Raw genomic sequence first — 56,004 nt, 5'->3', positions numbered from 1 at the left:
TGCGGTGGCGCAGATGGGCGAACAGCCGCCGGGCGGAAATGGAGATCCAGATCCACGCGAAGCGGATCAGGCTCATCATGAGCTGGATGCCCACGATGGCCAGGATCAGGAACCACGGCGAAATGCCGCCCGCGCGCGCGATCGCGGCTCCCCCGGTCACCAGATCGGGCAGCTGCAGCCCCAGCAGCAGGAAAATCACGGCATTGAACGTGAAGTTCACCATGTCCCACACCGTGGTGGCCTTGAGGCGGGTTTCGGTGCGGGCCTCGTTCATCACGCCGGTGAACTTGACCGTCATGCCGCCCGCCACGGCGGCGAGGATGCCCGAGCACTGCACCGCATCGGCCAGCAGGTAGATGCCAAAGGGCAGCATCATGGCCAGCGTGATGTGGGTGGGCGGGTCGTCATAGCCGCGCACCAGCAGCATGTGCTCCGCCCGGCACGCCGCCCACGCCACGACAATGCCGATCACGATGCCGCCCGCCGCCATGAAGATGAAGCTGCCCAGCGCCTGCTGGAACGAGAACAGCCCCGTCATGGCCGCCGCCACCGCAAACTTGAAGCACACCAGCCCCGAGGCATCGTTGAGCAGCGCCTCGCCATGCAGGATGTGCACCACGCGCGCGGGTGCCCGGCCGCCCTCGATCATGCTGCCCACCGAGACCGCATCGGTGGGCGACATGACGGCGGCAAGCGCGAAGGCCGCGGGCAGCATGATGGGCGGGATGAGCCAGTGGATGAAGTAGCCGCAGGCCAGCGTGGTGAACACCACCAGCCCCAGCGCCATCATGATGATGATGTTGCGCAGCTCGCCAAACTCGCGCATCGGCATGCGGTAGGCATCGGCATAGAGCAGCGGCGGAATGAACAGCAGCAGGAACATGTCGGGGTCGAAGCCGATATTCAGCCCTGCAAGGGCCGCGATGGCCCCCACCGCGATCTGGATCAGTGGCAGGGGCACGGGAATGCGCCCCACGCGCGAAATCAGGCTGCTGATCCCGGTAACGGTCAGTAATGCAAGGGTGATGAAAACGGCATGCATCTGGCGTGGTCTTTTTTATAGTTCTATTGCACTGCGGAAATACTTCATTTTTGCATGAATTAAAAATACAAAAGATGTTATTTTGAAGTTCCTGTCGTGTTATTTTCTTCTGCCAGCCATGCGCGGATCGAAGATTTCCCCACCCTTCATTGACCCTGCTCTTCTCACTTCCCATTATCAAAGCATGAAAGGCCGCAAGGCTGTATTGATGGTGTTCAGGGGGCACGGGCGTGGCGCATGGCCGGGCCGGCCCATTCCTGATGGAGGGATGATTTTTAAGTGAGCAAGGATCCATACGAAGTACTCGGCCTGACGCGCTCGGCCAGCCAGGATGATATCCGCAAGGCCTACCGCAAGCTGGCCAAGAAGTACCACCCCGATCTCAACCCCGGCGACAAGGCGGCCGAGGAGCGCTTCAAGGCCATAGGTGCCGCCAACGCCCTGCTGTCCGATGAGGCGAAGCGCGCGCGCTACGACCGGGGCGAGATTGATGAGGCCGGGCAGGAAAAAGGCTTTGGTGGCGGTGGCGGCTACCGCGACTATGCCGAAGGGGCGCAGGGCTTCCATTACGGTGGCGGCCAGTTCTCGGAAGATGATCTGGGCGACATCTTCGGCATGTTCGGCGGTGGCGGCGGCGGGTTCCGCCGCAGGCCGCAGGGGCCGATGAAGGGGGCGGACCGGCAGTATGCCCTGACCGTGAGCTTCCTTGTTTCCGTCAATGGCGGCACGGAACGCATCACGCTGCCCGGCGGCACGCAGCTTGACGTGAAGATCCCCCCCGGCATTGCCGATGGCCAGGTCATGCGCCTGCGCGGCAAGGGTGATCCGGGGCAGCAGGGTGGCCCCGCGGGCGATGCGCTGATCACCATCACCGTGGCGCCTGACAGCACCTACACGCGCGATGGCAACGACATCCGCATGTCGCTGCCGGTGGACCTGAAAACGGCGGTGCTTGGCGGCAGCATCACCATCCCCACGCCTGCGGGGTCGGTGAAGATGAACGTGCCCGCCCATTCCGACAGTGGCAGCGTGCTGCGCCTGCGCGGGCGCGGGGTCAAGGCGCATGGCAAGACCGAGGCGGGCAACCTGTATGTCAAGCTGGTCGTGACGCTGGGCAAGGTTGACCCGGCGCTAGAGGAATTCCTGCGCAATGGTGCGGCAGGCGAGAAGCCGGAGCCCGCGGAGGGTCAGGCATGATTACGATCGAGACCCTGTGCCTGCGCATCGGCAACGTGCCCGAGCGGGACGTGCAGGCATGGATTGATAGCGACTGGCTGCGGCCCGAGGGCGCGCGCGGGCACTACCTGTTTCGCGATATAGACGAGGCGCGGGCCCGGCTGATCGTCGAGCTGCGCGATGACATGGGCATCAATGACGAGGGCATGCCGGTGGTGCTGTCGCTGCTCGACCAGCTTTATGCCGCCCGCCGCCAGATGCTGCGCCTGCGCGAGGTGATCAGCACCCCGCGCGAGAGCGATCTGCGCGCCCGCCTGCGCGCCCTGCTCACCAGCGCGCAGGACTGAAAACAGCCTGACCCCCGTGCCCGCATCCGGCCACGGGGGTTTTTCATGGTTCAGTCCGCGCGGCTGAGCGGCAGGTCCAGCTTCTGGCCCGGCTTGGCGCCCTGCATCTGCAGGTCGGCGGCATTGGGCGAGGTCAGGCGGAAGACGGTGCGCGGGTCGTCATTGACCGAGCGCAGCGAGGTCTCATCCTGCACCTTCAGCTCGATGGTGCGGCCTGTCAGCCCCGTGATCTTGCCCAGCGAATCCGGCAGCTTCAGGTAAAGCCGTGCTGCCGGGCCAACGGCCTTGTTGGCGGTGATGGTAACGGGCTGGAGGCCAAGCGCCGTCCAGTCACCGGTATAGGCGCCGGGGCCGTAGGGGGGCTTGGGGTCGGGCTGGTCGGCATGGGCCACGCTGGCGCCCGCGATCACGCCGGTCAGGCCGAGGGCTGCGATCGCCATGTGGAGGGGTTTCATCATCGGGTCATCCTGCCTGTTCATTGACCGTTCACAATGCAGGCGACGCGCGGGCAGGGCAAGCGGCAAGCCCCGTGTGGCCGCCCTGCGGCCCGCGCCAGTCCATATATTTTATATATGGAAATAGCCTTGAATATATATTGGACGTACTGAACAGCCTGCCTCACCATCATCGTGCCATCTACACATGATCGGGAAGCAGGCCGTGCCACGCTGCGCCGCCGCCCCGTTGCAGGAGACCCAGGTCTTGAAGCTGAAATGCTACTCGGTAGGCGATATCGATACCCGCTCCAGCGCTGCTGACGCGACGGGTGTGCGTCCGCGCATGAACCGCCTGTACCAGACCTCCACCATGGCCGCACTGCTCGATGCCGTCTATGATGGGGAAACCACGCTGGACGAACTGCTGCTGCACGGCAATTTCGGCCTGGGCACGTTCAATGCGCTCGATGGCGAGATGATCGTCAATGACAGCGTCATCCACCAGTTCCGTGCCGACGGGCAGGCCGGCCGCGTGCCGGGTGACCTCAAGACCCCGTTCGCCTGCGTGACCTTCTTCAACCCGGAGAAGGAGTACATGATCGACACCGCCCAGGACAAGGAAGGCTTCGAGGCGATTGTCGACCGCCTGGTCAACAACCCCAACCTGTTCGCCGCCGTGCGCTTTACCGGCCTGTTCGAGCGGGTCGAGACCCGTACCGTGTTCTGCCAGTGCCAGCCCTACCCGCCCATGCTCGAGGTCGTGGCGCGCCAGCCCACCATGCAGCTTGGCGCCTCCACCGGCACCATGCTCGGCTTCCGCACGCCGGGCTACATGCAGGGCGTGAACGTGGCGGGCTACCACCTGCACTTCCTGACCGAAGACAGCCGCCGTGGCGGCCACCTGACCGATTACGCCGTGCTCAAGGGCAAGCTCGAGGTGGGCATCATCTCCGATGTCGAGATCCAGCTGCCCCGCACCGAGCAGTTCGCGAAGGCCAATCTTTCACCCGAGAACATTCACGAGGCCATTCGCGTGGCCGAGGGCGGTTGAGGGGGCGACCCCTCCCGCCACTTCCCTGCCCGGCAGCCATGGCTGCGGCGCATAATCTTTCAGGATAGCTGGAACAATGACTGACAAGACCCAATCGGCCGCGCCTGAGTGCGGGGCGGACATGATCGTGCGCAACCTCGTGGCGCACGGCACGACCCATGTATTCGGCATTCCGGGTGCGAAGGTGGACCGCCTGTTCGACGCGCTGGTCGACAGCCCGATCGAGACGGTGGTGACCCGCCATGAGCAGAATGCCGCCTTCATCGCCGGTGGCATTGGCCGCCTGACCGGCAAGGCGGGCGTTGCCATTGCAACATCCGGCCCCGGTGCCTCGAACTTCGTGACCGGCCTTGCCACCGCCAACTCCGAAGGCGACCCGGTGCTGGCCATTGGTGGCGCGGTGAAGCTGGCCGACCGCCTGAAGCTGACCCACCAGAGCATGGACACGGTGGCCCTGTTCCAGCCCATTACCAAATACAGCGCGGAAATCACGTCGCCTGCCGCCGTGTCCGAATCCATCGCCAACGCGCTGCGCTTTGCCGAGAGCGGTCGCCCCGGTGCCGCCTTCGTCAGCACGCCGATGGACATCCTGTCCATGCCGGCGGAAGGCAAGGTGCTGGCCGGGCGCGAGCTGCCCAAAAATGGCGCGGCCCCGGTCGAGGCCATCAACGAGGCGCTGGGCCTGATCCGCAAGGCGCAGCGCCCGGTCATCCTGCTGGGCCTGCTGGCCAGCCGCCCCGACGTGTCCGATGCGGTGCGTGCGCTGGTGGCGACCACGGGCGTGCCGGTCATCGGCACCTACCAGGCCGCGGGTGCGGTGTCGCAGGAACTGTCCGACCGCTTTGGCGGCCGCGTGGGCCTGTTCCGCAACCAGCCGGGCGACCAGCTGCTGCATGAGGCCGACCTCGTGATCTCGATCGGCTACAACCCGATCGAATATGATCCGTGGCTGTGGAATGTCGATAACGGCCGCAAGATCGTGCATGTCGATGTGGTCCCCGCCGAGCTCGACACGCATTATGACCCGGCGGTGGAGCTGGTGGGTGATATCGCGGCTTCGGTCAAGGCGCTGGCGGCGCAGGCAGGCAAGCTTGCGCGTGCCCCGCAGCTTGAAGAGATCCTGAGCCAGTATCACGCCACCCGCCTTGCCGCCCTGTCGGGCGCGCGCAGCACGTCGAACACGGCAGTTCACCCGCTGCAGATCGTGCGCGAGCTCGAGCAGTTCGTGACCCCGGACGTGACGATGTGCCTCGACATGGGCACCTTCCACATCTGGCTGGCGCGTTACCTCCTCTCCTTCCGCGCGCGCCAGATGCTGATCAGCAATGGCCAGCAGACCATGGGCGTGGGCCTGCCGTGGGGCATTGCCGCAAGCCTGGTCAACCCGGGGCAGAAGGTCATCTCGATCTCGGGCGATGGCGGGTTCATGATGTCGTGCATGGAGCTGGAAACGGCGGTGCGGCTGAAGTGCAACCTCATCCACATGGTCTGGGTCGATCAGGCCTACAACATGGTTGAGATGCAGGAGAAGAAGAAGTATGGCCGTGGCTCGGGCGTGGATTTCGGGCCGATCGACTTCGCCATGTTCGCCCGCTCGTGCGGTGCGCACGGCATTGCCGTCCATTCCGCCGATGGCGTGGCGGGTGCGCTGCGCGAGGCCATGGACATTGAAGGCCCGGTGGTGATCTCGGTGCCGGTGGATTATTCGCAGAACCACCTGCTCATGAAGCCGCTGGCAACCCTGGGCGAGACCTCGGCCGCGGCGTAAAACCCCGCCCGGCGCACTTCAAACCGGCCCGCCACGCCCTTACAGGCGGGCGGGCCGTTCTGTTTGGGCATGCGACCTCAGCATTTTATGCGCACGTCGCCCGATGCGGAACATGCCAGACTACAAAACATCATTTCACGAATGCCCCAGGCCGTGACAGGCATGCGGGCATGAGGAAATGGCATCGAGGGAAAGTAAAAATGCTGCAAACGGCACAGGACACGGCATCCACCACGGGCGCGCAACTGGTTACGGAACTCCAGCAGATCGTGGGCAACCACCATGTGCTGACCGAGGATGGCGCGACCCTTCCTTACCGGCGGGGGTTCCGTTTTGGTGAGGGGCGTGCCCTTGCGGTCGTCATGCCCGGCTCGCTGGTGGAGCAGTGGCGCGTGCTGCAGGCCTGCGTCAAGGCGGGGGTGATCGTGATCATGCAGGCGGCCAATACCGGGCTGACCGGCGGCTCCACGCCCGATGGCAATACCTATGACCGTGATATCGTGATCGTGCACAGCATGCGCATGCGCACGATCCACCTCATTGGCGGCGGCAAGCAGGTGGTGTGTCTGCCGGGTGCCACGCTCGACCAGCTCGAGACCATGCTCAAGCCCATCGGGCGCGAGCCGCATTCGGTCATTGGCTCATCGTGCATCGGGGCTTCGGTGTTCGGCGGGGTCAGCAATAATTCGGGTGGCGCGCTGGTGCGCCGTGGCCCGGCCTATACCGACATGGCGCTGTTCGCCCAGGTCTCGCCGCAGGGTGAGCTGCAGCTCGTCAACCACCTTGGCATCGAGCTCGGCGCTGACCCCGAGGATATCCTCAGGCGCGCGGAGGAAGGCAACTTCCCCGATGCCAGCATCAACTGGCAGGCTGGCCGCGGGCATGATGATGGCTACGCCACCCATGTGCGCGACGTGAACGCCGATACTCCCGCACGCTACAACGCCGACCTGCAGCGCCTGCACGAAGGGTCGGGCTGCGCGGGCAAGCTCGGCCTGTTTGCCGTGCGCCTTGACACGTTCGAGGCGGAAAAGGACCCGGTCGTCTTCTACATGGGCACCAACCAGACCGATGTGCTTGAAGATGTGCGCCGTCATATCCTGTCGGAATTCAAGGAACTGCCGATAGCAGGCGAATACCTGCACCGCGATGCGTTCAACATTGCCGAGAAATACGGCAAGGACACCTTCGTCATCATCCGCATGATCGGCACCAGCCGCCTGCCTGCTATGTTCGCCATGAAAAATGCGTTTGACCGCATTGCGGACAGGATCGGCTTCCTGCCCAAGCATTTCAGCGACCGGTTCATGCAGTTCATGAGCCATTTCTTTCCGCAGCACCTGCCCGCGCGCATGCGCGATTACCGTGACCGCTTCGAGCATCACCTCATGCTCAAGGTCAGCGCCTCGGGCGCGCAGGAGGCGCGTGACTTCCTCAAAAGCCATTTCGCCACGCATGAAGGTGAATTCTTCGAATGCACGTCCGATGAAGGGGCCAAGGCCTTCCTGCACCGTTTTGCCGCTGCCGGTGCGGCCGTGCGGTACCGCAATGTCCATACCGACACCACCGAGAACATCGTGGCGCTTGACGTGGCGCTGCGCCGCAATGACCGCGAGTGGTTCGAGGTGCTGCCCAAGGACATTGATGACGAGATCATCGTCAAGCTGTACTACGGCCATTTCCTGTGCCACGTGATGCATCAGGATTACGTGGTGCGTAAGGGTTATGACTGTATCGCGCTCGAGCACCGCATGCTGCCTGGCCTGGACAGGCGCGGCGCGCGCTACCCGGCGGAGCATAATTTCGGTCATCTCTATCAGGCACCCGAGGACGTGCTGGCCCATTACCGCCAGCTTGACCCGTGCAACTGCTTCAATCCCGGCATTGGTCAGGCGACCAAGCGCCGGAACTGGGTTGCCGAAAGCGTAGGGTAAGGCGCGAACGGCCTTACCGTGCTTTTGGCATGATGGTCCGGCCACGGGCCAGTCATGTGGATCTTCCCCCCGTTGGGGGAGGGGCGCGGCCTGCCGCGCCCGCCACGCAAGGGAAGGAAAGTCGTCATAATGACATATACAGTTGGCCATTACCTTGGTGAGCGCCTGGCGCAGATCGGGCTCAAGGATCATTTCGCGGTGGCGGGTGACTACAACCTCGTCCTGCTCGACCAGCTTCTCGAAATCGAGGGCCTGCGCCAGGTCTATTGCTGCAATGAACTGAACTGCGGCTTCAGCGCCGAGGGCTACGCCCGCGCCAACGGGGCGGGCGCTGCGGTTGTCACCTTCAGCGTGGGTGCGCTGTCAGCACTCAACGCCATTGGCGGTGCCTATGCCGAGAACCTGCCGGTCATCCTGATTTCAGGCGCGCCCAATTCCAACGACCACGGCAGCGGGCATATCCTGCACCATACCACCGGCACGCCGGATTATGGCTACCAGCTTGAAATTGCCAAACGCCTGACCTGTGCGGCGGTGTCCATCACCGCGGCCGAGCATGCGCCGGTGCAGATCGACCACGCCATCCGCACGGCGCTGCGCGAGAAGAAGCCCGCCTATATCGAGATTGCGTGCAATGTTGCCTCCCAGCCCTGCTCGCGCCCCGGCCCGGTCAGCGCCATCCTGGCCGATGTGCCGTCCGACCCCGCCACGCTGAAAGTGGCAGTTGATGCGCTGGCCCGTTTCCTTGATGCCCGCAAGAAGCCCATCATTCTGGTCGGCAGCCGCCTGCGGGCTGCAGGCTGCGAGGAGGCGGCCATTCGCCTGGCCGATGCGCTGGGCTGCGCCGTGGTGAGCATGGCGGCGGCCAAGAGCTTCTTCCCCGAGGACCATCCGGCCTATGCTGGTACCTACTGGGGCGATGTAAGCAGCCCCGGCGCGCAGCAGATCTTTGACTGGGCGGATGGCGTGCTGTGCCTGACCCCGGTGTTCAATGATTACTCCACCGTTGGCTGGACCGCGTGGCCCAGGGGCGACAACGTGGCGCTGCTCGAGGCGCGGCATATCGAGGCGGCTGGCACCACCTATGATGGCGTGCACCTGCGCGATGTGATCGAGGCGCTGATTGCCCGCATCAAGGGCCAGCCCAAAAAGGATGCGACGTTGGTTGAATACAACCGCATCAAGGCGCCCGTAGCCCCGGTCGCCCCTGCCGCCCCCGATGCCCCGCTGGTGCGCGCCGAGATGGCGCGCCAGATCCAGGCGCTGCTGACATCCAACACCTCGGTCATCGCCGAGACGGGTGATTCCTGGTTCAACGCCATGCAGATGAAGCTGCCGCGTGGCGCGCGCGTGGAACTGGAAATGCAGTGGGGCCATATCGGCTGGTCCGTGCCCGCCACCTTCGGTTACGCCGTGGCCGAGCCGGAGCGGCGCATCATTGCCATGATCGGCGACGGCTCCTTCCAGCTGACCGCGCAGGAAGTGGCCCAGATGGTGCGGCTCAGGCTGCCGGTCATCATCTTCCTGGTCAATAACCGGGGCTATACCATCGAAGTCCAGATTCATGATGGCCCGTACAACAACGTCAAGAACTGGGATTATGCCGGGCTGATGAAGGTGTTCAACGCCGAGGACGGCCATGGCCTGGGCTTCCGTGCCACCACGGGTGCGGAGATGGAAAAGGCCATTGCAGCCGCCCTTGCCAACAAGGAAGGTCCGACCCTGATCGAATGCCAGATCGACCGTGATGACTGCACGAGCGACCTGATCTCGTGGGGGCGGCGGGTTGCTTCCGCCAACGCCCGGCCGCCTGCCGCGCGCTGAACCATTTACGCCTTTATGGCCTGAAAGGGGGGTGCCTGCGGGTGCCCCCTTGCTGTATGGGCCACGCATCAACCGCAAGAGGATGGCTGACATGACCGGACAGACCGGCCCGCGCGTGGGCTGTGGCGCTGCCATTATTGATGGGGAAGGGCGAATTCTGCTGCTCAAACGCCTGCGCCAGCCACAGGCGGGGTGCTGGGGCCTGCCCGGTGGCAAGGTAGATGCAAACGAGACGACCTGCCAGGCAATGGCGCGGGAAATTGCGGAAGAAGTGGGGCTGATCGTACAGGCCCCTGAATTCCTGTGCCTGGTGGAGGAACGCGACACCACGGCGGGGCATTTCTGGGTTTCCCCGGTTTATCTGGTCACGTCATGGCAGGGCGAGCCGCGGCTGATGGAGCCGGACAAGCATGAGGGGCCGCGCTGGTTCGCGTGCGATGCCCTGCCGGAAAACCTGACAACCCCCACCCGTTACGCGGTGGAGGAACTGGCGCTTCGGGCAACCCTGAATTGTAAAAAATGACAAAGTTTGATTTTTGTCGTGGTTGCCGGGTGCGATTCGGGCTCAGATAGGCGAAGGGTCAGGACGGATCGGTTGCCGTGTCGAGCGTGCGGGCATAATCGAGCAGGGCACGGCGGTGACGGGCATGGATCATCCGCGTGGTCAGGGACCGGGTCGGGATTTCATCCGTAACTAACGGAAGGGCACCGGCTGCGATGGGCGAAGCTGCGGCAGACGGGGCGATCGTATCAACTGCAGGGGTCATTGCTGTTTTTCCGTTATGTGCCAAGGACAGGACAAGCTCCGGTGAGTCGGAATTATTAACCGAACGACACATTACCTAATGTTCATACATGTCAGAATTGAGGCATAAAAGACATACTGATCCGAAAAGCTCGTTTTTTCGTTCACATTTAATTTATCATATGAAACTCAGGAATAGGACCACGTTCCTCCCTGAACCTTTCCGAAAAGTAATCTGGGCGCTTTATCGACCCACAGGAATTAAAAAATTATCTAAATTGTGTCCGCTGGCTAAAAAACCGGGCGGCGCGCGTTCGCCCTCAGCCGACATGGCGCAGGAACTGCTCGTCCTTCCATGCTTGGCACAGGGCGAATGTGCGCGCGGTCCAGTCGTGGCCCAGGCTGCGTACCTGCTGGGTCTGGGCGTGGGTACCTGTCCACGCCAGAAGCTGGATACGGCGCTGGATGATGAGAGCGGGCAGGATATCAAGGTCAGCCTGCGTCAGGTCGCCCGTGGCGCCGTAGCCGCTCAGCCAGTGCTCAACCCAGCGCGGGGCCTGCGGATGGTCTTCATAAAAACTCAGCGCGGCCGCCAGGTCGTGCATGAACCAGCTGATGCCGCAGTCATCAAAATCGATCAGGCGCGTATGCGTGCCGCTGACCAGCAGGTTGGCCAGCCGCAGGTCGGCATGGATCAGCCCGAATCGTGCAGGGCTGGTGCCGTAATCGGCCAGTTGCGCCGCAACCGTGCGCAGGCAGCCTGCAATCAGGTCGCGGCCGGCAGCGGTCATGCCCGGCGCATCGGGCCACCGGCCCCACAGGGCATCGGGGCCGGTCATGGTGGCGGGGGTCCAGACCTTGCGGGTAAAGCCGGGCGGGCGCTGCCAGTGGCGGCTCTGGGCATGCAGGCGGGCCGTCACGCGGCCCAGCCGGGCGAAGGCGGCAGGGTCGATATCGGTGGTGGGCTCGGTGCCCTCCATCCAATCAAACAGCACGGCATGGCGGGGCACGCCATCGGCGCCCGAAAGGGTGCGGATACGCCCGCCATCAAGGCCGGGCCGGGGCCGGGGCACGTCCAGCCCTGTTGCGTGCAGGGCATCGAGCCAGGCCAGTTCGCTGCCAATCTCGGCGGTTGTATGATAGCCGGGCCGGTGCAGGCGCAGCACATGGCGCGGGCCGGATGGCGTATCGATGCGAAAAACGACGTTTTCTGAAATGGAAAGCAGGCTGGGCTGCGCGTCACGCAGCGGGTACTGGGCCAGCGCTGCGTGGGCCAGCCGGTAAAGGGAGGCGGGATCGGTCATGATCCCTCTCCCATACCGCCTGGACGCGTATTGATGAAGGGTGGGCTAGAGGATGCAGTTGAACTGCAGGCCCATCACCGCCGCATCATGATAGGTGGTGGTGCCGCCGGGGCGGTTGATATACTGGAAATCCGGCTGGAAGCTCATGCCGCGCGCGGTATGGATGTTGTAGAAGACTTCGTACACATCCTCATGCGTCTGGATGCCCCAGACCTTGCCCCACTGGTTGTTCAGGAAGGGCGTGCCCGCCAGCACCGAGGATTCCTGCTGCAGCACCGAGGCGCGGCTCATCTCGAAATAATGGAACATGGCGCCCACCGTATCAAGCGGGCGGCCCCATGCGGCGCCCGTTTCCACCATGCCGGCCCAGGCGTGGTATTTCATCGCCGAGACCTTGCCCGATGTATACATGAAGCCTGAAAGCGCGATCAGGCCGTTGGTCGGGCCCTTGCCGTTGCGGATGAACATCTGGTCGGCCTGGAACCACGCGGTGCTGACACCGGACTGCTTGCGGAAGGGCTGGCCCGTCAGCACGGCGGAGTTGCCGTTGATGTCGGAATACAGGTCGCTGTACTGCGAGTTGTCATAGCCATAACCCGCCTTGTAGTGACCGGCGAGGTGGTTTTTGCCGAATTCCGGCAGCCAGCCGAATTCCACCGGGGTAGAGAACTTGCCCAGTCCGCTCTGCGCCCAGGCCCAGCCCGAGATGCCACCGTTATAGGAATGCGGGGATACGGCAAACATTGAGGCCATGATGTAGGTATCGACCGTGGGCATGACGCGCATCACCACGCCAAGGTTGCCCGAGGGCCAGTCACGCCCGCCCGGCACGTATTTGCCCGGCGCGGGATTGCCGCAGATCGACACGTTCATGAAGTCACAGAACAGGGGGGAGGCGGCAAAGAAGCTGCCCACCGGAATCCAGCCCGCGCTGATGTCGAGCCGGTTATGGAACAGCGACTGCTCGGCATACATGTACACAAGGTGGGCGACCACGTTGCCACGCGCGCCGTAGATCTGCTGCACGCCGCCAAGCGAATCGTGGATGTTGTCCGTGCTTTCATTCCGGCCATGACCGTTCACGATCATGGTATGGGTCCAGAAATTCTTGGGCGCGCCAGCCAGCTTGTGCCAGTCGATATCGATTTCCACACCGACCTGGCCTGCATCGGTCACGCCTTTCTGCGCGCCACCGTGGAAGTTGCCTGCCAGTTCCTCATGCACGTCGGCCTCGATATGCACGCCGTGCTTCTGCAGATAGGGCTGGATACCCGCCCAGTCGCCAAAAAAGTGCTGGTTGCCGTAGGGTGCGCTGTAAAACAGCCCGGGATCCTGCACCGTAACATTACGGCGCGAGTTGATGTTGAGGCTGGGCTGCGCGCCGACAACGCCCTGGCCTTCCCCCGGGATGGCCTGTGCCCGTGCGCCTTCGCCACAGGTGAAAAAGGCAAGAAGAAACAGGGGGAACAGCGCAAAAGAGCGGATAAATCTTCGGGTCATTCGCATATCGGTAGCATATTTCATGCCGAATATAAACCTTGGCAGTGGAATTGTGTAAAAACTAATATTTTGCAAAATATTGGTAAAGATGTTTTTTTTTGTTATATCAATAGATTGATGTAAAATGTCACTATTACTCAGGGCATTTTTTTGTGCAATGCACAAATACATCAGAAGTTCGTGTTTGTTCTCACATATTACTCATTTGCGCTGTCCGGCCCCATGATGGCGTACCCCGCCCAGCCTCTTGTTGACGCAACCCCGCGGGAATGCTGAACATGGCCCCCATGTCACGCCTTGATATGAAAAAACCCTTCCTGCCTGTCCGCATCGCCGTGCTCACGGTATCCGATACCCGCACGCCGGAAACCGACAGGTCGGGCGATATACTGGCCGCGCGCATCACCACGGCGGGCCATGAAGTGGCCGCACGCGCCATCGTGCCTGATGATGCGGCGCAGCTCGCGGCCACGCTGTCGGGCTGGATTGCCGACCCGCAGGTCGATGTGGTCATTTCCACCGGGGGCACGGGTGTGACCGGCCGTGATGTCACACCGGAAGCCTTCGACCGGGTGATCGAGAAGCGCATCGAAGGGTTTGGCGAGCTGTTCCGCATGCTGTCGTACCAGAAGATCGGCACCTCCACCATCCAGTCCCGCGCACTCGCAGGCGTTGCGGGCGGCACCTACCTGTTCGCCCTGCCCGGATCGACCGGCGCGGTGAAGGACGGGTGGGATGACATTCTGGTCTGGCAACTCGATAGCCGTCATGTGCCCTGCAATTTTGTTGAGCTCATGCCCCGCCTGCGTGAGCATCTGCCTCCTGGCCAGCATGACTGATGCGGAAGGCGCAGGGAAAAGGATAACGGTTTGTGGGTGCCGCTTTTGTTCAAAAAGGCGGCATCGGGGTGAAACGGGCTGAGGAGAACCGGTATGACGGGCACGAAAAAACTGCTGTTGCTGGCGGGTGACTATGTCGAGGATTACGAGATCATGGTGCCCTACCAGGCCCTGACCATGCTCGGTTACGCGGTTGACACGGTCTGCCCCGGCAAGAAAAAGGGCGACTACGTGCTGACCGCCATCCATGATTTCGAGGGTGCGCAGACCTATAGCGAGAAGCCGGGCCACCGCTTCGTGCTCAATGCCGATTTTGATGCGGTCAACCACGCGGATTACGCCGGCCTGATCCTGCCCGGCGGGCGCGCGCCGGAATATCTGCGACTCGATGCGCGGGTGATCGAACTCGTCCGCGCCTTTGCCGATCGTCCGCTGGCCGCGATCTGCCATGCCGCCCAGTTGCTGGCCGCGGCCCGCATCATTTCAGGCAGGCGGGTTTCCGCCTATCCCGCCTGCCGCCCGGATGTGGAACTGGCGGGCGGCGTCTATGCCGATATTGCCATAGAGGCTGCCGTGACCGATGGCATGCTGGTTACGGCACCCGCCTGGCCCGCGCACCCGGCATGGCTTGCGCAGTTCATTGCCGTGCTGGGGGCGAAGGTTACGCTTGGCTAAAAACGGATAAAAGTTTCTGGGTGCCGCCTTTTTTCAAAAAGGCGGCGTTATTTTCAAAGCTTTTTGAAAAAAGCTTCACCAAAAACTTCTGATTGTGTTCAGATTCCCGCGCTGCTCATGGCAGGGCGGTTGAGAATGGACAGGAATTCCCGCCGCGTGTCGGAGTTGGTGCGGAACGTGCCAAGCATGCGGCTGGTCACCATCGACACGCCGGGCCGGTGCACGCCGCGCGTGGTCATGCACTGGTGCGCCGCCTCGATCACCACGCCCACGCCATAGGGCTGCAGTTCCTCGTTTATCGTGTTGGCGATCTGCGCCGTCAGCCGTTCCTGGATCTGGAAGCGCCGGGCATAGGCATCGACCACGCGGGCCAGCTTGGAAATGCCCACCACACGCTTGCGCGGCAGGTAGGCCACGTGCGCCACGCCAATGATGGGTACCATGTGGTGCTCGCAATGGCTCTCCACGCGGATATCGCGCAGCAGCACCATCTCGTCATAATCATCCACCTCGGAGAAGGTGCGGCGCAGCATGTCCACCGGGTCTTCGGCATAGCCTGCGAAGAATTCACCATAGGATTTGATTACGCGGGTTGGCGTATCGCGCAGGCCTTCGCGGTCGGGGTCTTCGCCCGCCCAGCGCAGCAGGGTGCGTACGGCTTCTTCTGCTTCCGTGCGGGTGGGGCGGGAATCGATGGGGGTCATGCTGTGGGTTCTTGTTGCAGGGGCCCGCCCGGCAGGGACAGGCCACGGAAGGAAAACTTAATGCAGGATGGTCGGGTGGTGCGGGCTGTCGAGGCTGAAGACCGGGATGCTGATATCGAAATGCTCCCGGCTGGCCGGGCGGACCATGTGGTACTGCCCGCCCATGAAGCCGGTTGGCGTTTCAAGGGCTGCGCCTGACATGTATTCAAAACTGGCGGCGGCGTCGATCAGGGGCTGCTCGCCCACAACACCTTCGCCTTCCACGCGCTCGATCCGGCCCTGCCCGTCCACGATGCGCCAGCTACGGCGCAGGAGCTGCACCGCCGTGTCGCCGTGGTTCTCGATCCGCACCCGGTAAGCCCACACATAGCGGTGCTCATCGGGTTCGGACTGGTCATCGAGCCAGAAGGTCTGGACCACCACGCGCACCCTGTCGGTCGTCGCCTCGAAACACGGCGTGTTATCCAGTGTCTCGCCCAGTGCGGCGTCAGCACCTTCCCCGCCGGGGGGAAGGAAAGGCCGGTTCTTGCTCATGGTGGCGACGCTCCTGCGTTTAGCGGTTGGCCAGCGCCGCGAGGCCGCGCTTGAGGTCATCGATCAGGTCATCGGCATCTTCCAGCCCGACCGAGAAGCGGATCGCGCCATCGGTAATGCCAAGGCGGGCGCGTTCTTCAGGTGCCAGCTTCATGTGGGTGGTCGTGGCCGGATGCGTGACCAGCGAGCGCGCATCGCCAAGGTTGTTCGAGATCGAGATCAGCCGCAGCGCGTTCATGAAGGCAAACGCCCCCGCCTTGCCGCCCTCGACCTCGAAGGCCACCAGCGTGGAGCCCGCCGCCATCTGCTTTTTGGCCAGTTCGTATTGCGGATGGTCCTTGCGGCCGGGATAGAACACGCGGGCAATGCCGGGGGCCTCGGCCAGGAAGTCGGCCACTTTGGCGGCGTTCTGCGTCATGGCGTTCACGCGCAGGGCCAGGGTCTCGATGCTCTTGAGCATGACCCACGCATTGAACGGCGAGAGGCTGTTGCCGGTATTGCGCTGGAAGGGGCGCAGCACCTCGTTGATCCATTTTTCCGTGCCCAGCACGGCGCCGCCCAGCACGCGGCCCTGGCCATCGATGTGCTTGGTGCATGAATACACCACCACGTCGGCCCCGAGTTCGAGCGGCTTCTGGTACAGCGGGGTGGCGAACACGTTATCGACCACCACGGTCGCCCCCGCCTTGTGCGCAAGGTCGCAGATCATGCGGATGTCGAGCACGTCGAGCATGGGGTTCGACGGGCTTTCGAGCAGCACGGCGCGGGTGGGCTTGCCGAGTGCTTCCTTCCATGCCGCCATGTCACCGCCATCGACGAACACCGTCTCCACACCGTAGCGCGGCAGCAGTTCGGAGACGATCCAGTGGCACGAGCCGAACAGCGCGCGCGAGGCCACCACGCGGTCGCCCGCGCGCACCTGGGCCAGTAGCGCGGAGGAGACGGCCCCCATGCCGGTGGAGGTCAGGGCGCAGGCTTCCGCGCCCTCAAGGTCGCACAGGCGGCGCTCGAGATTGGCCACGGTGGGGTTGCCAAAGCGGGTGTACTGGTAGTGCGAGACATCGCCGGTAAAGGTGCCTTCGGCCTGCTCGGCGCTGTCATAGACAAAGCCGGAGGTCAGGAACATCGCCTCGCTGGTCTCGCCATAGGGGGTGCGCTCGAGGCCCGCGTTGATCAGGCGCGTTGCGGGGCGGAAGGATTTGGGGTCGGGCTGGTCAGTCATGGTGGGTGGCAGTTCCTGCAAACAGGGTGGTGTGAAGGCAGGCCAGTTGCCGGTTGATGCCCGGCAGCCTGGCCCGAAACGCGGTGCACGACCGTGGAAACCATGATGCCCGCGCCCTGTCACCGGCGGGATCAGGCCTCTTTAGCGCGTATGTTTTACCTCGCCGCAAGCCGGCCGTATCAAATCACGAGGGTCCGGGCGCAACATTGCCCGGGCATGCATGCTTATTGCGGATCAGGACCGGGTGCGTCAACTGCTGGCCTGACCCTTAAAGGGGTGATTGCATCTGCCATGCTTGTGCAGTATAGAGGGCGGGGCTGCGGGTGTAGTTCAATGGTAGAACGGCAGCTTCCCAAGCTGCATACGAGGGTTCGATTCCCTTCACCCGCTCCAGCTTCCCTTGCAAATCGTTATTTTGATTGCGGCCATAACGCTCCAGCTGTGCCTGTGCTGCGGGGATGGCGGCCCGGGTGCGGGCCAGTGTGATCGGGGTTAAGGGTTTCCTTTGTAATTTCGTAGGCTTTGCGACTTCAGAAGCATAGTCTGGCCTGAGTTTTTCAATGCCGCAGTGGAACAGGGCGCATTCACTCGAGGCTCCCTTCGCACATATCCCAGCATGTCAGGTCGCCCTGGTCGTTTTCAAGAATGATGGCTGGCCGGTAACGGCAGTCTTCAATAATGGTGCCGGGCGGGATTGCACGTAATGGCGTCTCGGGTCGCGTATCCGCAGGGGAATGTTCCAGGCGATGTGCTGATAAGACCAGTTTGCCACCCGTTCACGAAAACTGCCGTTGCGCGCTGACATTGTCTGTAGCCTTACTTATTAATATCGTGCTTATATTTGATACGATAGCGGGCATTTGGGCAGGTATTAATAAATGGTAAAAATAGGAGATGTATTTTACATCAAGACAAAGAAGGGCAGGGCTTACCTTCAATATATCAGGAAAATACCGAAATTTTCATACATGATCAGGGTATTTTCCGGCTTTTACCCTGATGAAGGTGAGCAGGATGTGACGGAAATCGTGAAATCGCCTGTCTCCTTCATCATATTTTTTCCAGTGGGCGCGGCGGACCGGCGCAGGGTCGTTCATAAATGTGGCTATGTGCCACTTGATGAAAAAGCCAGGGAAATGCCGGTGTTTCGTTATGGAATACCGGACTTCAGCACCAGAAAAGTGCCGGTATGGTGTTTCTGGGATGGAGAAAAAGAGTGGCCTGTTGAAAATATTACTGATGAGCAGAGAAAATTGCCGATGAAAATAATCGTTAATGGTATAGCGCTGATCGAAAAAATAGAAAATGGATGGACCCCTGAAAACGATCCATGGTGAACACGACTATAATTTAAAATAAAAAAAGTTTTTGGGTGCCGCCTTTTTTCAAAAAAGGAGGTGTCTTTCAAAGCTTTTTGAAAAAAGCTTTACCAAAAAATTTAGTTTTTATTATTGGGTCGTGGCCTGCGTGTCGGTATAGGTTGTGCCGTTCCAGATCCATCGATCCGTGCCATCGACCAGCAGGTCGTGCATGCCCCCATGCATCTCGGGTGTGATGGTGATCGGGCCGCTGACGGAATCCAGAACCTGTATCCATTTACGCCCGTCAGGCAGGTAAACGGAGGTGGAACACCCCGCCGAGCCGCACAGGCTGGCCGATTGTAACTGCACGAACAGCGCCGTGCGCGGCGGATCATCCGACAGGCGGCCCGAGCCGGTCAGCAGCACCGGGCGTTCATTCTGCATGGCGGCATCATGCAGGTCGGGCGAGACCAGCAGCCGGGCCTGCCGGTCGAGTTCGGTGCCGGGATGCTGCGCCAGAATCACCGGCCCGCCTTCCGCCCACGCCACATTCACGCCCGTCATCCCCATGATCGCGACAGGGAGCACGAGGGCGCGCAGCAGGTAACGGATACACGGCATGAAGGGCATACTCCCGCAAGGACAGAACCATTGCGAACCCAATGCGTGGCACCCTACAAGGTTCCGTGCCGTATTCCTGCCTGTGGCAAAAGCCGCGTTTTCAAACGGTCAGCATTTCCTGAAGTGTTTTGAAAAAAGCTTCACCCAAAACGTTTTGATATTACTGATGAGCTGAGAAAGTTACCGCTAACGGCCATCGTCAATACTACGGCTCTGAGCATCAGAATGGACGCCCGGAAACGATTCACGGTGAACAGAATTAAAACAGGTAAAAGTTTTTGGGTGCCGCCTTTTTTCAAAAAGGCGGCGTTTCTTAAAGCCTGCTGAAAACAGGCTTTACCCAAAACAGGCCTCAGTTCCGTCCATGATGGCCAGTGCCGGCAGCAGGTTGCGCTACCGTCGTGGGCCAGCTTGCCTCGATGCGGTCGCTGAGCTGGTTCAGCAGGCCCTCGGTCACCTTGGCAATGTTGTCATTGCTGCCAGTGGCCCCGCTGCCCAGGATGATGGTGCGGTTGCGCTGGATGGGCTGGCGTGAATCCTGCGGAATGATGGCCCAGTCGGCATTCAGCGCGGAGGAGCCATCGCGGCTCACATCAAGGCGGCTGATATTGAGCTGCAGCCGCCAGGTGGGGCGGTCGGGCTGGGGCTGGTCGGTTACGAACAGGTTCGGCCACTTCTGCGCCAGTCGCGCGGTGATGAGGTCGGTCGCGCCTACGGAAAGGCGGCTGGCCCAGCGGCCCAGCCCGCTGCGCTCGATCTCGTGCCCGTTGCGCACCATGATATCCTGGCTGTCCAGGTAATCAGGCAGGCGGGTCCGCTCGACCTCGATGACCGGCGTGCTGTCGGTAATCGGGGTGGTCGAGGTGGTTTCCGCCCCCGTGGCGATGGCAGGCGCGCCCAGCGTGTAAAAGCGCACGGGGGCCGAGGAACAGGCCGACAGCACCATGGCTGACAGCAGCAGGCCACCACCCGCCCGCAGGGCCGGATACAGGCGCGAAAGGGAGAGAGCGGGCTGGCGCGTTTTCATTGATTGCGTCCCATCAGCAGAAGTTGCGGATTACTTTCGACTTCATTGGCGAATCCGCGCAGCCCTGCAAGGGTTTCACGCGATTGCGCCATGGTTTGCCTCGTGTTGGCGATGAGCGCCAGCAGTTCGGCCCGGCGGCCCTCGAACTGGTGGGTGTTGGTGGCAATCAGCTGGTCCAGCTTGTTTATGGTCACGCTGGCCCGGTTTTCCGCATCGATCACGGTGGCGCGGATCTGGCGCACCGCCATCTCGCTGCGTGCCGAGGTGTCATGAATGCTGGTCATCATGCCCGGCATGGTGGCGTTCACGTCGGCCACGAGTTTATGCACGCTGGTCAGGGCGGTGGCCAGGTCATGGCGCAGCCCCTCCATGGAGGTGGAAACCATCATCGCTTCAAGCTGCTGCAGCGCCGTCTGGCCCATCGGTATTTCCGGCAGGTCGGTCAGGTTTGGGTGCAGGCGCACGGGTGTTTCGGGGTCGAGGTCAAGGTCGAGTTCGGTCTGGCCCGTGACCAGGCTGTGCAGCGTCATGTCGGCGCGCAGCCCGTTGGCCACGAGTTGCGGCAGCGGCGGCAGGTCGCCCCGGCCCGGCGCATGGGCCGGGTCGAACAGGATGTAGACAGGCATGTAGGTGTGGTGATCGACCGGGTCCACCTTGACCGTGATCCGCTCGACCGCACCCACCGGCACCCCGCGGAAATTGACCGGCGAGCCGATATCCAGCCCGTTCGTGGGGCTTTCAAACACCACTACCGCCTCGCTGCTGCGGCCGGGCAGGGGCAGGTCGCCCTTGAACCCCAGCACGCCAAGCCCCACGGCCGCCACCCCGAGCACGACCGCGCCGATCAGTGTCTGCCTGCCGGGCATCCGCCTTACCCGTTTCCATGGGAGCTGGAACTGTCCAGCTGTTCACGGTGCATGAAGGCATGCACCGTGGGGTCGGTGCAGTGGTCGCGCAGCCAGGTGGGCGAGCCATGGGCAATGGCGGTTTTCTGGTCGGCATCAAGGAAGATGCCATCATCGGCAATATGGAACAGGCTCGAAAGCTCGTGGCTGACGATGATGATCGTCGCCCCCAGCCCGTCGCGCAGGTTCAGGATCAGCTCATCCAGCCTTGCCGATGTAATGGGGTCGAGACCGGCCGAAGGTTCATCGAAAAACAGGATATCGGGGTCGAGCGACATGGCGCGCGCCAGCCCCGCGCGCTTGCGCATGCCACCACTGAGTTCGGATGGATACTGGTCTATGGCGTGCAGCATGCCCACGAGCCCCAGCTTGAGCTCAACAAGCTGGCGGATGACATGCGGTTCAAGCCTGGTGAACATCTGCATGGGCAGGGCCACGTTCTCGCCCACGGTCATCGAACTCCACAGCGCCCCGCTCTGGAACAGCACGCCAAAGCGCCGCCCGATCCGCACGCGGCTTTCATCATCGCCGGACCAGTAATTGTCCTTCTGCACCATGTAGGTGCCGTGGGTGGGGCGCAGCAGGCCGATCATGCTCTTGAGCAGCGTGCTCTTGCCACAGCCCGAGCCACCCATCACGGCAAAGATGCTGCCGCGCCGCACCTGGAAGGAGACATCATGCTGGATCACGCGCGAGCCGAAGGCCAGCGTCACGTCGTTGACGTCGATCATGACGGGGCGGTCATCGGTGGAGGGCATCTGGTTATTCATGGCGATCAGATCCCGATAACATTGGCAATAACCGCGAATACCGCATCAAGCGCGATCACGCCCACAATGCCCACCACCACGGCCTTGGTGGCCGCGATGCCCACATCGGCCGCACTCCGCCCGGCCTTGAGGCCAATGCGGCAGCTTGTCAGCCCGATGAAGGTGCCGAACACGAGGCTCTTGATGAAGCCGAAGGTGAACTGGTCGAGCGGCAGCGCCTGCAGGGTTTCATGAAAATAGCCCAGCGGCGAGACGTCGAGCATGATGTAGGAGACGAAGAACCCGCCGAGCATGCCGATCAGGCAGCCATAGAGGTAAAGCAGCGGCATGGTGAAGGCGAGCGCCAGCACCGAGGGCAGGATCAGGTAGCTCGAAACCGGAATGCCAAACACCTGCAGCGCGTCGATTTCCTCATTGGCCTGCATGGTGGAGATGCGCGCGGCATAGGCGCCACCGGTGCGGCCGGCCATGATGATGGCCGTCATCACCGCCGACATCTCGCGCACCATGGCAATGGCCACGAGGCTCGCCACATAGATGTCGGCCGCGAATTTGTGCAGCTCCACCGACCCCACGAAGGCCAGGATCGCACCGACAAGGAAGTTGACCACGCCCACGATCAGCAGCGCCGCAGGCCCCGCCGCACTCAGGTCGGACATGAGGTCGACGGTGCGCATCATGCCGCGCCCCACCAGGGCGGCAAGCCCCCCCTTTGCGGCGGCGGCCCCCATTTCGCTCACGCAGCCGACCTCGTTGAGCGTATCGAGCGTCAACTGGCCCACGGCGGTAACGGGCTGGAATTTATGCGGCGGCAGCGGCGCGGGCGTGGGCGGGATCTCGGGTAGCAGGTCGAGCAGCTTGCGCGCGGATTCCGGCAGGGTGTCGATGCGCAGCTGCACGTTGTCTTCACGGGCGGTGCGCTTGAGCTCCCACAGGAAGCTGATCAGCGAGGTATCCCATTTGCCAAGCTGGTCGGTGCTGAATTCAACCGGTTCGCCATGCGGCACATCCCTGAACCCGGATTCCGGAAAGTCGGGAAGATGGCCCTGCTGTGCAATCCAGTCCCCGGACAATGTGACAAGGGTCCGGTTCGCCTCGGGCTGCAGATGCCATTGCGGCGCACCATTGACGGACGTTTTCACCAGCCTCTCCAACCTCAGTGCCGCAACCTCGCCCACCCGGTTGCGGGGCGGCATGCACAAAACGATCCCCGTTGTCGTCATCCGCCTGTTGTGAGCAGGCAGGTGGCGGGTCTCTCACGGTGTTCTGTTTTCCATACCAGATGACCCGCCCGGCACAAGCCCCGCTGCCGTGAAGGCTCCGCGATGGCAGTGCATGGCTTTGGCGCGGCCGTGCTCAGGGCGGCGCGGGGGCGGGGGGCATCACTACCGCCGGGTCGTCCACATGGCCGGTCGTGATGGCGGCGGTGATATCGGCCATGATGCGCCGGGCCACGGGCTGGCGGTAATGCAGCGGGTCCCAGAAATTATCCCGGTCTGCGGTCAGGGCGGTGTCGTGGTTGAAGTCGAGCACGAGCGTGTCGTGGCGGGGGGCCGTGACCTGGCTTACGCCCAGCCGGCAGGCCTCCAGCCGCGCATCGGCCACGCTGCCCGGCGCGCCGTGCAGGAAGGTGGAGGCAGGCGGAAACCACACGACGCGCCGCGTGATGGCAGGCATGCGCGCCAGCATGTCGGCCAGCAGGTCCATGCCCGCAGGCGGGGTCATGGCCATGCCGGGTGGGGCGGGGGTGTTGTCCGCCGGTGCCCAGCGGCTGAAGATGGCTTGCACGCGGGCAGGGTCGTACTGGCTGTCAGGTGGCACGAAGCTTGTATAGCCATCCGCGCCAAAGCGCTGGGCCTTGCGCCCGGCCAGCCACAGGAATTCATTGGCCGCCTCCTGCAGGGCATACAGGCTGGCCATGTGCAGGTAACCCGTCCATGCGGGGTGGCCGTACATCCATTCCGGCCAGGGGCGGTTGGGGCCGCTCAGGCTGCCGGGCCGGGGGTGGCACCAGGCGGCATCGATGCCGATCAGGACAATGCGCGGGGCCGGGTGTGCGCGCAGGAAAGCGTCGAGTTCGCGCGACTGCTCCCACGGGCTGGCGCTGTTCATGGCCATGTTGAGAAAATGCGCCCCCAGCGGCGGCCCCAGCTCGGCAGGCTGCATGAGGCGGCTGGTCGAGGTGCCGATGATGACGGAGTCAAACTGCGGTGCGCGCGCCAGCGCGGGCATGGTGTAGCGGGCATTCGAGGTAACGGGTATGCGCGCAAGCGGCGGCGAGAAGGGCAGGATGTTCCACGGGTCAACGGTTACGATGAACAGGTAGAGCCCACCCCCGGCCACCGCCATCGCCAGCCCGGCCAGCAGGGCAAAGCGCCGCCAGGGGGCTGCTGGCGCCTCCCGCATGGCCTGCTTCATTGATGGCGGAATGTCACGACCAGAACATCCCGGTAGGCCGGGCGGGTGGGGTCGAGCGGGCGCACCGCCGTCACGCCATGATAGACGCGGTTGTCATTGACCACTGCCGTATCAAGCGGCTGATCGAGCATGAATCCGCCCAGCAGGGTGCGTTGCAGGTCATGGATGGAGGTCTCGCCCGACATGACGTTCTCGCGCCGCACCATGATCACCATCACCCAGTCCACGCCATCGCGGTGCAGGCCCTCGGGCGTGGGCTGGCCGGGGCTGTTCTCCAGCGCCTCGATGCGGAACTGGTGCACCTCGGTGTGCCACACATCGGGCTGGTGCGCGGGCTCGCTCAGGTCGGTCACGATGCGGTGCATGAGCTGCAGGATGGCCAGGAGCACGGGATGGCTGCCCATCTCGGGTTCAATGGCGCGGAACCAGCGCTCGATGCCGCCATTGAGCTCGTTGTAGTCGCGGCTCTGGTAATGGGGCTGGTGCTTCTTGCGCCTTATGCCCTCGGCGCTGATGGCGAAGGTGGCATGGCGGCGGCGGCGGTAGCGGCCACCATCGGCCATGTAGCGGTCCAGCCCCAGCCGGTTCCAGCTTGCGGCAAAGCTGGCCCAGTCCGCCACGGCCTGCTGGCCCAGCAGGGCGCGCATGGCCCCCGCGGGCACGAAGGCAAAGCCATCCGTGCGCAGGGGGGCCTCAAGGTTGGCCAGTACGTCCGCTGTATCCTCAGCCATGGGTGGGGTCATTTCCCTTTGGGGCGGGGTCGGCCTTGGGGGCCGCGTCCTTTGCGCCTTCAGTCTTGGGCGCATCGGGTGCGCCATCCCCGGCTTCAGGCTGCGCGGGCTTCGCGAGGGCGGCCCTGGGGAAGTTCTCCTCCATGTTCATGCGCAGCGTGCCGGTGGGGCCATTGGCCAGCAGGTTGAGCGAGGTGGGGGTGGGGAACTTGACCTGTTCCTTCACCATGCGCGCGCTCAGGCGGCTGTAATACTCGCGGTAGACCTTCCACTTCGATCCCGGCGAGGTGCGGATGGAGCCAAGGAACTTGGAGCCATTGCCATCGGCCTGCTCCAGCCCGAGGAAGGAGAAGTCCGACTTGATGAGCGGGCCATACACATGGTCCTTGCGCAGGATCGCCAGTTCATCCTGCAGGATGGCGGCCACCCGGTGCGGGTCTTCCGACAGGTCGAGCATGAAGCTGACCACCACGAGGTTGTAGTCGCGCGAGGTATTGGCAATCGAGGTGACCGACGAGAACGGGATGATGTGCAGGTCGCCATTGACCGCGCGCAGCCGCAGCGTGCGGATGGACAGGTGCTCCACCGTGCCCGACACGGCGCCCGCCGTGACCCAGTCACCCACCTGCATGGCGTTTTCAACCAGCATGAAGAAGCCGGTGATGAAGTCCTTGACCAGGCTCTGGGAACCGAACGCGATGGCCGCACCCATGATGCCCGCACCCGTGAGCAGGGGGGCTACGTTGATGCCGATCTGCGAAAGGGTGGTCACGGTGACGATGATGATGATGAAGGTGAGCAGCACCGTGCGGATGATGGGCAGCACCGTGCGCAGCCGCGTCGCGCGGGAGGCCTGGTCCGATGTCTCGAAACGGGTGATCTGGTTCTGCAGGGTGGCGTTGGCCACTTCCCACACCACGATGGCGATGGTGTAGGCGATCATGATCGTCAGCATCGCGCCCACGATCTTGGTGCCCAGCGAGCCATGCACGAAGAAGCGGATGGCCGGCAGCCCCCAGGACTGGAGCAGCAGCACGACGGTGAAGAACACCAGCAGCACCGACAGCGTGCGCCGCGCCATGGGGTAGTAGTAGTCCACGCGGGCCTGCAGGCCGGGATAGCGCTTTTCGGTCGCCTCGGGCACGTGGAAGAGCTTGTTCTGCACGCTGAACGCCAGCACCGACAGCAGGCGCGCGCCCAGGATGACCACGATGGTCAGCGACAGCGTGCGCAGGATCCAGGCATAGCCGCCCTGGATCTGGGTGGCCCAGACCAGCCACAGCGCGAAGTCGAAGAACATGGCCGGGATCCACCAGAAGCGGACCATCTTGCCCACGAACATCCAGAACGGCTTCTCGCGCAGGCGGCCCGAAGGCTGCAGCGCGGCACCCACATGGTGGCGGATGCGCCAGATGAAGATGGCGATGAGCATGTGCTCGATCAGCACCACGGCACGGATGATGGCTTCCGTGCCACGGGCCGGCATGTCGAACACGCCGCCCAGCGTGGACAGGCAGACCACGATGGACGGTGCCGCCACCAGGAAGTTCCACCACCTCGTGACCATGCGCGCCGTGGCATCCGATGCGCTGCACAGGCGGATGGTGGGCGAGTGCGGCACGAACACGGTTTCGAGCAGCAGGTAGATCACGCGTGCGATGACATAGGCATTGGTGAGCGTGATGGTGACCATCGCCGCCTGGTGGGTGGTGGCGAACAGGGCGGAGGCGCCATAGCCCAGCCCGAAGAACAGGGCGACCGGCAGCAGCTTGATGAGGAAATGCAGCAGGGAAAAGGGAATGCGCGTGATGATGCGCAGCGTTTCATGCTGCTGGCGGTCATCCTGCTCGCGGGTCTGTTCGGTCTGCTGCTCGGCCTGGGCATCGGCGGCGGTGGCGGGCGGCGGGCTGGGCTGGTCGGCATCTGCCGCGTCCTCACGTGCGAGGCGCTGGTTCAGGCGCTGCTCGGTGGCCACCGCGCGCGCGGTCACGCTGGCCAGCGGCTTGCGCAGCACGATGGACAGGCCACGCTCGGCCACGAGGCCAAGGATGAAGATGATGCCCGCGCGCCCCATCGCATCAAGCAGGATCTGGCGCGAATCCGCATTGGACAGGATGGAGTGCACCCACCGCCCCACGAACGCCAGATCGGCAAACAGCGCCATGAAGTTCTGGCCCTGCTTGAGTGCTACATCGCGGATATGGCCCAGCTCGTTCATGGTTTCGCTGCTGATGCTGCCGGGCTCGACTTCCACGTCGGACTTGGCGGCGGCAGCCTTCTTGGCCGGGGCTGGCGCAGGAGCGGGAGCAGGGGTGGTCGGCGCGGGCAGGCCCTTGGCAATGGCATCAAGGGTGTGGGTGAATTCCTCGCGCTTCTGCGGGTCGTTCATCACCGCGAGCACCTGCTGGGCCTGCTGGGCGGTGATGGTCTGCCCCGTGGCCTGGGCGGCAGCCGTGCCGGGATCGGCGGCATGGGCGTGGGGAATGCAGGGCAGGAGGGCGAGCAGGAAAGCCGCCAGCACTGTCAGGATGCCGCCCCGTCGGGACTGTCTGGATACGGGATGGGCGCGCGTCGTGAAATGGGCTGACATGCCGATTGTTCACCTCCTTGAAAATATAAACCCCGCCGGAGCGGGTTCAGGCTCCCCTGTCGAATGGCATAGCACCCTCGCCCATCGCTGTGCGGGGGGTGCCACCTTAACGCCTGAAAGCATGCAATATCAGGACAAAAGATTGCCAAAGCCTGCATGGTTGCATTCTTGGCATGCCTTTTTTGCGTTTTTCAGCCCCATTGCGGGGGCTGGGGAGCCAGGGCGCGGGCCTCGCGCCGGATCACGCAGGTGCCGGCCAGAATGTCGTGCAGCGCCTGCTTGCGCTGCGTCCACATGACCATGAGGAAGCCGATGCCCAGCAGCAGCGCCGAGAGATATTTGCCAAAATACCGCCCCGCAGCCCGCAGCGGCGTGATCCGGTTGCCATAAAGGTCGGTCACGCGCATCTGGCAGGCCAGCTTGCCGGGCGTGGCCTGCAGGCGCGAGGATTCAAACACGATGAAATAGAGCGCGGGCAGCACGATGGACAGCAGCTCGAACAGGCCGTTCCCGCTCCAGTGCAGGTGCGGCATGGTCGAGACGATGGTGTAGTCAGCCTGCGTGTAGCCTGCAGGCTCGATGTAGGAGATGCGGTAGTCACCGCCGCTGCCGCCACTTGCCTGCGGGTCAAAGATCGAGACCGAGAGGCTCGGCGGCACAAGCAGCAGGCCCATGAGCCCCAGCACCGCCCACAGCACGATGCCATCGATCACATGGGCGACCACGCGCATCCAGAACCCGGCATAGGTCCAGATCTCGGTGGGGGAGGCAGGGCGGGAAAACGGGTTCGTCATGCAGGGCATTCCTGTCTGGCTGCCAAGGGGTTCACCCGTACAGCAATGCCATTGCTCGGTGCGCAGCGGAAGCAGGAAAAAACACGCCATCCACCAGCCAGGCCCGGTGACTGTATGAAAACAGCAAAAAGTTCCTGGTGAAGCTTTTCCAAAAGTTTCGAAAGGAACGCCGCCTTTAAAAAAAGGCGGCACCCAAAAACTCTATATTATTATCAGCGCCGGTCAGCTGCGATAGGAGCCGTTGATGTCGATATAGCCATGCGTAAGGTCACAGCCCCACGCCTGCGCCGTGCCGTTGGCCAGGCCAAGGTCGATCGTGATCTCGATTTCCCTGCCCTTCATGTGGGCCACGACCGGGGCTTCATCGTAGTCGGGCACCACGGTGCCCCCTTCGGCGATCCACGTGCCGCCAATGCCGACGGAGAGCGTATCGCGGTTGGCGGGCTCGCCGCATTTGCCCACTGCCATGACCACGCGGCCCCAGTTGGCGTCCTCGCCCGCCACAGCGGTCTTGACCAGCGGCGAGTTGGCCACGGCCATGGCAACCTTGTGGGCCGATTCATCGGAGGTCGCGCCCGTTACGACAATATGCATCACCTTCGTCACCCCCTCGCCATCGCGGATGACAAGCAGGGCCAGTTCCAGCAGCAGCGAATCAAGGGCCGCGCGGAAATGGGCCAGTTCGGGCGAGGCCGGGTCAGTGATCTCGGCATTGCCGGCCTGGCCTGTGGCAAACAGCAGCACCATGTCGGAGGTGGAGGTGTCCGAATCCACCGTGATGCAGTTGAAGCTGCGGTTCACGCCCTCGGTCAGGAAGGACTGCAGCACGCTCGCGGGCAGCTTCGCGTCGGTTGCAACAAAGGAGAGCATGGTGGCCATGTCGGGGGCGACCATGCCGCTGCCCTTGGCAATGCCCTGTATGCGCACCGTGGTCCCGCCGATCTTCGCCGTGCGGGTCGCGGCCTTGGGGAAGGTGTCGGTGGTCATGATGCCACGCGCGGCATCGGCCCAGCCATCAGCCGAGAGGGTGGCGTAAAGGCCGGGCAGGGCGGCCGAAATCTTCTGGTAGGGCAGCACCTCGCCAATCACGCCGGTGGAGGCGAGGAACACCTCGCTGGCAGCACAGTTGACCAGGCGCGCGGCATCGGCCGCGTTGGCCTGCGTCGCTTCAAACCCGGCCCGGCCGGTAAAGACATTGGCATTGCCCGCATTGACCACCAGCGCGCGGGCCCGGCCATCGGCCATGGCGGCGCGGCACCAGTCCACCGGCGCACCGGGGCATTTGCTTTTGGTATAGACGCCCGCCACCGTCGTGCCCGGTGCGAACTCAGCCATGACCAGATCGGTGCGCCCCGTATAGCGTATGCCGGCCTCGGCCGCGCCAAAACGCACGCCAGCCAGCGGCGGCAGTTCGGGCAAAGGCTGGGCAAGGGGGGAGACGGGCAGGGCTTTGGCCATGGTCGGTCGGCTTCCGGTGCAGGGGCGGGGAGACAAAGAACTCAGGTGGCGCGGCGGGGCATGGACGGGGCCCCGCCGCGCGGCAGGCCGCTTTTAGTGGGCGGGCTGGTTTTCAGGCAGGGGCTTGCCGTCAGGGCCGTAGCGCACGACCTTGACCTGTGCCAGCGCATTGGCAACCGCCTTCTGCACGCCGTCCTGGATCAGCTTCTGGCGGATCTGGTCGCGCGTTGCGTCAAGCGTGGGGGTGGGCGCGGTGCGCTTGCCCAGCACCTGGATCACGTGCCAGCCATACTGGGTGTGCACCGGGGTCTGGCTGTAGCTGTTGGGCTGCATGGCGGAGGCTGCATCCCAGAAGGTCGGCAGCATGTCGCCCTTCTTGAACCAGCCCAGGTCGCCGCCATTCTGCTTGGCCGAGCCGGGATCCTTCGACAGCTTGGTGGCCAGCTGCCCGAAATCGGCGCCGCCCTTGAGCTGCTTGATCACGTCGTTGGCCTCGGCCTCGGTCTGGACCAGGATGTGGCGGGCATGGATTTCTTCAGCGCCCGGCTTGTTGGCGTAGTTCTTGTCGTAATACGCCTTGACCGCATCATCGGTCAGGGTTGGGGCGACCTGGGCTGACAGGTAGGCATTCTGCAGCGCGCCCTGCGAGGCCTGCTGCATCTGCTGCTGCACGTCGGGCTGCTTGTCCAGCCCGGACTTGGTGGCGGCAAGCTGGATGGCGCGCTGGTCAACGAGCTGGTTGAGCAGGATCGGCACGATGATGTTGTCGGGCAGCTTGCGCAGCTGCTCGGGCATCGTGGCCATGGCCTGCCGCACGTCATTGAGGCGGATGTCCTGCCCGTTCACGCTGGCGAGCAGCGGATTCTGGTCCGCCGTGGCCGGGGCGCCGGGCGCCGCCGGCGCGGGGGAGGCCGCCATTGCAGGAGGAATGATGAAAGAGGAAGCAAGCAGGGCCATCGTTGCGACAGCCTTTGCCGGACTGATAGTCCGCATGTGCAAAAAACCCTAGTTATGAACGCGTTCGGCAGGCATCATGGCGAAGGGCGGCCCTGCCTGCAAGGGCCGTATGGCGGATGGCCGTTTTCCCCCGCTTTTTCCATGGCGCTGCGGTCCATCGGTTGACCCGTGGCGGCGTGGGTCCTATCTCATGTCTCCGCGCGAGAATTTTATCCGCACGCCTGCCCCGCCCCCGCCAGTTCTTGTGTTGCGGGCGTGCGGGAATGTCATTCCGGGAAGGTCTTCATGTTCGCCAGTATTGCCCGCGCCCTGTTCGGAACCGCCAATGACCGGGCGCTGAAATCGTATCAGCGGCGCGTGCCCGCAATCAACGCGCTCGAGCCGCAGGTCCAGGCGCTCGATGACGCAGCCCTTGCTGCCAAGACACCGGAATTCCGCGCCCGCATCGCCAAGGGCGAAAGCCTTGACGCCCTGCTGCCCGAAGCCTTTGCCGTGTGCCGCGAGGCGGCGAAGCGCGTGCTGGGCATGCGGCACTTCGATGTGCAGCTCATTGGCGGTATGGTGCTGCATGATGGCAAGATTGCGGAAATGCGCACCGGCGAGGGCAAGACCCTTGTCGCCACCCTTGCCGTCTATCTCAGCGCGCTTGCGGGGCAGGGCGTGCATGTCGTGACCGTGAACGACTACCTCGCCAGCCGCGATGCCGAGCAGATGGGCAAGCTGTACGGCTTTCTTGGCCTGAGCGTGGGCGTGGTCGTGCCCAACATGCCCGAGGATGAGCGCCGCGCCGCCTATCGCGCCGACATCACCTACGGCACCAACAACGAATTCGGCTTCGACTACCTGCGCGACAACATGAAATACCGCGTGGAAGATATGGTCCAGCGGCCCTTCCACCATGCCATCGTCGATGAAGTCGATTCGATCCTGATCGACGAGGCCCGCACCCCGCTCATCATCTCCGGCCCGGCAGAGGACAGTTCCGGCCTTTACCGCTCGGTCGATGAAGTGATGGTCGCCCTCGTGACCGACCCCGAAGCCTACGAGAAGGACGAGAAGTTCCGCTCCGTCATCCTGACCGAAAAGGGTGCCGAGCAGGTGGAGGACCTGCTGCGCGGCGCAGGCGTGCTGCATGAGGGCGGCCTGTATGACAGCCAGAACGTGGCGGTCATCCACCACGTGCAGCAGTCGCTGCGCGCGCATACGTTGTTCACGCGCGATGTGGATTACATCGTCAGCGGCGGCAAGGTGGTCATCATCGATGAGTTCACCGGCCGCATGATGGAAGGCCGCCGCTACTCCGATGGCCTGCACCAGGCGCTCGAGGCCAAGGAACACGTGGAGGTGCAGCAGGAGAACCAGACGCTCGCCTCCATCACCTTCCAGAACTACTTCCGCATGTATCCGCGCCTGTCGGGCATGACCGGCACCGCCATGACGGAAGCGGATGAATTCGCCGATATCTACAAGCTCGACGTCATCGAGATCCCCACCAACCTGCCCGTCGCCCGCAAGGACGATGATGACGAGGTCTATCTCACCGCGCGCGAGAAGTATGAGGCGGTTGCCGCCCTGATCAAGGAAATCAGCGCGACCTCGGGCCAGCCGGTGCTCGTCGGCACCACCTCGATCGAGAAGAGCGAGCATCTCTCCTCGCTGCTGCGCAAGAACGGCATCAAGCACAACGTGCTCAATGCCCGCTTCCATGAGCTTGAGGCCGAGATCGTGGCGCAGGCTGGCGCGCCGGGGGCGATCACCATCGCCACCAACATGGCCGGGCGCGGCACCGACATCAAGCTCGGCGGCAATGTGGACATGCTGATAAGCCAGAAGCTTGGCGGCATCGAGGACCCCGAGGAGCGTGCCCGGCAGGAAGAGGCCCTGCGCGCGACCGTGGCACGGGATCACGACATCGTGCGCAAGGCGGGCGGCCTGTACGTGATCGGCACCGAGCGCCATGAAAGCCGCCGCATCGACAACCAGCTGCGCGGCCGCGCTGGGCGGCAGGGTGATCCGGGCAATTCACGCTTCTTCATCTCGCTTGAAGATGACCTCATGCGCATCTTCGGCACCGACCGCATGGGCAACATCCTGCAGAAGCTGGGCCTGAAGGAAGGGGAGGCGATCGTTCACCCCTGGATCAACAAGGCCCTTGAGCGCGCGCAGAAAAAGGTCGAGGCCCGCAACTTCGACATGCGCAAGAACACGCTCAAATATGACGACGTGATGAACGACCAGCGCAAGGAAGTGTACGCCCAGCGCCGTGAATACATGGCGGCGGAAGACCTTTCGCCCATCATCACCGAAATGCGCGAGGACGTGATCCACGAGATCGTGGCCCGCCGCATCCCCGAGAAATCCTTCCCCGAGCAGTGGCTCAAGGAGGAACTGGCCCACGATGTGCAGACCGTGCTCAACCTGACCCTGCCCATTGCCGAATGGGCACAGGAAGATGGGGTGGATGCCGCGGTGGTGACCGAGCGCATCGAGCAGGCGGCCGCCCAGGCGCAGGCCAGCCGGGCCGCCAATTTTGGCCCGTCCGTCATGCGGTTTGTGGAAAAGCAGGTGCTGCTGACCACGTTTGATGCGGTGTGGAAGGAGCATCTGCTCGCCCTTGACCAGCTGCGCCAGGGCATTGGCCTGCGCGCCTACGGGCAGAAAGATCCGCTCAACGAGTTCAAGCACGAGGCGTTCGAGCTGTTCCACGCCATGCTTGACCACCTGCGTGCGCGCGTCACCTCCTCCATGGCGCGGGTGGAAATCGCACCGCCGCCCATCGACAACCCCTTCGCAGGCGTTGCCGAAATCCATTCCGACCCCGAAGTGCCGGGGCTGGAGAACGAGCCGGGTCCCGGCCTCATGCCCGATGCGGCGGGCAACCTGCCCGACCCCGCAATGGGCAGGCCGATCGGGGCCGCGGCCATCATGCCCGATGACCCCTCAAGCTGGGGCGAGGTCTCGCGCAATGCGGCCTGCCCGTGCGGGTCGGGCAAGAAATACAAGCATTGCCACGGGCGGCTGGTCTGAACGGCCAGCCCCACCCGGGCCGATACACAAGACAGTAACAAGAACAGCACGATCAGGGACGAACGATGGCAGGTCATTCCCAATTCAAGAACATCATGCACCGCAAGGGCGCGCAGGACGCCAAGCGGGCCAAGCAGTTTGCCAAGGTCATCCGTGAAATTACCGTGGCCACGCGCGAGGGCATGCCCGACCCGGCCATGAACCCGCGCCTGCGTGCAGCCATCTCGGCCGCGCGTGAAGTCAACATGCCCAAGGACACGGTCGAGCGTGCGATCAAGAAGGCCAGCGGCGCAGGCGGCGGCGATGACTACACCGAGGTCCGCTACGAGGGCTACGGCCCGGCAGGCGTTGCCGTGATCGTGGAAGGGCTGACCGACAACCGCAACCGCACGGCATCCGACGTGCGGGCCGCGTTTTCCAAGCATGGCGGCTCGCTGGGCGAGACGAATTCGGTCTCCTTCATGTTCACCCGTCTGGGCGTGATCAGCTATCCGCTCGATGCCGCAAGTGAGGATGACCTGATCGAGGCGGGGCTTGAAGCCGGGGCCGAGAATGTCGAGACCGTGGACGGCATGCATGAAGTGACCTGCCCGGTCGAATCCTTCTTTGCCGTGCGTGATGCGCTGGAAACCCGCTTTGGCGAGCCTGCCTCCGCCAAGCTGGACTGGCGGCCGTCGAACACCGTCGAACTCGATGAGGACAAGGCGCGCAGCGTGTTCAAGCTGATCGATACGCTTGAAGACCATGACGACGTGCAGGCCGTTTACGCCAATTTCGACGTGCCGGACGACGTGGCCGAAAAGCTCTCGGCCTGACCCGGGCTGTGGTCCGCATCCTGGGCATCGACCCCGGCCTGCGCTTTACGGGCTGGGGGGTGATCACGGCGCAGGGCAACCGGCTGAGCCATGTGGCCGATGGCGTGATCGCGACCGATTCGGCGCTGTCCGTGCCCGAGCGGCTGCGGCACCTGCATGATGCGCTGCTGGAACTGGCCCGCAACTTCGCCCCCGATGAAGCGGCGGTGGAGGAAACCTACGTCAACCGCAATGGCGCTGCCACGCTCAAGCTGGGCTATGCCCGTGGCGTGGGGCTGCTGGTGCCCATGCTGCTCGACATTCCCGTAGCCGAATACGGCGCCAAGACGGTCAAGCGCGCGGTTGTGGGCACGGGGGCCGCCACCAAGGAGCAGGTCAGCATGATGGTCCGCCGTATTCTGCCCACCGCCCTGCTCAAGCGTGCTGATGCGGCGGATGCGCTGGCGGTGGCCATCTGCCACGCGCATCATCGCGCCTCTGCCGCCCACATTGCCAATGCCACGAGGATGGCATGATCGCGCAGCTGCGCGGCCTGCTGGCACAGGTCGAGGCCGATCGCTGCGTGATTGATGTCAGCGGCGTGGGTTATCTTGTGCAGGCCTCGAGCCGCACGCTCGCCGCCCTGCCGCAGCCGCCGGAACTCGCCCTCGTGCTGGTCGAGACCGTGGTGCGCGAGGACGCCATCCTGCTCTACGGTTTTGCCGAGGCATCGGAGCGCTCATGGTTCCGCCTGCTCACCACGGTGCAGGGCGTGGGCGCCAAGGTGGCGCTGGCCATCCTGTCGGTGCTGCCGCCTGCCGAGCTGATGATGGCCATAGGCGGGGGCGACAAGGCCATGCTCACCCGCGCGGGTGGCGTGGGCGCGCGACTGGCCCAGCGCATCGTGACCGAACTGCGTGACAAATGCGAGGGCATGCCCACGGGCGCACCGGCGGGCGGGGGCGTGCCGGGCGTGAGCATTACGCTGCCCACGCCGCGCAGCATTGCGGCGGATGCCGTGCTGGCGCTGTCGGGCCTTGGCTTCAGGCGCGCGGAGGCGCAGCCTGTGGTCGAGCGCGTGATCGACCGCTTTGAGGGGGATGTGAACCTCGATGTCGTGATCCGTGACGCGCTGAAGGAACTGGCCCGATGAGTGAGCACCCCGAGCGCGAGATCGACGCCCGCCGGGCGGAGGAAGACACGGGCGAAGGCAGCCTGCGGCCTCAGACGCTTGATGACTTCACCGGGCAGAAGGCCAGCCGCGAGAACCTGGCCATCTTCATCGCCGCCGCCCGCCAGCGTGGCGATGCGCTGGATCATGTGCTGCTGCACGGCCCTCCCGGTCTGGGCAAGACCACGCTGGCGCAGATCGTGGCGCGGGAACTGGGCGTGGGCTTCAGGGCCACGTCGGGGCCGGTCATCCAGCGCGCGGGCGACCTGGCCGCCATCCTGACCAACCTCCAGCCGAGAGACGTGCTGTTCATTGATGAAATCCACCGCCTGCACCCCTCCATCGAGGAAGTGCTGTACCCGGCAATGGAGGATTTCCAGCTTGACCTGATCATTGGCGAGGGGCCGGCTGCGCGCTCGGTGCGTATCGACCTCTCGCCATTCACGCTGGTCGCCGCCACCACGCGGGCGGGCCTGCTGGCAACGCCGCTGCGCGACCGCTTCGGCATTCCGCTGCGGCTGGTGTTCTACACGCCCGAGGAGCTGTGCCAGATTGTGGTGCGCGGGGCGCGCAAGCTGGAATTCGACCTGACACCGGAAGGGGCGGAGGAAATCGCCCGTCGCTCGCGCGGCACGCCGCGCATCGCGGGCCGCCTGCTGCGCCGGGTACGCGACTTCGCCGCCGTGGCGCGGGCGGGCAGGGGGCCGGTTGACCGCGCGCTGGCCGATGCGGCGCTCTCCCGCCTCGAGGTCGATTCGATGGGGCTTGATGGCATGGACCGGCGTTACCTGCGCCGCATTGCCGAATACCATCATGGCGGCCCGGTGGGGGTCGAGACACTGGCCGCCGCCCTGGCCGAGGCACGTGACACGCTCGAAGACGTGATCGAGCCCTACCTCATTCAGGAGGGGCTCGTGCTACGCACCAGTCGCGGCCGCATGCTGGGCGAGCGGGGCTGGCGGCATCTGGGCCTGCAGCCCCCCGTCCGCGTGCCCGGCCAGGGCGACCTGCTCGGAGAAGGGACTGATGGTTCAGCATAGTATCGATTTTCGCATCTATTACGAGGATACGGATGCGGGCGGCGTGGTCTATCACGCCCGCTACCTCGCCTTTGGCGAGCGCGCCCGCACCGAGGCCATCCGCGCGCAGGGGCACTCTGCCGCCGACCTGCTGGACGATTTCGGGCTGGCCTTCGTGGTGCGCCATGCCGCCATGGACTACCGTGCCCCCCTGCGGCTCGATGACATCGTGCGCGTGACGACTCGCCTGACCGAGCTGGGGGCTGCGAGCTGCAGGCTGCTCCAGACCTTCCATCGGGCGGGGACGGCTGAAAAACTTGATTGTGGCACGCTGGATGTGCGGCTGGCCTGCGTGCGGGCAGCCGATGGGCGCGCGGCCCGATTTCCGCCGTTATGGCGTGATCTGTTGCGCGGGCTGGTCGGCTGAGTGCCACTGAGCCATGCACGGCGTGTGTTCTTTTTGTGTCATGGGTTGACCACGATGCAGGGCTGTGCGGAAAGCAGGTTGGCCGTAGCTTGCCAAACGGGCAATCTTCGTGTTTGAGCGAACGGCCAAGGTGGGCAGGAGGCGTATTTGGACCAAGCGGTTAATGCAGCGAATCTGGGTGCTGCAGCGGGTGATCTTTCAATGTGGGCGCTGTTCATGCACGCCTCGATTGTGGTCAAGCTCGTCATGATCGGGCTGGTGACCAGCAGCATCATTGTCTGGGCCATCATTTTTGATAAATTCACCACCATCCGCCGGGTCAACCGGCAGGCCAACGATTTCGAGGAGCGCTTCTGGGCCGGTGGCAGCCTTGAGGATCTTTACGAATCCGATGGCGCCAAGCCCGTGCACCCGATGGCCGCCGTCTTTGGCGCGGCCATGGGCGAATGGCGGCGTTCCTCGCGCATCTCGGGCATCGACTTGGTGCATGGCGGCGTGCAGGACCGCGTCAACCGGGCCATGGCCATCACGATTACGCGCGAGATGGACCGGCTGAACCGCTGGATCATCTTCCTCGCCACCATCGGGCCGGTGGCGCCCTTCATCGGCCTGTTCGGCACGGTGTGGGGCATCATGCATGCATTCGGCTCGATCGCGGCCATGCACAACACCAACCTTTCGGTTGTGGCGCCGGGCATTTCCGAGGCGCTGTTCGCCACCGCCATCGGCCTGGTCACGGCCATTCCCGCCGTGATCGCCTATAACGTGGTCAGCAACAGCATGGGCGTGTTCGAGGACCGGCTGGATGCGTTCGGCACCGAGTTCGCCGCCATCCTGTCGCGCCAGTCGGAAGAAAGGGGCGCGTAACATGGGGGCAAGCCTGGGCGACCTGCGGGGGCGGCGGCGCAAGCGGCGCCCCATGGCCGAGATCAACGTCACGCCCCTGGTGGACGTGATGCTGGTGCTGCTCATCATCTTCATGGTGACAGCCCCCATGATGACCAGCGGCGTGAACGTGGACCTGCCCAAGACGGATGCGGCCCCGGTCAATACCGACACCAAGCCCATCACGGTGTCGATCCGCTCCAATGGCGACCTGTACCTGGGTGATGAACCCGTCTCGCAGGACCAGCTGGTGGACCAGCTCAGGGCGGCCGCGCAGAATGATAGCGAGCACCGTATTTTCGTGCGCGGCGACCAGCATATCGATTATGGCCGTGTCATGCAGATCATGGGGCAGATCACTGCGGGCGGCTTTACGCATGTGGCCCTGCTGGCCCAGCAGCCACCCGGTCACTAAACAGAATCTGATGCCAGGAGCCGTCTGATCGTGGTCCCACCGCGTCGTTCCGAACGCATCCTCATGCGGCGTTCCATCCTGGTTTCGGGCGGGCTGCATTTTGCCCTGCTGGTGGCCGTGCTGCTCAAGCTGCCCGTGCCGGTGCCCAGGGAGCCGCCGCCCCCGCCAACCATCGAGATGGAATTCGCAGCCGATACGGGCACGTCAACACCCCACAAGGGCGACAGGCCGGCCCCCAAGCCCGCGCCTGCGCCCGCGCCGGTAAAGCAGGAGGCGCCGCCTTCGCCCACGCCGCCTGAAAAGGAACCCAACGAGGAGGCAGCGCCCCCCCCGCCACCACCGCCGCCCATGCCGCCACCGCAGCAGGTGTCGAAACCCGTGCCGGACGCGCCAACCCCGCCGCGCGAGCAGACGCCTTCGCCCGATGCGGTCAAGCTGCCGCCCACGCCGCCCAAGGCAGCACCCGCGCAGGCGCATGCGCCCGTGCCGCCCTCGGCCCAGCCGGACCCCACGGCAGCGCCCAAGGTGCAGGAGCCCTCGCGCACCACGCAGCCCAACGAGGCCAAGAAGCATGTGCCCGATACGCACTCGCTGCTGGCAACGCTTGATGCCTTCCGCGCGGACCAGAAGCAGACCCACCCGCCCAAGGCCCGGCCCAACCCGCAGCAGGGTGGTGCGCCTGATGGCGGTGGCACGCCTGATGGCGACATAACGAGTTCCATGACCGCCACCGAGCAGAAGGCGATCGGCAATTCCGTGCGGCGCTGCTACTCGGAAGATACGGCGGCCCGTAATTATGCCCAGTTCGTGGCGCATCTGGTCGTGACCGTGGATGGCACCGGCACGGCGCGGCTTGTGGAGTTCGCGCCGCAGACACAGGCGCAGATGGCGGCTGACCCGTCATACCGCGCGCTGGCCGAACGCGCGCGTGATGCGGTGCTCAGCCCGACCTGTGCCAAGCTGCCCATTCCGCAGAACCTGCTGGGCCAGACCCGGCAACTGAAATTCGTATTCCGTCCCTGATACAAAGCGGACGAAGGCGAGGAGAGGAAAATGATGTCAAGCGTAAAGCCATTGATCCCGGATGATGATGCCGCACGGCTGGCATCGGCCTTCAGCCGGCGTGGTTTCATGGGCGCAGGTGTTGCGGGCGGGCTCATGGCCACGCCGCTGTTCGCCGCGGGTGCCGCCCACGCACAGGATGCGGGGGCTGCCGAGATCACGGTCGATCAGGCGCGGACCGCCCCCATTCCCATCGTCCTGCCCGCGCTTGGCAGTGGCGTGGCCCAGCAGATCACGGATGTGATCTCGGCCGATCTGGGCAATTGCGGCCTGTTCCGCCCCATCAGCGCCAGCATGCCGCAGGGCACGCCCCCGTTTGCCACCTACAAGTCAATGGGCGCGCGCGCGGTCATGACCGGCAAGGTGGTCGAGCAGGGCAGCAGCCTGCGCGTCGAGTTCCGCCTGTGGGATGTGCTGACCGGCAAACAGTTGCAGGGCACGGCCTATACCGCCGCCAGCCAGGACTGGCGCCGCATCGCGCATGTGATTGCCGATGTGATCTACAGCCGCCTGCTGGGCGAGCAGGGCTATTTCAATTCCCGCATCGCCTATATTGCCCGTTCCGGCCCGCGCGCGCGCCAGGTCACGCGGCTCGCCATCATGGATCAGGACGGGGCGGACAGCCGCTACCTGACCAACGGGCAGTGGCTGACGCTCACGCCGCGCTTCAACCCGGCCAATAGTGAGCTGGCATTCATGTCATATGCCAACTACAGGCCGCGTGTTTACCTGTTCAACCTCAATACCGGGCAGCAGCGCCTGCTGGGTGACTTTACGGGTATTTCATTTGCGCCGCGCTTTGCGCCCAACGGGCAGTCGGTCATCCTGTCGGTCACGCGCGGCAGCGGGTCTGACATCTTCGTGGTCGACCTTGCCACCATGGCGCGCCGGCAGATCACCTCTTCCGGGGCGATCGACACCAGCCCGTCCTATAGCCCCGACGGGTCGCAGATCGTGTTCAACTCCGACCGTGGCGGCTCGCAGCAGCTCTATATCATGAGTGCATCGGGCGGCGAGGCGAAGCGGATCTCCTATGGGCACGGGCGCTATGGCTCGCCCGTGTGGTCGCCGCGCGGGGACCTGATCGCATTCTCGCGCATTGCCAATGGCAGCTTCTCGCTTGGCGTGATGGCGCCCGATGGCACGGGCGAGCGAATCCTGACCCAGGGCTTTACGGTGGAAAGCCCGACTTTCTGCCCCAATGGGCGGGTGCTGGCGTTCTGCCGCCAGAGTTCGGCCGGGGCGAATGGTGCCGGATTTGCAACAGGTATCAGCACAATTGACATCACCGGCTTCCATGAACGTGCCCTACCTGCAGGCAGCGCCTCTGACCCGGCATGGTCTGGCCTGAATAAGTAATTGTTTTCAATGCGTTGGGCAAACACGCCGCCTGAACCCACTCATTTGGCAAATGGCGGGTATGTGTTTGTTCCGCGTTGACTGAAACCGGATTTGACAGCTATGCTTGTGGCGGTTTCCAGCGATCGCGAGTTTCTGTTTTACAATTTGTTTGGCAGGGCGCAACGAGACTCGGGACCGTTCTATATTTAAATCCGGAAATTCAACAAATGGTTTCGAAACAAGAAACCGATCCAGGATCCAAAGTAATGAAACTGAAGCTTTTTGGTGCGGCCGGTCTGGCTCTCTTCCTCGCGGCCTGTTCTGACCACGCGAACAAGAACGCGAACACCGGCGCTGCAACGCAGCAGCAGGTTGGCCCTGTTCCCGGCAGCGAGGCCGATCTGGTCGCGACTGCAGGTGACCGCGTGCTGTTCGCGCTGAACCAGAACACGCTGTCCAGCGATGCGAAGGCAACGCTCGACAAGCAGGCCGCATGGCTGGCCAAGTACCCGCAGGTGCATGTGCAGATTGCCGGTAACTGCGATGACCGCGGCACCGAGGAATACAACATCGCGCTGGGCGAGCGTCGTGCCAATGCGGCGCATGACTACCTGGTGGCCAAGGGTGTCGATGCTTCGCGCATCACCACCATCTCCTATGGCAAGGACCGCCCCACCGCCGTTGGCGATGATGAGGCTTCCTGGGCCCAGAACCGTAACGCCATCACGGCGGTGCAGTAAGTTTCTGCCAGCACTTCTACGGAATGTGGCAGTATGGAACCGGCCGGGCGCTTATCGCCCGGCCGGTTTTGTTTTAGATAGACGTGCGTCGTGTTGCTTGAAGGGTATGGTCCATGCGTTCTGTTATGTCGTGTTTCCTTTCGGTTCCTGGCCGGCTTTCACGGTGGGGGCGGGCTGGCATGCTGGCAGGTGGCGTATCGCTGGCCTGTCTGGGCAGCGCGCACGCGAATGACAGCGGCAACCTGACCCTGCAACTGCTTGACCGGGTCAATACGCTCGAGGAACAGACGCGCGAGATGCGCGGCCAGATCGATCAGCTGACCAATCAGGTGCAGCAGCAGAATGCCGCCATGAGCAAGCAGATCGATGACATGAATTTCGCCATGCAGCAGCGCGGCCATGCTGCGGCGGGGGGGGCGGCCCCGGTAACCGCGGCAGGTGGCGTGACGCCCGCAGCCCCAGCCTCAGTCCCAGCCCCCGCCCCCGCCACGGCCAAGCGCAGCCTCGATGATGTGCTCAAGGCGGGCAATGATGCGCTGTTGCAGCATGATTACGCCACGGCGCAGGCTGATGCGCAGCAGGTGCTCTCCGGCCCCAAATCCCCCAGGCAGATTGATGCGCAGTACCTGATGGCCCAGTCCCTGGCGGGGCAGAAGCAGTATCGTCAGTCCGCCCTTGCCTATTACGATACCTATAACCGCGCACCGCATGGCCAGCGCGCGCCGAGCGCCCTGCTGGGTGTTGCCGCAACACTGATGGCACTGAACGACAAGGCATCCGCCTGCCAGGCGCTGGACAAGCTTTCGAGTGAATTCCCCACGCCTGCGCCGCGCATCAAATCCGCCGAGCTGGTCTACCGCAAGCGCGCCAAATGTAGCTGATCGCCTGCGGGGGCATAGGGCGCATGCAGCTTTCACAGCCAGTCAGCCCGGCCCGTTTTTCTGCCCGCATGGCTGCACTGGGCCCGTGGCCGGGGCCGGGCGCGCCTGTCTGTGTTGCGGTATCGGGCGGGGCGGACAGCATGGCACTGGCCATTCTGGCGCGGGGGTGGCGGCCTGATGTGACGGGGCTGGTGGTGGACCACGGGTTGCGTGCCGAGTCGCGGGTTGAGGCCGAGCAGACGGTGGCGCGCCTTGCCCGGCTTGGCATGCCGGCGCGGCTGCTGGCGCTTGAAGGGCTGGCGCGTGGCCCCCGCATGGCCGAACGCGCCCGGCGCATGCGCTACCAGGCCCTGTTTGCTGCCTGCCGCGACCTTGGCGCGCTTGACCTGCTGGTGGCCCACCATGCGGGCGACCAGGCAGAAACCGTGCTCATGCGCCAGCAGGCGGCAAGCGGGCATGACGGGCTGGCTGCCATGGCGGTGGCGACGGACATGGCGGATGTGCGCCTTGTCCGCCCGCTGCTGGGTGTAGGCAAGGATGCCCTGTACGCCACGGTGCGGGCGGCGGGGGTGGACTGGGTGGAAGATCCCTCCAATTCCGACCTGCGTACCGCCCGCGCCCGGGCGCGTCATGCGCTGGCAGCGGATTCCGCCCTGGCAGGCACGCTTCTGGCCGATGCCGGGCAGGCCGGGCAGGCCCGCCAGGCGCGCGATATGCAGGATGCACGCTGGCTGGCCGCCCATGCCCGCTTTCACCCCGGTGGCTGGGTGGTGCTGCCCCCTGACCTTGCGCCGCCGCGGCTGCTGTCGGCCCTGATGCGCGTGGTGGGGGGGCGGGATTATGCCCCGGCGCGCGAGGCGGTGGCAGCGCTTGTGGCCCGGCCCCGGGCGGCAACCCTGGCCGGGGTGGCCCTCATGCCGTGGCGTGATGGGCAATGGCTCGTGGCCCGTGAGGAAGCAGGCCTTGCGCCCTCCATGGAAGCAGCACCCGGGGCCATATGGGACCGGCGTTTCATCCTGCGCACGCCCGCCCTGCCGCCGGGCTGGCGCGTGGGGGGCGCGGGGCCGGTGGCGGCGTGGTGGCCGCATGGTGGGCGGCGCTCCTGCTGGCCTGCGCGATTGTTGCGCACGCTGCCCGCGCTATGGCATGATGGGCAGGTCAAGGCCGTGCCCCATATGGGCCTGCGCGCGCGGGAACCTTTTGCAGCCCATGCGGTTTTCATGAACCAGCCCCCCCATCCCGTGCTCGACTGCGCCGTATTTGGCGGCTCCGGGCACTACCACCCGGGCGGGCAGGCATAAAAGGTTGGCGGGTGGGGGTGTGAATATCCCCTGATCGTCCTATGTATGTTAGGACGTAGTGAACGTGGCATCCGTTCGCCTGCCCGCTGTGGGGCAGGGGCGAGGGGGCCAGCGGATGGAACAGTGGACAAGATGAACAATTTCGGCCGGAACTTGCTCCTGTGGGTTATCATCATCGTCCTGCTGCTGTTGCTGTTTAATGTCTTCCAGCCGGGAAGCACGCAGCATGCATCGCAGCAGTTGGCGTATTCCGATTTCATCGGAGACGTGAACAGTGGGCATGTTCGCTCTGTCGTGGTGCAGGAGCACAACATCACCGGCACGCTGACGGATGGCACGTCGTTCGATACCTATACCCCGCAGGACCCCACCCTGATTTCCCGCCTGACGGAAAAGGGCGTGGAAGTCGTGGCCAAGCCGCTCGAGGCGGATACCAACCCCATCCTGCGTTACCTCATCAACTATGCACCGCTGTTGCTCATGGTGGGGGCGTGGATCTTCATCATGCGCCAGATGCAGTCTGGTGGTGGCCGGGCCATGGGCTTTGGCAAGTCACGCGCCCGCATGCTGACCGAAAAGCAGGGTCGCGTGACGTTTGATGATGTGGCCGGTATTGATGAAGCCAAAGGCGAGCTGCAGGAAATCGTCGACTTCCTGCGCGACCCGCAGAAGTTTACCCGCCTTGGCGGCAAGATCCCCAAGGGCGTGCTGCTCGTGGGCCCGCCGGGCACCGGCAAGACGCTTCTCGCCCGCGCCATCGCGGGTGAGGCGAACGTGCCGTTCTTCACCATCTCGGGTTCCGACTTTGTCGAGATGTTCGTGGGTGTGGGCGCATCGCGCGTGCGTGACATGTTCGAGCAGGGCAAGAAGGCCGCACCCTGCATCATCTTCATTGACGAGATCGACGCTGTCGGCCGCCATCGTGGCGCGGGCCTTGGCGGCGGCAATGACGAGCGTGAGCAGACACTCAACCAGATGCTGGTCGAGATGGATGGCTTTGACAGCAATGAGGGCGTGATCCTGATTGCCGCGACCAACCGCCCCGACGTGCTCGACCCCGCGCTGCTGCGCCCCGGCCGTTTCGACCGCCAGGTGGTGGTGCCCAACCCCGATGTGGCGGGCCGAGAGAAGATCCTGCGCGTGCACATGCGCAAGGTGCCGCTGGCCTCCGATGTGGACCCCAAGGTCATTGCCCGTGGCACGCCCGGCTTCTCGGGTGCGGACCTGGCCAACCTGGTCAATGAGGCAGCGCTGATGGCCGCCCGCCTGGGCAAGCGCACAGTGGCGATGCTCGAGTTCGAGAACGCCAAGGACAAGGTGATGATGGGCGCCGAGCGCCGCTCCCTTGTCATGAGCGAGGACGAGAAGAAGATGACCGCCTACCACGAAGGCGGGCATGCGCTGGTGGGCATTCTCACGCCGGGGTCCGACCCGGTGCACAAGGCTACCATCATTCCCCGTGGCCGGGCTTTGGGCATGGTGATGAGCCTGCCGGAGAAGGACCGCTACTCCGAAAGCCGCTCGTGGTGCATCGGCAAGCTCACGCTGGCCATGGGTGGCCGCGCGGCGGAGGAAATCATCTTCGGGGCGGACAATGTCTCGACCGGTGCCTCGGGCGACATCAAGATGGCGACCGACGTGGCCCGCCGCATGGTGACCGAATGGGGCATGAGCGAAAAGCTGGGCATGGTGGCCTATGGCGGCAACGGGCAGGAAGTGTTCCTTGGCCATAGCGTAACCCAGAACAAGAACGTGTCGGAGGAAACGGCGCGCGAGATCGATAACGAGGTGCGCAAGCTGATCGATGCCGCCTATGAGCGCGCCCGCAGCCTGCTGCTTGAGCATATCGACCAGCTTCACCGTCTTGGCGCGGCCCTGCTGGAATATGAAACCCTGACCGGCGAGGAAATCCGCCAGGTGCTGCGGGGCGAGAAGATCGAGCGCGTGGTGGTGGATGATCCGATGCCGGAGAACCGCCGCCCGTCCGTGCCGCCTTCAGCCCCGTCCGCCCCCGTGGCGCCGCTGCCCACGCCAGAAGGTGGCGGTGGGGTGGGTGCTGCCCCGGCTGGCTAGGGATACCTTGAGAGAAAACGGTAAAAGTTCCCGGGTGCCGCCTTTTTTTACAAAAAGGCGGCATTCTTTTTAAGCTGGCGGGTTTTTCAAACAGTTTCCCAATATAAACATGGCGGGGCAGCTTCAGGCTGTTCCGCCATGTTTGTATCCAGCCCTGCGCCAGCGGACAGGGCATGATGGACGCATAAAAACAGATAATAAAAATTTCCGGGTGCTATAATATTTTCATGATCGGGTCGGTATTTCATGGGTGATTTTTCCAGCCAGCCGCTGATTGAGCCACTGGCCCTGCTGCATGGCAAGGCGGCCCGGCAGGCGGTGGCGCTGGGTGTTGCGCACTGGTTTGCGGGTGGCCCCCAGGCCTATGCGCTCGCCCGCCTGGTCGGGCAGGGGCACAAGGAGACGATCCTGCCGGTTACCGCCCTGCCGCCCGCGTGGGAGGAAGCGGCCCGGCGCGTCAGTGCGCCTGCGCCCGATGCGGGGCTGCCGCCGGGCCCGCAGGTCATGGGCATCATCAACGTGACCCCGGACAGTTTCAGTGATGGCGGCCAGCATGACCGCGTGGAGACGGCGCTCGCGCGCATAAAGGCGCTGCATGCCGCCGGGTGCCGGGTAGTGGATATTGGTGGCGAGAGCACCCGCCCCGGCGCGCCCGCCATGTCTGCCGAGGCCGAATGGGGGCGGGTCGGCCCGGTCATCCGCGCGGTGCGGGCCTGTTCCGCGCTTGATGGGCTGCATCTCTCGATTGATACGCGGCACGCAGCGGTCATGGATCAGGCGCTGGCAGCCGGGGCCACGCTCATCAACGATGTCTCGGCGCTGACGCATGACCCCGCTGCGCGTGCGGTCGTGGCGCGGCATGGCTGCCCCGTCATGCTCATGCACATGCGTGGCACGCCTGAAACGATGCGCGCGCACACGACTTACAGCGACGTGGCGGTGGATGTGGTGCGTGAACTCGGCCAGCGGGTGGAGGAGGCTGTGGCGGCGGGCATTGACCGCACGCGCATACTGGTTGACCCCGGCATCGGCTTTGCCAAGACGCTGGATGGCAACCTGACCCTGCTGGCCCGCCTGCCGCTGCTGGCCAATCTGGGGTGCAGGGTGGTGCTGGGCACGTCGCGCAAGCGCATGATTGGCGAACTGGCCCACGAACCCGACGCGGCAGCGCGTGACCCGGGCACGATTGCGGCCAGCCTGCCCGGAATGGTCTTTCCCGGCGTGGTGCTGCGGGTTCACAATGCATCAGCCATGATCCAGGCCATGCGGGTGCAGCAGGGGCTGGATCGGCAGTAACAGGTAAGGTAGGTCGGTGTCCGACCAGAACGTATCCGGAGATATCCAGTCATGGTAAAAACAAGAAAGCTGTTCGGCACTGATGGAATTCGGGGCATGGCCAACCGCTTTCCCATGACGGTGGAAGTGGCGCAGAAGCTGGGCCAGGCCGCGGGCCTGCGCTTCATACAGGGCACGCACCGCCACAGCGTGCTGCTGGGCAAGGATACGCGCCTGTCGGGCTACATGATCGAATGCGCGCTGGTGTCGGGCTTTCTTTCAGCCGGGATGGACGTGACGCTGGTGGGGCCGATGCCCACCCCGGCCATTGCCATGCTTACCCGCTCCCTGCGCGCCGATCTGGGTGTCATGATCTCGGCCTCGCACAATCCGTATGGCGATAACGGCATCAAGCTGTTCGGCCCTGACGGGTTCAAGCTCTCCGATGAGACGGAAGCGGGCATCGAGGCGGCCATGGGCGAGGACCTGACCCACATGCTCGCCGCCCCCGACCAGATCGGCCGGGCCTCGCGCCTCAATGATGCGGCGGGCCGGTACGTTGAAAGTGCCAAGTCCTCCTTCCCCCGCCGCCTGCGGCTTGACGGGCTGCGTATCGTGATCGACTGCGCCAATGGCGCGGCCTATCGCGTGGCGCCCACGGCGTTGTGGGAGCTGGGCGCCGAAGTGGTGCGCATTGGCTGCGACCCCGATGGCATCAACATCAATGAAGGCTGCGGCTCCACCCGGCCCGAAGCCCTGTGCGCCGCGGTGCAGCGCCACCGGGCCGATATCGGCATAGCCCTTGATGGGGATGCCGACCGCGTGCTGATCTCCGACGAGAAGGGCCGGCTGATCGATGGCGACCAGATCCTTGCGTTGATCTCGCACTCATGGGCGCGGCAGGGGCGGCTGTCGGGGCGGCATATCGTGGCCACCGTCATGTCCAACATGGGGCTTGAGCGCTATCTCGAGACACAGGGGCTGGAACTGATGCGCACGGCGGTGGGCGACCGCTACGTGGTGGAGAAGATGCGCGAGCTTGGCGCCAATATCGGTGGCGAGCAGTCGGGGCACATGGTCCTGTCCGATTTCGCCACCACGGGCGACGGGCTGGTGGCCGCCCTGCAGGTGCTGGCCGAAGTGGTGGAGTCCGGTCGCCCCGCAAGCGAGGTATGCCGCATGTTCAAGCCCTATCCGCAACTGTTGCGCAACGTGCGCTTTGCCGGTCGCAGCCCGCTGCATGACCCGCAGGTGCAGGATGCGCGCAAGGCGGCGGAAAAACGGCTGGGCACGCGCGGGCGACTCGTGCTGCGTGAAAGTGGCACCGAACCGCTGGTGCGCGTCATGGCGGAAGCGGAGGACGAGGCGCTGGTCAATGCCGTCGTAGATGACATGTGCGAGGCGATCACCGCCATCCAGATGGCGGGCTGAGCCATGCACGGGCGCATCCTCATCATGGCGGGCAGCGATAGCGGGGGCGGGGCCGGTATCCAGGCCGATATCAAGACCGTGACCGTGCTGGGCGGCTTTGCCATGACCGCGATTACAGCCCTGACCGCGCAGAATACGCTTGGCGTGCAGGCGGTCATGCCGGTTTCCCCGGCCTTTATCGTGGCCCAGATGCGCTGCGTGATGGATGATCTGGGGGTTGATGCCTTCAAGAGTGGCATGCTGGACCGGCCGGAGGTGATTGAGGCGATTGCCGATGTGCTGCTCACCACGACCGATATTCCCTACGTGCTCGACCCGGTCATGGTGGCGAAGGGGGGAGCTGCGCTGTTGCAGGAGCGTGCGCTGGCCACGCTGAAGGCGCGGCTGCTGCCGCTGGCCACCGTGCTGACCCCCAACATTCCTGAAGCCGAGGCCCTGCTCGGCCACGGCATTGCGGGGCGCGCGGACATGGTGCCCGCGGCCCGTGCCCTGCTGGCACTCGGGCCGGGCGCCGTGCTGCTCAAGGGTGGGCACATGGAAGGTGATGAACTGCTCGACGTGCTGGTGCAGGCCGATGGCACGGTACAGGAATTCGTAAGCCGGCGCATTCACACCCGGCATACGCATGGTACCGGCTGCACCCTGGCCAGCGCCATTGCCACCGGGCTGGGGCAGGGCATGAACCTGCCGGACGCCGTGACCCGGGCACGGGCCTACGTGCTGCGCGCTATTGCGGCCGCGCCCGGCTATGGCGCGGGGGCCGGCCCGCTGAACCATGGTGCGGGCGGTATAGGATAGCGCATTAATAATTCATTAATAAAATAAATGTCATTATATTTATTATTTCTATGGAAGAATGGTAATATATAGACAACTTTAGGTTGTTTAATGCATGAGGCGCACTTATAGGTAGACGTAGTCAAAATATCTACTGGATGGTCGATATGCGGATTTTGCTTATAGAACCCAATGCCCGGAAAGCCGAAGAGACCACCCGGCATATGGAAAAAGCCGGATTTACAGTAGATCATGTTGATACAGGGCATGATGGACTGGGAATGTTAAAATCCTATAATTATGACCTTGCAGTCATGGAGATCCGGCTGAAAGATCTCGATGGGTTCGAGGTCATTCGGGTCAGCCGGGCAGCAAGGGTGCCCACGCCCGTGCTGGTCCTGTCAGAGGAGCGCGAGGCGGCCACCAAGGTGAGGGCCTTCTCCACCGGGGCGGATGATTACGTGACCCGCCCCTACGAATCGATGGAACTGACAGCGCGGATGCAGGCGGTAATCCGCCGTTCCAAGGGGTATAGCGAGCCGACCCTGCGCGCGGGGCCGCTTGAGCTGTGTCTCGATAGCCGTACGGTGAGCGTGCAGGGCCACTGCGTGCATCTGACCGGCAAGGAATACATGATCCTGGAACTGCTCCTGCTGCGCAAGGGCATGGTCCTGACCAAGGATGCCTTCCTCAACCATCTGTATGGCGGGATGGATGAGCCGGAAATGAAGATCATTGATGTGTTCATCTGCAAGCTGCGCAAAAAAATTGCAGGTTGCGGGCGCGGGGCAGCTCATCGCCACCGTGTGGGGGCAGGGCTATGTGCTGCGCGACGAGACACCGACCCTGGCCCCGGCACCTTTTGGTCATCCGATGCCTCAGGTAACAGTGGCGTGATTCCTATGGGGCTTGGGGGCGTGCAACCGGAACCAGCCCGCTGTCGTTGAAATGACCGTGCAAAGAAAAATGGCAGGCTCACCCCGCAAGGTGAGCCTGCCAAAGTTTTAAAGTGATGATTCGATATGCGATGCCCCCATCGCCTGATGGTTATCGCATTGTCGTGCCGATCCCGAACATGAGATAAATCAAACTCGGCTGAAATAATTCATATGTTTTTTTCCGCGCATCTTTATTCCGGCTCGTTGATGGGACAGGATGCGCTGATTAACAGGATGGAAACAGGCGGCACGTCGATGGGAAACAAGAAAGCGCTGAGGCATCTTTACGCAGGTGGCGCGTTGCTGCTTGCCATATCCACCGGGCTGACCGCGTGTGAAAGCGTGCATGACCAGATCGTGGATAAGGAAAACAGCCTTGCCGCAGCCGGTTTCGTGGCGCGCCCTGCCAATAACCCGGAACGGCAGCTGATGCTGCAGAAACTTCCCCCCAACCGGTTCCTCCAGAAATCGTTTGGAGACCACATGCTCTACATCTATTCCGACCCCAAGGTGTGCAGCTGCCTGTATGTGGGCAACCAGGCTGCCTATGGGCGCTACATGTCCTATGTGCAGGCCCAGAATCTGGCTGACCAGCAGCAGATGACGGCGGATATGTACGAAGATGCCTCCTGGAACTGGGGCATGTGGGGCTGGGGTGGCGGCGGCTGGGGCGGCCCGTGGGGCGGCGGATGGTGGTAAGGCGCTGTCTGCAGGCACCGTATTGATAAAATAATAGAAGTTTGCGGGCGCCGCCTTTTTTCAAAAAGGCGGCGTTTCAGGTAAATTTAGGGCGATGGTCCGCATAGACCACCATCTGCCAGGCTTCGCGCGTGCCGAGCCGGTGGGGGTGGGCATGGATGGCAGGCAGGAGCTGCCCCTCGCTTGCGGCTATTTCCACGCCGCAGCCGGCACAACGGTAAATACCGGAATGGGGGGCGACGGTGCGGGGCGGATGAAGCTTGTCGAATTCAGGATCGGTCCACGTATCTATAAACTGTGCGGACTGGTAGAGGGCCATCCCGTTCTCCATTGTTTTTCATCGGCTGGCTGAGCTGTTAAAATAACCTCTAGCATGCATCTTACACGGTGGCACATCCATCCCCACATGCCGCTTTCCATATTCCCGTGCTATGCTCTGGCCGGTGGGTATTGACCCGATGCGGCGGCAGACAGACTATTTATGAGGGCATCTGTTCCAAGCCAATATGTTTTTCAGTAAAGAATTTAATTTTTTATACCCTGCAATGTAAAATGTAATTTATGGCCCTGTTTCATCAGCATTGAAATAATCGGGCACATAATAAATACAAATATATAAGTTTGATAATGCATTCCATTTGGCTTGAAATTATTTATTATAACATTAATAAAAATTTCTTGTCAGTCTGGGTGCTTTACGGAACGGACTGCCCATGAAACCTGCCTTTATCATGCCCATGATCATGATGGGTGCAGTATATAACCGGAAATAACATCTTTTAGTCTGGGGAGCGGAGGGTCAGCGACTGGTCAACTGTTTGTGTAACAATTGCATTCAGCGCGCCATGTGCCGCTGTCCATTGAAAGGGATCGGCATCGTTATTGAAGGTCGGGTCAAGCTGGTCGCCCCGTACCGTGCCATAGGCCTGAAAATACATGTCGGGGCGGGCGGGTATGGTATCCATTGTCCATGTCCAGTCATCGGACAGGAGTGCCGTCGCCCCCACCTGCGCGCAGGGGTGCGTGGGTGACAGGGTTACGGCTGCTGTCGTCATGAGGGCCGCCTGCGGGCGGTGGTAGCGGCTGTCCCCGCCAATATCTTCCATCTGCAGGTCGCGGCGGCGCGATTCCTCCGCAGGCGGGATGTTGCGCCAGCCATCGCCATCGGGGGCCGCGTGGGCGCGGTCGAGCGGGTCCGATGCGGGGCCGAAGGCATGGCCCGCGTAATTGAGCGCGGTGCCTGCGGGCACATGAACCGGGCCACGGGCCGCGGCATTCTGCACAAAGCTGTTTTCAACAGGGTGCCGGGCCAGGCAAAGTTCGATCTGCCCGCCCGCCCGGGCCGGGTGTGCGCCCAGGGCAAGGCAGAGTCCGGTCATGGCCAGCAGCCAGATGCCCCGCCGTATGGGCAGCCCGCCTCCCTGCGCCGGGGGCGAGGGGACGCGGGCTGTCCTTATGTGCGGCATGGTACCGACCGGAAACAACCGGAACTCAGTTCCCGGCGGCTTTCTTGCCCGAAGGCGTGCCGACCATGTCTTCAGATACGAAGCGGATGCTGTTCTGGGCGTCGAGCAGGGCGGCGTCCGCATCCTTGGTGTTGGGTGTTGCACCCGCCAGCAGGTTGGAAGCGCGATAGACATCGCTGGCGCTGGCATCAAGCGGTGCGATGGCCAGCACGAAGTCAACATCCACCGCGGCAACCTGCAGGTTCTGAGCGGCCTGCGCGGGCTTGCCCTTGTTCAGGCTGGTATTGGCCGAAGCCACCGCCGTGCCCTGGGGGGAGGAGGGCACAAGATCCTCGGTCACGATGTACTGGCCATCAACCGGCAGCCAGGCCACGGGCTGGGTGGAGGGGGCAGCCTTGGGTGCGGGCGCGCCAGCCGGGGCTTTCCTGGGGGGTGTCAGCTGGGCTTCGGCCTTCATGAACACCTTGTTGTCGCTCTTGGCGCGGGTCAGGGCGTTGTTGGCATCGGTCAGCAGCTTGACGGCACCAGCGGTGTCGTTGTTGGCAAGCGCCGTGCGGGCCATCTCGATATCATCAAACGCGCGGCTGCCATCAGCCGACAGCTTGGCGAAATCACGATTGACCGCACGCCCGGCCGAGGGGGTGGCATGCGCCGCGCCGACTGCCGTGCCCAGCATGAGCAGGGCTGCGGGCAGGAATGCATATTTCTTCATGGTTCATTCTCCGGTCTTGGTAGCGGTATCATTGCCCGACGCCATCTGTAACAAAAGATGTGGCAACGCAATGCGGCTGCCCTGCTGCCGCATGTCAGGCCCGCCCGGGCGCCTGCGTGCCAAAACCCCACTGGTCACGGCGCATGCATGCGCTAGTATGGGCCATGCCTCTCCCGTCTGGGGTGGCGCTGTTTATCAAGGAATGAATCATGTCTGAATGTGCAACCAAGTGCCCTTCCAAGTCTCCCTGCCTCAAGGGCATCCTGGTTTTCGGTGCGATTGTCGGCGTTATCGCGTTTTTCCTTAAGAAAAAGAAGTGCAACGACTGATCTCGCGCAGTCACGCCGTGCCGGTCATGTCCCCTGCGGGCATGGCCCTGGTGCGGTCCGGGCCGTGAGCAGGGCGGGGCACAGGCGTATCATCCATGTTGACATGGATGCCTTTTATGCCTCGGTCGAGCAGCGTGATGATCCGGCCCTGCGGGGCAGGCCACTGGCCGTAGGCGGCGCGGGCCGCCGGGGCGTTGTCGCTGCCGCAAGTTATGAGGCCCGCCGGTTCGGGGTGCGCTCGGCCATGCCTTCGGTTGTGGCGCAGCGCAAATGTCCGGACCTTGTGTTCGTGCCGCCGCGTTTTGATGTCTATCGCGCGGTTTCCGCCCAAATTCACGCCATTTTTGCCTGTTTTACCCCCATCATCCAGCCGCTTTCGCTTGATGAGGCGTATCTGGATGTAACCCGGCCCCTGCTGGATTATCCCTCCGCCACGGCAATCGCCACGGCCATCCGCGCCCGGATCCGCGATGAGACGTCACTGACCGCCTCGGCTGGCGTGTCCTACAATAAATTCCTGGCCAAGCTGGCCTCCGATTATCGCAAGCCCGATGGTCAGTTTGTCATTACACCGCGCATGGGGCCGGATTTTGTGGCGAGCCTGCCGGTCGGGCAGTTTCATGGCATTGGCCCGGCCACGGCGGCGCGGATGCACGCCCTTGGCATCCGCACGGGGCTGGACCTGCGCGCGCAGCCGCTTTCACGCCTGCTGCGGCATTTTGGCAAGGCGGCAGATTTCTATTACGGCATTGCCCGTGGGCTTGATGACCGCCCCGTGGAGGTCAACCGCCCGCGTCGCTCCATTGGCGGCGAGCAGACCTTCGATGCCGATATTCACGATTGGGCCGCCGCGCGTGACCACATGCTGGCCCTGTCGGAGCGGGTATGGGGGCGTTGCGTGGCGCGTGGCCTGACGGGCGTGACCGTGACGTTGAAGGTGAAATACAACGACTTTCGCCAGATCGTGCGCGGGCGTACGGCGCCTGAGCCTGTCATGGATGGGGCCGATCTGGCCCGGCGGGCGCTGGCGCTGCTGGCCCCGTGTTTTCCGCCGCCACGGGGCATAAGGCTGCTCGGCGTGACCGTATCGGGCCTGCGCGTGCCGGGCGCTGTTCCACCCGCGCGGCAGCTTGCGCTGTTTGGCTGATGAATGAATGGAAGGGTGTCGGGTGTCGCTTTTTTCAAAAAGGCGGCATCTTTCGAAGCTTTTTGAAAAAAGCTTCACCAAAAACTCTTTATCGATTGTAGGCAGATCGCATTGAGGCCATGGGATGGCTTCCCCCACAGCAGGCAGGATAACATGAACAACGTAGCCCCTCCCGGCTCAAAGGCCATTCTCAACGCCATTGCCGAACTCGTGCTGATCGCCGTGCCGGAAGAGGAGGAAGAAACCTGCCGCGCCATCGAGATGCACATGGCCTTTACCGGCAATGTCGAACTGGGCGACACGAATGTGTATTTCGGCTTCGATTACGAAACGCAGGAGGGGGAAAAGGTCAATTTCAGCCCCTTCGAGGACGAATCGACCGAAGGCCATATCCGCTACCTGCACGACCTGCAGCATGAACTGCTGGAACTGCGCGCCGCCTTCTGGCGCGAGAACCCGGCCCGTGACCAGCCGGTCTGGACCGGGCTGACCCTGCGGGTGGAAATGGCCGAAGGGTCTTTCTCGGTCGATTTCGACTACTAAGATCCTGTCCTGAAATAATAAAAGTTTTTGGTGAAGCTTTTTTTTAAAAGCTTCAAATGACGCTGCCAGGAACTTTTTTCAGGCCCCGTAGGCCAGTCAGGCCGGGGCAAAAGGTGGCAGGGGTTCCGGCTTCAGGCTGCTGGGCAGGTAAAGCGGATGCTCGGGGCGGCCCGAACCCTTGCTCAGCCGCATGGCGCTGACCGTAATGCCGTGCTGTTGCAGCATGCGGATCACCTCCGGCCCGCGGGGCAGCAGGCTCTTGATCTGCGGCGAGCCATAGGCCGCCACCACTAGGTCGGCCCGCCGCGCCATGGCCAGCAGGTGGCGGTCATTTTCGGGGCCGACCGGGTCGGGCACCTCGGTCAGGCGCTTCTGGTCGGTGCAGCGATAGGCGAAGGTGTTGCCCACCAGCAGCGTGCCGTAGCCCCAGGCGCGGGCATAGCGCTGGCACTTGGCCACCGTGCGGTCATCGCCGTCTTCCGTTGCAACCGATGGGTTCATCATCAGCCACATCACCGCGGGCCCTTGCGGGTTCCAGGTGCGGGTCAGTTCATAGCGGTAGCATTTGTCCGGGCCGCCATAAATGGCATGGCTGACCACGTCATCGGCCAGGCGGAGCGGGCGGCTGGAGCCCACATGGTGCTGGCCCTGTCTGCTGGTGTTCATGGCCCCAAACATACGCATGGCCGCGCGGAGGTCTACCCCGCGCGGCCATCACGCATTGCAGTTTGTGCGAAAGATCAGCGCGGCGTGCCGATCCTATGCGGGGCCACCATCAGTTCATGGCCGCGCAGCATGCCATCCCAGTACAGCGCGGGCATGACCCATTCCTTGAGGAACCAGGCCAGATGCGTGGGCTTGCGGCCATTGAGCAGCC

At 63.6% G+C, this 56,004-nt stretch carries 56 protein-coding genes, 1 tRNA gene, 1 pseudogene and 1 riboswitch (2 of these 59 cut by a window edge); of the genes and pseudogenes, 33 read left to right on the top strand and 25 right to left on the bottom strand.

Translation table 11 applies throughout. The annotated features are described in order from the left end of the window. Window positions 1-1,042: the 5' portion of a Na+/H+ antiporter gene (locus DV027_RS04595; protein ID WP_242621725.1), read on the bottom strand. It extends 728 nt beyond the left edge of the window; the window shows 1,042 of its 1,770 coding nt (coding positions 1-1,042); its start codon is at window positions 1,040-1,042; the stop codon falls past the left edge of the window. 279 nt (window positions 1,043-1,321) lie between these two features. Between DV027_RS04595 and DV027_RS04590 the strand changes: the two genes are divergently transcribed. Both DV027_RS04590 and DV027_RS04585 read left to right on the top strand, forming a co-directional pair. After that, entirely contained in the window at window positions 1,322-2,239 is a 918-nt protein-coding gene (locus tag DV027_RS04590; RefSeq protein WP_130730735.1) for a DnaJ C-terminal domain-containing protein, read from the top strand. Continuing rightward, window positions 2,236-2,565 carry a chaperone modulator CbpM gene (locus DV027_RS04585; RefSeq protein WP_130730734.1) on the top strand — a complete coding sequence of 110 codons (330 nt, stop codon included), beginning with the start codon at window positions 2,236-2,238 and terminating at the stop codon, window positions 2,563-2,565. The genes DV027_RS04590 and DV027_RS04585 overlap by 4 nt, the downstream gene beginning before the upstream one ends. 50 nt (window positions 2,566-2,615) lie before the next feature. Here the strand turns inward: DV027_RS04585 and DV027_RS04580 are convergent, their stop codons facing one another. After that, window positions 2,616-3,023, bottom strand: a complete 408-nt coding sequence (locus DV027_RS04580; protein WP_242621724.1) for a hypothetical protein — start codon at window positions 3,021-3,023, stop codon at window positions 2,616-2,618. 226 nt (window positions 3,024-3,249) lie between these two features. Here DV027_RS04580 and budA point away from each other — a divergent pair, with 226 nt between their 5' ends. The 5 genes from budA to DV027_RS04555 all read left to right on the top strand — a co-directional run bounded on the left by budA (window position 3,250) and on the right by DV027_RS04555 (window position 10,102). Further along, on the top strand, window positions 3,250-4,053 hold the full coding sequence (gene budA / locus DV027_RS04575) for an acetolactate decarboxylase (RefSeq protein ID WP_408884450.1): 804 nt from the start codon (window positions 3,250-3,252) through the stop codon (window positions 4,051-4,053). A 76-nt stretch (window positions 4,054-4,129) separates the two neighbouring features. Continuing rightward, on the top strand, window positions 4,130-5,821 hold the full coding sequence (alsS, locus tag DV027_RS04570) for an acetolactate synthase AlsS (RefSeq protein WP_130730733.1): 1,692 nt from the start codon (window positions 4,130-4,132) through the stop codon (window positions 5,819-5,821). Between the two features lie 200 nt (window positions 5,822-6,021). Next, a complete protein-coding gene (dld, locus tag DV027_RS04565) occupies window positions 6,022-7,755 on the top strand; it encodes a D-lactate dehydrogenase (RefSeq protein WP_130730732.1) in 1,734 nt (577 codons plus the stop codon). 129 nt (window positions 7,756-7,884) lie between these two features. Then, a complete protein-coding gene (locus DV027_RS04560; RefSeq protein WP_130730731.1) occupies window positions 7,885-9,579 on the top strand; it encodes an alpha-keto acid decarboxylase family protein in 1,695 nt (564 codons plus the stop codon). Between the two features lie 91 nt (window positions 9,580-9,670). After that, window positions 9,671-10,102, top strand: a complete 432-nt coding sequence (locus DV027_RS04555; RefSeq protein WP_130730730.1) for an NUDIX domain-containing protein — start codon at window positions 9,671-9,673, stop codon at window positions 10,100-10,102. Between the two features lie 58 nt (window positions 10,103-10,160). Here the strand turns inward: DV027_RS04555 and DV027_RS04550 are convergent, their stop codons facing one another. The 3 genes from DV027_RS04550 to DV027_RS04540 all read right to left on the bottom strand — a co-directional run bounded on the left by DV027_RS04550 (window position 10,161) and on the right by DV027_RS04540 (window position 13,152). Next, window positions 10,161-10,346 (bottom strand): hypothetical protein, encoded by a 186-nt coding sequence (locus tag DV027_RS04550; protein WP_130730729.1) that lies wholly within the window; start codon window positions 10,344-10,346, stop codon window positions 10,161-10,163. 298 nt (window positions 10,347-10,644) lie between these two features. Further along, window positions 10,645-11,628 (bottom strand): phosphotransferase enzyme family protein, encoded by a 984-nt coding sequence (locus DV027_RS04545; protein WP_130730728.1) that lies wholly within the window; start codon window positions 11,626-11,628, stop codon window positions 10,645-10,647. 45 nt (window positions 11,629-11,673) lie between these two features. Next, the gene (locus tag DV027_RS04540; protein WP_130730727.1) at window positions 11,674-13,152 is read right to left on the bottom strand and encodes a carbohydrate porin; all 1,479 of its coding nucleotides are present in this window, start codon (window positions 13,150-13,152) and stop codon (window positions 11,674-11,676) included. 263 nt (window positions 13,153-13,415) lie between these two features. Between DV027_RS04540 and moaB the strand changes: the two genes are divergently transcribed. Together moaB and DV027_RS04530 are read left to right on the top strand one after the other, a co-directional pair. Beyond that, window positions 13,416-13,967 (top strand): molybdenum cofactor biosynthesis protein B, encoded by a 552-nt coding sequence (gene moaB, locus DV027_RS04535; RefSeq protein ID WP_130730759.1) that lies wholly within the window; start codon window positions 13,416-13,418, stop codon window positions 13,965-13,967. 93 nt (window positions 13,968-14,060) lie between these two features. Next, window positions 14,061-14,642: a DJ-1/PfpI family protein gene (locus DV027_RS04530; RefSeq protein ID WP_130730726.1), complete on the top strand. Its 582-nt coding sequence runs from the start codon at window positions 14,061-14,063 to the stop codon at window positions 14,640-14,642. Window positions 14,643-14,740: 98 nt separating this feature from the next. Here the strand turns inward: DV027_RS04530 and folE are convergent, their stop codons facing one another. From folE to metZ, 3 genes are all read right to left on the bottom strand, one after another. Next, entirely contained in the window at window positions 14,741-15,346 is a 606-nt protein-coding gene (gene folE, locus DV027_RS04525; RefSeq protein ID WP_130730725.1) for a GTP cyclohydrolase I FolE, read from the bottom strand. Between the two features lie 57 nt (window positions 15,347-15,403). Continuing rightward, a complete protein-coding gene (apaG, locus tag DV027_RS04520; RefSeq protein ID WP_110569993.1) occupies window positions 15,404-15,814 on the bottom strand; it encodes a Co2+/Mg2+ efflux protein ApaG in 411 nt (136 codons plus the stop codon). 85 nt (window positions 15,815-15,899) lie between these two features. After that, window positions 15,900-17,102, bottom strand: a complete 1,203-nt coding sequence (gene metZ / locus DV027_RS04515; protein WP_130730724.1) for an O-succinylhomoserine sulfhydrylase — start codon at window positions 17,100-17,102, stop codon at window positions 15,900-15,902. Between the two features lie 120 nt (window positions 17,103-17,222). After that, window positions 17,223-17,303: riboswitch (SAM riboswitch) on the bottom strand. 118 nt (window positions 17,304-17,421) lie between these two features. Here metZ and DV027_RS04510 point away from each other — a divergent pair. Together DV027_RS04510 and DV027_RS04505 are read left to right on the top strand one after the other, a co-directional pair. Then, window positions 17,422-17,495: transfer RNA gene (locus DV027_RS04510), tRNA-Gly, on the top strand. Window positions 17,496-17,980: 485 nt separating this feature from the next. After that, window positions 17,981-18,439 (top strand): hypothetical protein, encoded by a 459-nt coding sequence (locus DV027_RS04505; protein WP_130730723.1) that lies wholly within the window; start codon window positions 17,981-17,983, stop codon window positions 18,437-18,439. Window positions 18,440-18,550: 111 nt separating this feature from the next. Here DV027_RS04505 and DV027_RS04500 read toward each other — a convergent pair whose 3' ends face one another. Beyond that, window positions 18,551-18,973, bottom strand: coding sequence for a hypothetical protein (locus tag DV027_RS04500; RefSeq protein ID WP_342633700.1), 423 nt, complete (start codon window positions 18,971-18,973; stop codon window positions 18,551-18,553). A 49-nt stretch (window positions 18,974-19,022) separates the two neighbouring features. Here DV027_RS04500 and DV027_RS17390 point away from each other — a divergent pair, with 49 nt between their 5' ends. Further along, a complete protein-coding gene (locus tag DV027_RS17390) occupies window positions 19,023-19,199 on the top strand; it encodes a hypothetical protein (RefSeq protein WP_165399105.1) in 177 nt (58 codons plus the stop codon). Window positions 19,200-19,376: 177 nt separating this feature from the next. Here DV027_RS17390 and DV027_RS04495 read toward each other — a convergent pair whose 3' ends face one another. The 10 genes from DV027_RS04495 to DV027_RS04450 form a co-directional block, all read right to left on the bottom strand. Beyond that, complete coding sequence (locus tag DV027_RS04495; protein ID WP_130730722.1) at window positions 19,377-20,051, bottom strand: PqiC family protein; 675 nt, start codon at window positions 20,049-20,051, stop codon at window positions 19,377-19,379. Further along, a complete protein-coding gene (locus DV027_RS04490; protein ID WP_130730721.1) occupies window positions 20,048-20,917 on the bottom strand; it encodes an MlaD family protein in 870 nt (289 codons plus the stop codon). Before DV027_RS04490 ends, DV027_RS04495 begins: the two co-directional genes overlap by 4 nt. A gap of 5 nt (window positions 20,918-20,922) precedes the next feature. Continuing rightward, complete coding sequence (locus tag DV027_RS04485) at window positions 20,923-21,726, bottom strand: ABC transporter ATP-binding protein (protein WP_130730720.1); 804 nt, start codon at window positions 21,724-21,726, stop codon at window positions 20,923-20,925. A 5-nt stretch (window positions 21,727-21,731) separates the two neighbouring features. Continuing rightward, window positions 21,732-22,922: an ABC transporter permease gene (locus DV027_RS04480; protein WP_408884448.1), complete on the bottom strand. Its 1,191-nt coding sequence runs from the start codon at window positions 22,920-22,922 to the stop codon at window positions 21,732-21,734. Window positions 22,923-23,082: 160 nt separating this feature from the next. Next, window positions 23,083-24,132 carry a hypothetical protein gene (locus DV027_RS04475; RefSeq protein ID WP_130730719.1) on the bottom strand — a complete coding sequence of 350 codons (1,050 nt, stop codon included), beginning with the start codon at window positions 24,130-24,132 and terminating at the stop codon, window positions 23,083-23,085. Window positions 24,133-24,140: 8 nt separating this feature from the next. Next, a complete protein-coding gene (locus tag DV027_RS04470; protein ID WP_130730718.1) occupies window positions 24,141-24,875 on the bottom strand; it encodes a 2OG-Fe dioxygenase family protein in 735 nt (244 codons plus the stop codon). Further along, window positions 24,868-27,465 carry a mechanosensitive ion channel domain-containing protein gene (locus DV027_RS04465; protein WP_207303412.1) on the bottom strand — a complete coding sequence of 866 codons (2,598 nt, stop codon included), beginning with the start codon at window positions 27,463-27,465 and terminating at the stop codon, window positions 24,868-24,870. Before DV027_RS04465 ends, DV027_RS04470 begins: the two co-directional genes overlap by 8 nt. Before the next feature lie 191 nt (window positions 27,466-27,656). Then, window positions 27,657-28,259 carry an RDD family protein gene (locus DV027_RS04460; RefSeq protein WP_130730717.1) on the bottom strand — a complete coding sequence of 201 codons (603 nt, stop codon included), beginning with the start codon at window positions 28,257-28,259 and terminating at the stop codon, window positions 27,657-27,659. A gap of 222 nt (window positions 28,260-28,481) precedes the next feature. Beyond that, complete coding sequence (gene argJ, locus DV027_RS04455; RefSeq protein ID WP_130730716.1) at window positions 28,482-29,717, bottom strand: bifunctional glutamate N-acetyltransferase/amino-acid acetyltransferase ArgJ; 1,236 nt, start codon at window positions 29,715-29,717, stop codon at window positions 28,482-28,484. A 93-nt stretch (window positions 29,718-29,810) separates the two neighbouring features. Then, entirely contained in the window at window positions 29,811-30,674 is an 864-nt protein-coding gene (locus DV027_RS04450) for a peptidylprolyl isomerase (RefSeq protein WP_130730715.1), read from the bottom strand. Between the two features lie 285 nt (window positions 30,675-30,959). On the opposite strand from DV027_RS04450, the gene secA reads away from it, so the two are divergent. The 14 genes from secA (at window position 30,960) to ftsH (ending at window position 45,810) form a co-directional block, all read left to right on the top strand. After that, entirely contained in the window at window positions 30,960-33,701 is a 2,742-nt protein-coding gene (gene secA, locus DV027_RS04445) for a preprotein translocase subunit SecA (RefSeq protein WP_130730714.1), read from the top strand. A 65-nt stretch (window positions 33,702-33,766) separates the two neighbouring features. Further along, the gene (locus tag DV027_RS04440) at window positions 33,767-34,516 is read left to right on the top strand and encodes a YebC/PmpR family DNA-binding transcriptional regulator (protein WP_130730713.1); all 750 of its coding nucleotides are present in this window, start codon (window positions 33,767-33,769) and stop codon (window positions 34,514-34,516) included. Between the two features lie 8 nt (window positions 34,517-34,524). Further along, entirely contained in the window at window positions 34,525-35,031 is a 507-nt protein-coding gene (ruvC, locus tag DV027_RS04435; protein ID WP_110569030.1) for a crossover junction endodeoxyribonuclease RuvC, read from the top strand. Continuing rightward, window positions 35,028-35,648, top strand: coding sequence for a Holliday junction branch migration protein RuvA (ruvA, locus tag DV027_RS04430; protein WP_130730712.1), 621 nt, complete (start codon window positions 35,028-35,030; stop codon window positions 35,646-35,648). The genes ruvC and ruvA overlap by 4 nt, the downstream gene beginning before the upstream one ends. Next, the gene (gene ruvB, locus DV027_RS04425; RefSeq protein WP_130730711.1) at window positions 35,645-36,706 is read left to right on the top strand and encodes a Holliday junction branch migration DNA helicase RuvB; all 1,062 of its coding nucleotides are present in this window, start codon (window positions 35,645-35,647) and stop codon (window positions 36,704-36,706) included. The genes ruvA and ruvB overlap by 4 nt, the downstream gene beginning before the upstream one ends. Then, complete coding sequence (locus tag DV027_RS04420; protein ID WP_130730710.1) at window positions 36,693-37,112, top strand: YbgC/FadM family acyl-CoA thioesterase; 420 nt, start codon at window positions 36,693-36,695, stop codon at window positions 37,110-37,112. The genes ruvB and DV027_RS04420 overlap by 14 nt, the downstream gene beginning before the upstream one ends. 201 nt (window positions 37,113-37,313) lie before the next feature. Continuing rightward, complete coding sequence (tolQ, locus tag DV027_RS04415) at window positions 37,314-37,979, top strand: protein TolQ (protein WP_130730755.1); 666 nt, start codon at window positions 37,314-37,316, stop codon at window positions 37,977-37,979. 1 nt (window position 37,980) lies between these two features. Then, entirely contained in the window at window positions 37,981-38,412 is a 432-nt protein-coding gene (gene tolR / locus DV027_RS04410; RefSeq protein ID WP_078524994.1) for a protein TolR, read from the top strand. Between the two features lie 30 nt (window positions 38,413-38,442). Beyond that, the gene (locus DV027_RS04405; RefSeq protein ID WP_130730709.1) at window positions 38,443-39,435 is read left to right on the top strand and encodes an energy transducer TonB; all 993 of its coding nucleotides are present in this window, start codon (window positions 38,443-38,445) and stop codon (window positions 39,433-39,435) included. Window positions 39,436-39,465: 30 nt separating this feature from the next. Further along, window positions 39,466-40,833: a Tol-Pal system beta propeller repeat protein TolB gene (tolB, locus tag DV027_RS04400; RefSeq protein ID WP_130730708.1), complete on the top strand. Its 1,368-nt coding sequence runs from the start codon at window positions 39,466-39,468 to the stop codon at window positions 40,831-40,833. 248 nt (window positions 40,834-41,081) lie between these two features. Then, window positions 41,082-41,555, top strand: a complete 474-nt coding sequence (gene pal, locus DV027_RS04395) for a peptidoglycan-associated lipoprotein Pal (RefSeq protein ID WP_130730707.1) — start codon at window positions 41,082-41,084, stop codon at window positions 41,553-41,555. Window positions 41,556-41,668: 113 nt separating this feature from the next. Further along, window positions 41,669-42,436, top strand: a complete 768-nt coding sequence (locus DV027_RS04390) for a tol-pal system YbgF family protein (protein WP_130730706.1) — start codon at window positions 41,669-41,671, stop codon at window positions 42,434-42,436. A gap of 23 nt (window positions 42,437-42,459) precedes the next feature. After that, the gene (gene tilS, locus DV027_RS04385; protein WP_130730705.1) at window positions 42,460-43,737 is read left to right on the top strand and encodes a tRNA lysidine(34) synthetase TilS; all 1,278 of its coding nucleotides are present in this window, start codon (window positions 42,460-42,462) and stop codon (window positions 43,735-43,737) included. A 132-nt stretch (window positions 43,738-43,869) separates the two neighbouring features. Next, complete coding sequence (ftsH, locus tag DV027_RS04380; protein WP_130730704.1) at window positions 43,870-45,810, top strand: ATP-dependent zinc metalloprotease FtsH; 1,941 nt, start codon at window positions 43,870-43,872, stop codon at window positions 45,808-45,810. Between the two features lie 86 nt (window positions 45,811-45,896). On the opposite strand, the gene DV027_RS17385 is transcribed toward ftsH, so the two are convergent. Further along, complete coding sequence (locus DV027_RS17385; RefSeq protein ID WP_165399103.1) at window positions 45,897-46,058, bottom strand: hypothetical protein; 162 nt, start codon at window positions 46,056-46,058, stop codon at window positions 45,897-45,899. On the opposite strand from DV027_RS17385, the gene folP reads away from it, so the two are divergent. The 5 genes and pseudogenes from folP to DV027_RS04355 all read left to right on the top strand — a co-directional run bounded on the left by folP (window position 46,057) and on the right by DV027_RS04355 (window position 50,930). Further along, a complete protein-coding gene (gene folP, locus DV027_RS04375; RefSeq protein WP_130730703.1) occupies window positions 46,057-47,106 on the top strand; it encodes a dihydropteroate synthase in 1,050 nt (349 codons plus the stop codon). The two genes, DV027_RS17385 and folP, sit on opposite strands and share 2 nt — an antisense overlap. Window positions 47,107-47,157: 51 nt before the next feature. Further along, window positions 47,158-48,516 carry a phosphoglucosamine mutase gene (glmM, locus tag DV027_RS04370; protein WP_130730702.1) on the top strand — a complete coding sequence of 453 codons (1,359 nt, stop codon included), beginning with the start codon at window positions 47,158-47,160 and terminating at the stop codon, window positions 48,514-48,516. Window positions 48,517-48,519: 3 nt separating this feature from the next. Beyond that, a complete protein-coding gene (gene thiD / locus DV027_RS04365) occupies window positions 48,520-49,314 on the top strand; it encodes a bifunctional hydroxymethylpyrimidine kinase/phosphomethylpyrimidine kinase (RefSeq protein ID WP_130730701.1) in 795 nt (264 codons plus the stop codon). Window positions 49,315-49,460: 146 nt separating this feature from the next. After that, window positions 49,461-50,190: pseudogene (locus DV027_RS04360) on the top strand (response regulator transcription factor). Between the two features lie 296 nt (window positions 50,191-50,486). Continuing rightward, a complete protein-coding gene (locus DV027_RS04355; protein WP_242621721.1) occupies window positions 50,487-50,930 on the top strand; it encodes a hypothetical protein in 444 nt (147 codons plus the stop codon). A 76-nt stretch (window positions 50,931-51,006) separates the two neighbouring features. Here DV027_RS04355 and DV027_RS04350 read toward each other — a convergent pair whose 3' ends face one another. The 3 genes from DV027_RS04350 to DV027_RS04340 form a co-directional block, all read right to left on the bottom strand. Beyond that, window positions 51,007-51,261, bottom strand: coding sequence for a hypothetical protein (locus DV027_RS04350; protein WP_130730700.1), 255 nt, complete (start codon window positions 51,259-51,261; stop codon window positions 51,007-51,009). Window positions 51,262-51,709: 448 nt separating this feature from the next. Then, the gene (locus tag DV027_RS04345; protein ID WP_130730699.1) at window positions 51,710-52,309 is read right to left on the bottom strand and encodes a hypothetical protein; all 600 of its coding nucleotides are present in this window, start codon (window positions 52,307-52,309) and stop codon (window positions 51,710-51,712) included. 112 nt (window positions 52,310-52,421) lie between these two features. After that, window positions 52,422-53,108, bottom strand: a complete 687-nt coding sequence (locus DV027_RS04340) for a YfdX family protein (RefSeq protein WP_130730698.1) — start codon at window positions 53,106-53,108, stop codon at window positions 52,422-52,424. A 393-nt stretch (window positions 53,109-53,501) separates the two neighbouring features. Between DV027_RS04340 and dinB the strand changes: the two genes are divergently transcribed. Together dinB and DV027_RS04330 are read left to right on the top strand one after the other, a co-directional pair. Further along, the gene (gene dinB / locus DV027_RS04335; RefSeq protein WP_275100970.1) at window positions 53,502-54,584 is read left to right on the top strand and encodes a DNA polymerase IV; all 1,083 of its coding nucleotides are present in this window, start codon (window positions 53,502-53,504) and stop codon (window positions 54,582-54,584) included. 153 nt (window positions 54,585-54,737) lie between these two features. Further along, entirely contained in the window at window positions 54,738-55,127 is a 390-nt protein-coding gene (locus tag DV027_RS04330; protein WP_130730697.1) for an immunity protein YezG family protein, read from the top strand. A gap of 96 nt (window positions 55,128-55,223) precedes the next feature. Here DV027_RS04330 and DV027_RS04325 read toward each other — a convergent pair whose 3' ends face one another. Continuing rightward, window positions 55,224-55,793: a DUF1643 domain-containing protein gene (locus tag DV027_RS04325; RefSeq protein ID WP_207303411.1), complete on the bottom strand. Its 570-nt coding sequence runs from the start codon at window positions 55,791-55,793 to the stop codon at window positions 55,224-55,226. Window positions 55,794-55,867: 74 nt separating this feature from the next. After that, window positions 55,868-56,004 carry the final stretch of an NAD(P)/FAD-dependent oxidoreductase gene (locus DV027_RS04320; protein WP_130730695.1) on the bottom strand. 1,150 nt of this gene lie beyond the right edge of the window, so the window shows 137 of its 1,287 coding nt (coding positions 1,151-1,287); its start codon lies beyond the right edge, outside the window; the stop codon is at window positions 55,868-55,870.

This window comes from Komagataeibacter xylinus (assembly GCF_004302915.1).
In the GTDB taxonomy this organism is placed as follows: Bacteria; Pseudomonadota; Alphaproteobacteria; order Acetobacterales; family Acetobacteraceae; genus Komagataeibacter; species Komagataeibacter xylinus_C.
The sequence above is the reverse complement of the archived record's forward strand: the minus strand, read 5'-3'. Positions and strand labels throughout refer to the sequence as shown.

Coding starts and splice junctions, on each gene's coding strand:
- DV027_RS04450 (WP_130730715.1), bottom strand. CDS start 30,674: ATGGCCCTGCTTGCTTCCTCTTTCATCATTCCTCCTGCAATGGCGGCC.
- tolR (WP_078524994.1), top strand. CDS start 37,981: ATGGGGGCAAGCCTGGGCGACCTGCGGGGGCGGCGGCGCAAGCGGCGC.
- DV027_RS04540 (WP_130730727.1), bottom strand. CDS start 13,152: ATGAAATATGCTACCGATATGCGAATGACCCGAAGATTTATCCGCTCT.
- folP (WP_130730703.1), top strand. CDS start 46,057: ATGGGTGATTTTTCCAGCCAGCCGCTGATTGAGCCACTGGCCCTGCTG.
- alsS (WP_130730733.1), top strand. CDS start 4,130: ATGACTGACAAGACCCAATCGGCCGCGCCTGAGTGCGGGGCGGACATG.
- DV027_RS04550 (WP_130730729.1), bottom strand. CDS start 10,346: ATGACCCCTGCAGTTGATACGATCGCCCCGTCTGCCGCAGCTTCGCCC.
- tilS (WP_130730705.1), top strand. CDS start 42,460: ATGCAGCTTTCACAGCCAGTCAGCCCGGCCCGTTTTTCTGCCCGCATG.
- DV027_RS04495 (WP_130730722.1), bottom strand. CDS start 20,051: ATGAAAACGCGCCAGCCCGCTCTCTCCCTTTCGCGCCTGTATCCGGCC.
- DV027_RS04530 (WP_130730726.1), top strand. CDS start 14,061: ATGACGGGCACGAAAAAACTGCTGTTGCTGGCGGGTGACTATGTCGAG.
- DV027_RS04490 (WP_130730721.1), bottom strand. CDS start 20,917: ATGCCCGGCAGGCAGACACTGATCGGCGCGGTCGTGCTCGGGGTGGCG.
- DV027_RS04330 (WP_130730697.1), top strand. CDS start 54,738: ATGAACAACGTAGCCCCTCCCGGCTCAAAGGCCATTCTCAACGCCATT.
- DV027_RS04420 (WP_130730710.1), top strand. CDS start 36,693: ATGGTTCAGCATAGTATCGATTTTCGCATCTATTACGAGGATACGGAT.
- secA (WP_130730714.1), top strand. CDS start 30,960: ATGTTCGCCAGTATTGCCCGCGCCCTGTTCGGAACCGCCAATGACCGG.
- DV027_RS17385 (WP_165399103.1), bottom strand. CDS start 46,058: ATGAAATACCGACCCGATCATGAAAATATTATAGCACCCGGAAATTTT.
- DV027_RS04460 (WP_130730717.1), bottom strand. CDS start 28,259: ATGACGAACCCGTTTTCCCGCCCTGCCTCCCCCACCGAGATCTGGACC.
- DV027_RS04465 (WP_207303412.1), bottom strand. CDS start 27,465: ATGTCAGCCCATTTCACGACGCGCGCCCATCCCGTATCCAGACAGTCC.
- DV027_RS04440 (WP_130730713.1), top strand. CDS start 33,767: ATGGCAGGTCATTCCCAATTCAAGAACATCATGCACCGCAAGGGCGCG.
- DV027_RS04505 (WP_130730723.1), top strand. CDS start 17,981: ATGGTAAAAATAGGAGATGTATTTTACATCAAGACAAAGAAGGGCAGG.
- ruvA (WP_130730712.1), top strand. CDS start 35,028: ATGATCGCGCAGCTGCGCGGCCTGCTGGCACAGGTCGAGGCCGATCGC.
- DV027_RS04355 (WP_242621721.1), top strand. CDS start 50,487: ATGGGAAACAAGAAAGCGCTGAGGCATCTTTACGCAGGTGGCGCGTTG.
- DV027_RS04580 (WP_242621724.1), bottom strand. CDS start 3,023: ATGATGAAACCCCTCCACATGGCGATCGCAGCCCTCGGCCTGACCGGC.
- DV027_RS04485 (WP_130730720.1), bottom strand. CDS start 21,726: ATGAATAACCAGATGCCCTCCACCGATGACCGCCCCGTCATGATCGAC.
- ftsH (WP_130730704.1), top strand. CDS start 43,870: ATGAACAATTTCGGCCGGAACTTGCTCCTGTGGGTTATCATCATCGTC.
- DV027_RS04480 (WP_408884448.1), bottom strand. CDS start 22,922: ATGCCGCCCCGCAACCGGGTGGGCGAGGTTGCGGCACTGAGGTTGGAG.
- DV027_RS04475 (WP_130730719.1), bottom strand. CDS start 24,132: ATGCGGGAGGCGCCAGCAGCCCCCTGGCGGCGCTTTGCCCTGCTGGCC.
- folE (WP_130730725.1), bottom strand. CDS start 15,346: ATGACCCCCATCGATTCCCGCCCCACCCGCACGGAAGCAGAAGAAGCC.
- DV027_RS04350 (WP_130730700.1), bottom strand. CDS start 51,261: ATGGAGAACGGGATGGCCCTCTACCAGTCCGCACAGTTTATAGATACG.
- DV027_RS04325 (WP_207303411.1), bottom strand. CDS start 55,793: ATGAACACCAGCAGACAGGGCCAGCACCATGTGGGCTCCAGCCGCCCG.
- DV027_RS04560 (WP_130730731.1), top strand. CDS start 7,885: ATGACATATACAGTTGGCCATTACCTTGGTGAGCGCCTGGCGCAGATC.
- tolQ (WP_130730755.1), top strand. CDS start 37,314: ATGTGGGCGCTGTTCATGCACGCCTCGATTGTGGTCAAGCTCGTCATG.
- DV027_RS04340 (WP_130730698.1), bottom strand. CDS start 53,108: ATGAAGAAATATGCATTCCTGCCCGCAGCCCTGCTCATGCTGGGCACG.
- DV027_RS04470 (WP_130730718.1), bottom strand. CDS start 24,875: ATGGCTGAGGATACAGCGGACGTACTGGCCAACCTTGAGGCCCCCCTG.
- tolB (WP_130730708.1), top strand. CDS start 39,466: ATGATGTCAAGCGTAAAGCCATTGATCCCGGATGATGATGCCGCACGG.
- DV027_RS04585 (WP_130730734.1), top strand. CDS start 2,236: ATGATTACGATCGAGACCCTGTGCCTGCGCATCGGCAACGTGCCCGAG.
- thiD (WP_130730701.1), top strand. CDS start 48,520: ATGCACGGGCGCATCCTCATCATGGCGGGCAGCGATAGCGGGGGCGGG.
- argJ (WP_130730716.1), bottom strand. CDS start 29,717: ATGGCCAAAGCCCTGCCCGTCTCCCCCCTTGCCCAGCCTTTGCCCGAA.
- DV027_RS04545 (WP_130730728.1), bottom strand. CDS start 11,628: ATGACCGATCCCGCCTCCCTTTACCGGCTGGCCCACGCAGCGCTGGCC.
- DV027_RS04555 (WP_130730730.1), top strand. CDS start 9,671: ATGACCGGACAGACCGGCCCGCGCGTGGGCTGTGGCGCTGCCATTATT.
- ruvB (WP_130730711.1), top strand. CDS start 35,645: ATGAGTGAGCACCCCGAGCGCGAGATCGACGCCCGCCGGGCGGAGGAA.
- metZ (WP_130730724.1), bottom strand. CDS start 17,102: ATGACTGACCAGCCCGACCCCAAATCCTTCCGCCCCGCAACGCGCCTG.
- DV027_RS04345 (WP_130730699.1), bottom strand. CDS start 52,309: ATGACCGGACTCTGCCTTGCCCTGGGCGCACACCCGGCCCGGGCGGGC.
- moaB (WP_130730759.1), top strand. CDS start 13,416: ATGTCACGCCTTGATATGAAAAAACCCTTCCTGCCTGTCCGCATCGCC.
- DV027_RS17390 (WP_165399105.1), top strand. CDS start 19,023: ATGAAGGGCATACTCCCGCAAGGACAGAACCATTGCGAACCCAATGCG.
- glmM (WP_130730702.1), top strand. CDS start 47,158: ATGGTAAAAACAAGAAAGCTGTTCGGCACTGATGGAATTCGGGGCATG.
- dld (WP_130730732.1), top strand. CDS start 6,022: ATGCTGCAAACGGCACAGGACACGGCATCCACCACGGGCGCGCAACTG.
- DV027_RS04500 (WP_342633700.1), bottom strand. CDS start 18,973: ATGGGGATGACGGGCGTGAATGTGGCGTGGGCGGAAGGCGGGCCGGTG.
- pal (WP_130730707.1), top strand. CDS start 41,082: ATGAAACTGAAGCTTTTTGGTGCGGCCGGTCTGGCTCTCTTCCTCGCG.
- DV027_RS04390 (WP_130730706.1), top strand. CDS start 41,669: ATGCGTTCTGTTATGTCGTGTTTCCTTTCGGTTCCTGGCCGGCTTTCA.